General features: G+C 36.6%; 52 protein-coding genes and 1 pseudogene (1 of these 53 running past the window's edge). 25 read left to right on the forward strand and 28 right to left on the reverse strand.

Annotation, left to right across the window (positions count from 1 at the left end; translation table 11 throughout):
- The first annotated feature begins 86 nt into the window (after positions 1 to 86).
- From ABVT42_RS05630 to ABVT42_RS05650, 5 genes are all read left to right on the forward strand, one after another.
- Positions 87 to 680 (forward strand): hypothetical protein, encoded by a 594-nt coding sequence (locus tag ABVT42_RS05630; RefSeq protein ID WP_353898138.1) that lies wholly within the window; start codon positions 87 to 89, stop codon positions 678 to 680.
- Between the two features lie 9 nt (positions 681 to 689).
- Positions 690 to 1,583, forward strand: coding sequence for a hypothetical protein (locus ABVT42_RS05635; RefSeq protein WP_353898139.1), 894 nt, complete (start codon positions 690 to 692; stop codon positions 1,581 to 1,583).
- Positions 1,584 to 1,681: 98 nt separating this feature from the next.
- Positions 1,682 to 2,410 carry a transposase gene (locus ABVT42_RS05640; RefSeq protein ID WP_367023506.1) on the forward strand — a complete coding sequence of 243 codons (729 nt, stop codon included), beginning with the start codon at positions 1,682 to 1,684 and terminating at the stop codon, positions 2,408 to 2,410.
- Positions 2,411 to 2,438: 28 nt separating this feature from the next.
- Positions 2,439 to 2,708 (forward strand): IS66 family transposase, encoded by a 270-nt coding sequence (locus ABVT42_RS05645; RefSeq protein WP_367023508.1) that lies wholly within the window; start codon positions 2,439 to 2,441, stop codon positions 2,706 to 2,708.
- Between the two features lie 137 nt (positions 2,709 to 2,845).
- Entirely contained in the window at positions 2,846 to 3,307 is a 462-nt protein-coding gene (locus tag ABVT42_RS05650; protein ID WP_353896012.1) for a hypothetical protein, read from the forward strand.
- Between the two features lie 218 nt (positions 3,308 to 3,525).
- On the opposite strand, the pseudogene ABVT42_RS05655 reads toward ABVT42_RS05650, so the two are convergent.
- The 4 genes and pseudogenes from ABVT42_RS05655 to ABVT42_RS05670 all read right to left on the reverse strand — a co-directional run.
- Positions 3,526 to 4,016, reverse strand: a pseudogene (locus tag ABVT42_RS05655) (IS3 family transposase); the annotation flags it as partial.
- A gap of 99 nt (positions 4,017 to 4,115) precedes the next feature.
- Complete coding sequence (locus tag ABVT42_RS05660; RefSeq protein ID WP_353896013.1) at positions 4,116 to 4,274, reverse strand: hypothetical protein; 159 nt, start codon at positions 4,272 to 4,274, stop codon at positions 4,116 to 4,118.
- Entirely contained in the window at positions 4,274 to 4,477 is a 204-nt protein-coding gene (locus ABVT42_RS05665) for a hypothetical protein (RefSeq protein ID WP_353896014.1), read from the reverse strand. The genes ABVT42_RS05660 and ABVT42_RS05665 overlap by 1 nt, the downstream gene beginning before the upstream one ends.
- A gap of 71 nt (positions 4,478 to 4,548) precedes the next feature.
- Positions 4,549 to 5,001 (reverse strand): hypothetical protein, encoded by a 453-nt coding sequence (locus tag ABVT42_RS05670; RefSeq protein ID WP_353896015.1) that lies wholly within the window; start codon positions 4,999 to 5,001, stop codon positions 4,549 to 4,551.
- A gap of 774 nt (positions 5,002 to 5,775) precedes the next feature.
- Here ABVT42_RS05670 and ABVT42_RS05675 point away from each other — a divergent pair.
- On the forward strand, positions 5,776 to 6,363 hold the full coding sequence (locus ABVT42_RS05675; RefSeq protein WP_353896016.1) for a class I SAM-dependent methyltransferase: 588 nt from the start codon (positions 5,776 to 5,778) through the stop codon (positions 6,361 to 6,363).
- Positions 6,364 to 6,669: 306 nt separating this feature from the next.
- Here ABVT42_RS05675 and ABVT42_RS05680 read toward each other — a convergent pair whose 3' ends face one another.
- From ABVT42_RS05680 to ABVT42_RS05715, 8 genes are all read right to left on the reverse strand, one after another.
- Complete coding sequence (locus ABVT42_RS05680) at positions 6,670 to 8,685, reverse strand: hypothetical protein (protein WP_353896017.1); 2,016 nt, start codon at positions 8,683 to 8,685, stop codon at positions 6,670 to 6,672.
- Positions 8,686 to 9,412: 727 nt separating this feature from the next.
- Positions 9,413 to 9,886, reverse strand: a complete 474-nt coding sequence (locus tag ABVT42_RS05685) for a hypothetical protein (RefSeq protein WP_353896018.1) — start codon at positions 9,884 to 9,886, stop codon at positions 9,413 to 9,415.
- A 12-nt stretch (positions 9,887 to 9,898) separates the two neighbouring features.
- Positions 9,899 to 10,291 (reverse strand): hypothetical protein, encoded by a 393-nt coding sequence (locus tag ABVT42_RS05690; protein ID WP_353896019.1) that lies wholly within the window; start codon positions 10,289 to 10,291, stop codon positions 9,899 to 9,901.
- Complete coding sequence (locus ABVT42_RS05695; protein ID WP_353896020.1) at positions 10,263 to 10,586, reverse strand: fibronectin type III domain-containing protein; 324 nt, start codon at positions 10,584 to 10,586, stop codon at positions 10,263 to 10,265. The genes ABVT42_RS05690 and ABVT42_RS05695 overlap by 29 nt, the downstream gene beginning before the upstream one ends.
- Before the next feature lie 72 nt (positions 10,587 to 10,658).
- On the reverse strand, positions 10,659 to 11,282 hold the full coding sequence (locus ABVT42_RS05700; RefSeq protein WP_353896021.1) for an energy-coupling factor ABC transporter permease: 624 nt from the start codon (positions 11,280 to 11,282) through the stop codon (positions 10,659 to 10,661).
- Positions 11,283 to 11,516: 234 nt separating this feature from the next.
- Positions 11,517 to 13,259: a hypothetical protein gene (locus tag ABVT42_RS05705; RefSeq protein WP_353896022.1), complete on the reverse strand. Its 1,743-nt coding sequence runs from the start codon at positions 13,257 to 13,259 to the stop codon at positions 11,517 to 11,519.
- 36 nt (positions 13,260 to 13,295) lie between these two features.
- Positions 13,296 to 15,608 (reverse strand): TonB-dependent receptor, encoded by a 2,313-nt coding sequence (locus ABVT42_RS05710; RefSeq protein ID WP_353896023.1) that lies wholly within the window; start codon positions 15,606 to 15,608, stop codon positions 13,296 to 13,298.
- A 269-nt stretch (positions 15,609 to 15,877) separates the two neighbouring features.
- A complete protein-coding gene (locus ABVT42_RS05715) occupies positions 15,878 to 17,638 on the reverse strand; it encodes an alpha/beta hydrolase (protein ID WP_353896024.1) in 1,761 nt (586 codons plus the stop codon).
- 702 nt (positions 17,639 to 18,340) lie between these two features.
- Here ABVT42_RS05715 and ABVT42_RS05720 point away from each other — a divergent pair.
- Positions 18,341 to 18,808 carry a hypothetical protein gene (locus ABVT42_RS05720; RefSeq protein WP_353896025.1) on the forward strand — a complete coding sequence of 156 codons (468 nt, stop codon included), beginning with the start codon at positions 18,341 to 18,343 and terminating at the stop codon, positions 18,806 to 18,808.
- Positions 18,809 to 19,334: 526 nt separating this feature from the next.
- Here the strand turns inward: ABVT42_RS05720 and ung are convergent.
- Positions 19,335 to 20,114 carry a uracil-DNA glycosylase gene (ung, locus tag ABVT42_RS05725; RefSeq protein WP_353896026.1) on the reverse strand — a complete coding sequence of 260 codons (780 nt, stop codon included), beginning with the start codon at positions 20,112 to 20,114 and terminating at the stop codon, positions 19,335 to 19,337.
- Between the two features lie 53 nt (positions 20,115 to 20,167).
- Positions 20,168 to 21,640 carry a M48 family metalloprotease gene (locus ABVT42_RS05730; RefSeq protein WP_353896027.1) on the reverse strand — a complete coding sequence of 491 codons (1,473 nt, stop codon included), beginning with the start codon at positions 21,638 to 21,640 and terminating at the stop codon, positions 20,168 to 20,170.
- A gap of 128 nt (positions 21,641 to 21,768) precedes the next feature.
- Between ABVT42_RS05730 and ABVT42_RS05735 the strand changes: the two genes are divergently transcribed.
- Complete coding sequence (locus ABVT42_RS05735; protein ID WP_353896028.1) at positions 21,769 to 22,035, forward strand: sulfurtransferase TusA family protein; 267 nt, start codon at positions 21,769 to 21,771, stop codon at positions 22,033 to 22,035.
- A 20-nt stretch (positions 22,036 to 22,055) separates the two neighbouring features.
- Positions 22,056 to 23,132, forward strand: coding sequence for an AI-2E family transporter (locus ABVT42_RS05740; protein WP_353896029.1), 1,077 nt, complete (start codon positions 22,056 to 22,058; stop codon positions 23,130 to 23,132).
- A 178-nt stretch (positions 23,133 to 23,310) separates the two neighbouring features.
- Here the strand turns inward: ABVT42_RS05740 and ABVT42_RS05745 are convergent, their stop codons facing one another.
- The 4 genes from ABVT42_RS05745 to pyk all read right to left on the reverse strand — a co-directional run bounded on the left by ABVT42_RS05745 (position 23,311) and on the right by pyk (position 27,563).
- Positions 23,311 to 24,726, reverse strand: coding sequence for a PhoH family protein (locus ABVT42_RS05745; RefSeq protein ID WP_353896030.1), 1,416 nt, complete (start codon positions 24,724 to 24,726; stop codon positions 23,311 to 23,313).
- Positions 24,727 to 24,913: 187 nt separating this feature from the next.
- The gene (locus tag ABVT42_RS05750; RefSeq protein ID WP_353896031.1) at positions 24,914 to 25,372 is read right to left on the reverse strand and encodes a peroxiredoxin; all 459 of its coding nucleotides are present in this window, start codon (positions 25,370 to 25,372) and stop codon (positions 24,914 to 24,916) included.
- Between the two features lie 108 nt (positions 25,373 to 25,480).
- Positions 25,481 to 26,008 carry a glycine cleavage system transcriptional repressor gene (locus ABVT42_RS05755; protein WP_353896032.1) on the reverse strand — a complete coding sequence of 176 codons (528 nt, stop codon included), beginning with the start codon at positions 26,006 to 26,008 and terminating at the stop codon, positions 25,481 to 25,483.
- A 109-nt stretch (positions 26,009 to 26,117) separates the two neighbouring features.
- Positions 26,118 to 27,563, reverse strand: coding sequence for a pyruvate kinase (gene pyk / locus ABVT42_RS05760; protein ID WP_353896033.1), 1,446 nt, complete (start codon positions 27,561 to 27,563; stop codon positions 26,118 to 26,120).
- A gap of 206 nt (positions 27,564 to 27,769) precedes the next feature.
- Between pyk and htpG the strand changes: the two genes are divergently transcribed.
- Both htpG and ABVT42_RS05770 read left to right on the forward strand, forming a co-directional pair.
- Positions 27,770 to 29,683 carry a molecular chaperone HtpG gene (gene htpG / locus ABVT42_RS05765; RefSeq protein ID WP_353896034.1) on the forward strand — a complete coding sequence of 638 codons (1,914 nt, stop codon included), beginning with the start codon at positions 27,770 to 27,772 and terminating at the stop codon, positions 29,681 to 29,683.
- 74 nt (positions 29,684 to 29,757) lie between these two features.
- Complete coding sequence (locus ABVT42_RS05770; RefSeq protein ID WP_353896035.1) at positions 29,758 to 30,423, forward strand: alpha/beta hydrolase; 666 nt, start codon at positions 29,758 to 29,760, stop codon at positions 30,421 to 30,423.
- Between the two features lie 9 nt (positions 30,424 to 30,432).
- Here the strand turns inward: ABVT42_RS05770 and ABVT42_RS05775 are convergent, their stop codons facing one another.
- From ABVT42_RS05775 to fabV, 4 genes are all read right to left on the reverse strand, one after another.
- Positions 30,433 to 32,454, reverse strand: coding sequence for an ATP-binding protein (locus ABVT42_RS05775; RefSeq protein ID WP_353896036.1), 2,022 nt, complete (start codon positions 32,452 to 32,454; stop codon positions 30,433 to 30,435).
- A gap of 4 nt (positions 32,455 to 32,458) precedes the next feature.
- Positions 32,459 to 32,743, reverse strand: coding sequence for a hypothetical protein (locus ABVT42_RS05780; RefSeq protein WP_353896037.1), 285 nt, complete (start codon positions 32,741 to 32,743; stop codon positions 32,459 to 32,461).
- A 39-nt stretch (positions 32,744 to 32,782) separates the two neighbouring features.
- Complete coding sequence (locus tag ABVT42_RS05785) at positions 32,783 to 33,622, reverse strand: SAM-dependent methyltransferase (RefSeq protein WP_353896038.1); 840 nt, start codon at positions 33,620 to 33,622, stop codon at positions 32,783 to 32,785.
- A 382-nt stretch (positions 33,623 to 34,004) separates the two neighbouring features.
- Complete coding sequence (gene fabV, locus ABVT42_RS05790; RefSeq protein WP_353896039.1) at positions 34,005 to 35,186, reverse strand: enoyl-ACP reductase FabV; 1,182 nt, start codon at positions 35,184 to 35,186, stop codon at positions 34,005 to 34,007.
- A gap of 521 nt (positions 35,187 to 35,707) precedes the next feature.
- Here fabV and ABVT42_RS05795 point away from each other — a divergent pair.
- Positions 35,708 to 38,971 (forward strand): sensor histidine kinase, encoded by a 3,264-nt coding sequence (locus ABVT42_RS05795; RefSeq protein WP_353896040.1) that lies wholly within the window; start codon positions 35,708 to 35,710, stop codon positions 38,969 to 38,971.
- Positions 38,972 to 39,213: 242 nt separating this feature from the next.
- Here ABVT42_RS05795 and ABVT42_RS05800 read toward each other — a convergent pair whose 3' ends face one another.
- Positions 39,214 to 39,612, reverse strand: a complete 399-nt coding sequence (locus ABVT42_RS05800; RefSeq protein WP_353896041.1) for a rhodanese-like domain-containing protein — start codon at positions 39,610 to 39,612, stop codon at positions 39,214 to 39,216.
- 153 nt (positions 39,613 to 39,765) lie between these two features.
- On the opposite strand from ABVT42_RS05800, the gene ABVT42_RS05805 reads away from it, so the two are divergent.
- From ABVT42_RS05805 to ABVT42_RS05815, 3 genes are all read left to right on the forward strand, one after another.
- Positions 39,766 to 42,321: an efflux RND transporter permease subunit gene (locus ABVT42_RS05805; RefSeq protein WP_353896042.1), complete on the forward strand. Its 2,556-nt coding sequence runs from the start codon at positions 39,766 to 39,768 to the stop codon at positions 42,319 to 42,321.
- Between the two features lie 81 nt (positions 42,322 to 42,402).
- A complete protein-coding gene (locus ABVT42_RS05810; RefSeq protein ID WP_353896043.1) occupies positions 42,403 to 43,194 on the forward strand; it encodes an outer membrane lipoprotein-sorting protein in 792 nt (263 codons plus the stop codon).
- A gap of 75 nt (positions 43,195 to 43,269) precedes the next feature.
- Positions 43,270 to 44,625, forward strand: coding sequence for a hypothetical protein (locus ABVT42_RS05815; RefSeq protein WP_353896044.1), 1,356 nt, complete (start codon positions 43,270 to 43,272; stop codon positions 44,623 to 44,625).
- A gap of 17 nt (positions 44,626 to 44,642) precedes the next feature.
- On the opposite strand, the gene ABVT42_RS05820 is transcribed toward ABVT42_RS05815, so the two are convergent.
- Both ABVT42_RS05820 and ABVT42_RS05825 read right to left on the reverse strand, forming a co-directional pair.
- Complete coding sequence (locus tag ABVT42_RS05820; protein WP_353896045.1) at positions 44,643 to 45,026, reverse strand: ArsR/SmtB family transcription factor; 384 nt, start codon at positions 45,024 to 45,026, stop codon at positions 44,643 to 44,645.
- 265 nt (positions 45,027 to 45,291) lie between these two features.
- Positions 45,292 to 45,552 carry a (2Fe-2S)-binding protein gene (locus ABVT42_RS05825; protein WP_353896046.1) on the reverse strand — a complete coding sequence of 87 codons (261 nt, stop codon included), beginning with the start codon at positions 45,550 to 45,552 and terminating at the stop codon, positions 45,292 to 45,294.
- A gap of 169 nt (positions 45,553 to 45,721) precedes the next feature.
- Between ABVT42_RS05825 and bfr (ABVT42_RS05830) the strand changes: the two genes are divergently transcribed.
- On the forward strand, positions 45,722 to 46,186 hold the full coding sequence (gene bfr / locus ABVT42_RS05830; protein WP_353896047.1) for a bacterioferritin: 465 nt from the start codon (positions 45,722 to 45,724) through the stop codon (positions 46,184 to 46,186).
- Positions 46,187 to 46,263: 77 nt separating this feature from the next.
- A complete protein-coding gene (bfr, locus tag ABVT42_RS05835; protein WP_353896048.1) occupies positions 46,264 to 46,734 on the forward strand; it encodes a bacterioferritin in 471 nt (156 codons plus the stop codon).
- 38 nt (positions 46,735 to 46,772) lie between these two features.
- Here the strand turns inward: bfr (ABVT42_RS05835) and ABVT42_RS05840 are convergent, their stop codons facing one another.
- The gene (locus ABVT42_RS05840) at positions 46,773 to 47,303 is read right to left on the reverse strand and encodes a DUF2062 domain-containing protein (RefSeq protein ID WP_353896049.1); all 531 of its coding nucleotides are present in this window, start codon (positions 47,301 to 47,303) and stop codon (positions 46,773 to 46,775) included.
- A gap of 279 nt (positions 47,304 to 47,582) precedes the next feature.
- Here ABVT42_RS05840 and ABVT42_RS05845 point away from each other — a divergent pair, with 279 nt between their 5' ends.
- The 7 genes from ABVT42_RS05845 (at position 47,583) to kdsB (ending at position 54,859) form a co-directional block, all read left to right on the forward strand.
- Positions 47,583 to 49,871 carry a DNA internalization-related competence protein ComEC/Rec2 gene (locus ABVT42_RS05845; protein ID WP_353896050.1) on the forward strand — a complete coding sequence of 763 codons (2,289 nt, stop codon included), beginning with the start codon at positions 47,583 to 47,585 and terminating at the stop codon, positions 49,869 to 49,871.
- 179 nt (positions 49,872 to 50,050) lie between these two features.
- Positions 50,051 to 50,671 (forward strand): MotA/TolQ/ExbB proton channel family protein, encoded by a 621-nt coding sequence (locus ABVT42_RS05850; protein WP_353896051.1) that lies wholly within the window; start codon positions 50,051 to 50,053, stop codon positions 50,669 to 50,671.
- A 5-nt stretch (positions 50,672 to 50,676) separates the two neighbouring features.
- Positions 50,677 to 51,090 (forward strand): ExbD/TolR family protein, encoded by a 414-nt coding sequence (locus tag ABVT42_RS05855; RefSeq protein ID WP_353896052.1) that lies wholly within the window; start codon positions 50,677 to 50,679, stop codon positions 51,088 to 51,090.
- A complete protein-coding gene (gene msbA, locus ABVT42_RS05860; RefSeq protein WP_353896053.1) occupies positions 51,087 to 52,838 on the forward strand; it encodes a lipid A export permease/ATP-binding protein MsbA in 1,752 nt (583 codons plus the stop codon). Before ABVT42_RS05855 ends, msbA begins: the two co-directional genes overlap by 4 nt.
- Positions 52,839 to 52,844: 6 nt before the next feature.
- Positions 52,845 to 53,903: a tetraacyldisaccharide 4'-kinase gene (lpxK, locus tag ABVT42_RS05865; RefSeq protein ID WP_353896054.1), complete on the forward strand. Its 1,059-nt coding sequence runs from the start codon at positions 52,845 to 52,847 to the stop codon at positions 53,901 to 53,903.
- Between the two features lie 6 nt (positions 53,904 to 53,909).
- Complete coding sequence (locus ABVT42_RS05870) at positions 53,910 to 54,098, forward strand: Trm112 family protein (protein ID WP_353896055.1); 189 nt, start codon at positions 53,910 to 53,912, stop codon at positions 54,096 to 54,098.
- On the forward strand, positions 54,098 to 54,859 hold the full coding sequence (kdsB, locus tag ABVT42_RS05875) for a 3-deoxy-manno-octulosonate cytidylyltransferase (RefSeq protein WP_353896056.1): 762 nt from the start codon (positions 54,098 to 54,100) through the stop codon (positions 54,857 to 54,859). Before ABVT42_RS05870 ends, kdsB begins: the two co-directional genes overlap by 1 nt.
- Before the next feature lie 190 nt (positions 54,860 to 55,049).
- Here kdsB and ABVT42_RS05880 read toward each other — a convergent pair whose 3' ends face one another.
- Complete coding sequence (locus ABVT42_RS05880; RefSeq protein WP_353896057.1) at positions 55,050 to 55,310, reverse strand: hypothetical protein; 261 nt, start codon at positions 55,308 to 55,310, stop codon at positions 55,050 to 55,052.
- Positions 55,311 to 55,769: 459 nt separating this feature from the next.
- On the opposite strand from ABVT42_RS05880, the gene ABVT42_RS05885 reads away from it, so the two are divergent.
- Entirely contained in the window at positions 55,770 to 56,291 is a 522-nt protein-coding gene (locus tag ABVT42_RS05885; protein ID WP_353896058.1) for a low molecular weight protein-tyrosine-phosphatase, read from the forward strand.
- A 74-nt stretch (positions 56,292 to 56,365) separates the two neighbouring features.
- Here the strand turns inward: ABVT42_RS05885 and rne are convergent, their stop codons facing one another.
- On the reverse strand, positions 56,366 to 57,671 hold the end of the coding sequence (rne, locus tag ABVT42_RS05890; RefSeq protein WP_353896059.1) for a ribonuclease E. The gene runs 1,994 nt beyond the window's last position; only the last 1,306 of its 3,300 coding nucleotides appear in the window; its start codon lies beyond the right edge, outside the window; its stop codon occupies positions 56,366 to 56,368.

A 57,671-nucleotide genomic window follows, 5' to 3' on the forward strand; every position in this document is an offset into this window, starting at 1 on the left:
TTGGCATTACTTAGAAGATCGTATAAAAAAGTTAGGAAAAATACCTCAACTATGTGAATTCATAGTAAACTCACCGTAAAGTCTAAATGCCCCCACTTTTTGAGCAATTACGAATTATTGAGCCATCTATTACAACAGGAGCACAGAATGCTAGTGCTGCAATAGCAGGAAAGCTAGAGGTTAAAGCAAGGATTCTGCCACCACCACCAGCACCTGAAATTGATATTCAAGTCTGGTTTGAATCTTGGGCTGGTGATTTTTATGCGGATGTTAAAGTCTCTGGTGGAATTTATATATCTGGTGAATTTTCTACTACAGGAACAATTAAATCTTCTGTTAATAATTGTGAAGGGGAAGATTTTTGTTTAGATGCTACGTTGGAGCCTAAATTGGCGTTAGGTTTGTCTGGTGGAGTTAGTGGAGAATCTTGTTTTCTTATAGATTCTTTTTTTGAATTAGATGGATGTGGTGTGGTGTCGATCGGGTTAGCATTGAACAGCAGTGTCAGTGGTAAAGCAAGTTATAATTGCAAAACTGGGTTGGGTGGAACTGTTTGTTTTGATGGAGTCGATGTAGTAGGAAAATTAGAATTTACTGGTAAAGATGTCGATGGAGAAGATGTATATGGGTATAAATTTGAATATAAATTTTTAGATGGCGCATTTAAACAGTGTAGATAGGTATTTCTTATGAAAAAAGCAATAATAATATTTTTGGTAATTATTACTATAATATTGATTTTTTTGGTTGATTTTCTTGATGGAGTGAAGCAGGTGGAGCTGCCAATTGTTAAGGATGGAAAGCACATAGGGTCTGGAGTGTTTCTTGAATTTATTAATAACAAAAAAAGTGAAAGTGATGCCTGGAAAACTGTTGAGTCCTTTTTTGAATTGACAAAAAAAGGGAGTTTTAAAAAAGCATTTGAGAAACTAAATGTAGAACAAGAAAATATGACGTATGAGCAAATAAAAAATTCATTTTTAGATAGGTTTTATAATGCAGTTTCAATTGAAAAAATTGAAGGTGTAACATATGGAGAATTTGCTAATTTTATAGTGAAAATTGAGTTACTTAATGGAAAGTTAGTTAACTTTCATATTAAATTAGAAAAAATCAATAATGAATATTTAATAAACCAAGTCAACTCTAGAAACCCAATAAATAGCTTTGTAGGGATGTTTTTCAGGTCGGCTCAAAAAAATCAAAATTTTGAAGTGATTAATAAATTGAGTGTTTTTTCTGCTGATGATAAAGAAGAATTGGCAGAGGGAGTAAGTGTTTTTACTCGTAAGGGTGGGTTGTTCGATTTTAATATAGACAAAAAGCTTGGAGAAGCTGTTTTGAAAGTCGAAAAGGAAATTGAAGGTGAAGCTCGTTACTATATAAGCTCAAATGACTTAATGATTGTATATTTTGATATTTCAAAAAATGAAAATCGCGTTTATCTTAATAAGGGAAGAGATATGGAAGTTATATATTTCTTTTTTGAAAATGGAAAATATAGTTATGATTTAGATAAGAAAAAAATATTAGATGATTTGATTTTGTCAGAAAAGGTAGTTTCTTTATTAAGAGAACTATAGAAGTAAGAGTTTAAGGTGCAGTGATTAAATTGGCTGTTATTCAATATAAAGGTAGAAAATGAACATTAAAAGTATAGCTTTAATAATTATTGCTGGCTGTGAACAAAAAGCAACTCAAGAGCAATGGCAAGCAGATGGGCCGAGGCCGTCAAACGATTTTTCACCATGAAAAAGACTATCAGGCGTTTTTATCGGTCCTTCAAGAATCGCATGAGCAATTTGATGCGATGATTCATTGTTATTGTTTAATGGGTAATCATTACCATTTGCTGATAGAAACGCCCAAAGCTAATTTAAGCCGAATCATGCGCCATATTAATGGGGTATACACCCAGCGGTATAATCGACTGCACCGAACGGATGGGCCTTTATTCAGGGGACGATATAAGTCAATTCTGGTTGATGAAGATATCTCTCGTTTTTATAATCGAGGCAATTATTTGACCGTGCTTGGAGATAAAGCGTTTAAAGAATCTGTCAGGGAAGAGACAAAAGAGCAAAATATTGAACAACTAAGAAAAGTCTTGGAAGATAGACCAGGTGGACAAAGAATTCTTGAGCTGGTAGCAGTCATATTTAAAGTAAAGAGCCGCGATATTAAAAGCTGTCCAGGAGGTAAACGAGTGAGCAATCCCGCACGAGCGTTTGCGATGTATGCCTGTCAGCGATATGGGGCACTGAGTCTCAAGCAAATTGCAGTGTTATTTAACTTAAGTCATAGTGGAAGTGTATCATTTTCTGTGAATAAGGTTAAGCGTGAGTTAGTTGAAGGCCAATGGTTGAGTGAGGTAAAGCAATTGGAAAGGGAGTTATATATTGTAAAATAGGCTTGACCCCTTGCTTTTTTTATACCTAATGAAAACCACTTTACTTAAATGTTTGGTGAATCCTTCAATTCCACTTCATAATAACTTGAGCGAGTCGGATATTCGTGAGTTTGTTAAGCGTCGAAAAATTAGTGGATGCACAAAAAGCGATAATGGTCGAGATTCTCTTGATACATTTTTATCGCTTAAGAAAACCTGTCAGCGTCATGGTATTTCATTTTGGCATTACTTAGAAGATCGTATAAAAAAGTTAGGAAAAATACCTCAACTATGTGAATTCATAGTAAACTCACCGTAAAGTCTAAATGCCCCCACTTTTTGAGCAATTACAGACAAGTAGGTATAATGCCTAGTAGAACTACAGCTGTAACTGTAGGTAAAAAAAATCCGAAATTATTATATTTCGTTACGGTGCCGAATTAAAAGGAAAGTACTATGAAGAAGAAAATTATACCTGTAAAAGTGTCTTGGCAAATAAGCCCTTCGTCACCAGAAATGTCTGTTGTTGAGGCTGATGATGATGGGAATGTCTTAATAGATTTTCTTGCAACAAATTTAGAGGGTGAGTTTGTGGAAAGAACTGTTGAGATTTCTTTTTCTGGGTGTGCTTATTTTATGTATTCTCCTTGTTACAGTGATCTTAAACTTTTCGATGAGAGTTTTTTTGATATGTCTTTGATTGATATGTGGTTACCACCAAAAGGAAGTTCACAAGCGTTTTTTGATAAATGGAAGCGCACTACTTTTTGTCCAAATTCAAATTTCTTAGAGATTGAAGGTTCTGATGAGGCTAAAAAAGTTCATTGGTTTGACGATATCAAGCATTACATATTGTTCGGTAACCATATGATGATTTCTCTGTTAGCAAGAGATTATACATGGAATATAAAACACTGACACAATCAATGGGGGCACACAATCAAAGATAAAGGGTGCAACTCTCGCACTGATCAATTAAGCACCATTTTTACCACGTTTGTCGGAGGAGAACACTGAGTGGGGACACTCCTGACTTTTAAGCCTTGTTCCGAAAGAGAGTACTGAACGGGGACAGCCCTAACTTTTAAGCCTTGCTCGTTTGAACAAGGCTTTTAAGTATTTAAAGTGTGTAGTGGTCAAGTAACTTTGGCCACAGATTTAGAGTTTTTCCAATAAATATCTACCGCTATGTTTGGTGTTAAGCCGTTATTAAAAGTATGTGGTCTAACAGAGTTATAATAACGTAAAATGTAATTAACAATCGAATGCTCGGCTTCAACAATCGATTGATAACCAATAGTTGGCATCCAGCGGTTTTATAGCTTCGAAAAAATCTTTCCATTGGACTATTATCCCAACAATTTCCTCGTCGACTCATGCTTTGCTTCATTTGATAACGCCAAATTAATTGACGAAACTGAAGACTGGTATAGTGACTTCCTTGATCGGAGTGAAACATCAAATCTTTAGGGCGACCTCTCATCTCAAAAGCCATTGTTAAAGCCTTACTGGTTAGCTGACTATTGGGGGAATAAGATAGCGCCCATCCAATTAATTTTCGAGCAAATAAATCTAAAACTACGGCTAGATAAGCCCAGCGTTTTCCCGTCCAGATATAGGTGACATTAAAGCCAGCACCAACAATTAAGATAAAATAATGCTTGGTAAAGTATTCTTTAAGTGTTTACTTAAACGTAGCTCTACCCAAATATAACAGGTTTATAGATCAGCTAGATTTTTTAGTGTTATCCAGACGGTTTTTAACTCTTGCCACAATGGTTGCCATATTTCTTTGAGCTTCTTCTAGTGTCATTTCTTTCGGAGATGGATAAACCTGTTTTTCCTCTTCACTCATACGGTTAAAGTCTTTCTTTGATTTTTCCATTATTCTTCCTCTCTTAATTCACTTTCATCTTTTTCAAGCTCTTCAAAACCACCAGAGTTAATACAATCAGGCTCTTTAATATTTTTAGCCTTTCTTTCTCGGTAATTTTGCATTGCCAAATCAACAGCTTCTTTTTCTGTAAGCTGTTTTTTGTTTTTGCGAATGCTGGTTATTTTATCATCTTTAACTTCTTTATCACTCATTAGCCTATCCGCTTAATTAAATAATCGCCATCCCTGACATAAGTATACCCAAATGAACTATAATACCTTTTTTAATCTTCATTTACTGGGTTCATTATTCGTATATGGGAAGCCCCTAATAATAACGCATAAACCTCATATGCCAATAAAATCTCATCCATTACTGATGGTCTATCACCTAAATCATGTGGACGACCTTCAACAATATCAAGTCTCATGCCACTTCCCCCAAACGTAGGTCTCCCTAATGAAATAGCAACAAGTTTATTTCTATGCCATAAAGCAACTTCAAACCTTTTGGGATAACGAGACTGATAACGATTACGACCTTCTCTCCAGTCCCAAGGGTATGGTCTTGATTTCGATTTTTTCCATATTTTCACCGCACTTAAAGCTTGTTCGGTAATGGTAGTAAAAGAAAAACCCTTGCTTTTTAATCGCAGCTCTACTGCTCGTAAAGCTTGCTCTCTTAATTTCTTATAGCGTCTTTCTGCATCTTGTCTTTCGTCAAATCTAGGAAGCATCGCGTATCCTTACCTGTATTTAAGCTTATTTATTTAGAAGACAAATTCTATCTCTCTTTGCTAAAAAGGAACTCATTTCCCAAGTGTAAATGAGAAGCAGCTCACAACTTAAGTTTAGTTTTTATATCTTGAATTCACAAAACTCCCACATAAAGCTTTTCAACTTCTTCTAGCCAATACATACATATAAGGGGGCAGGCTCTGGGGAAATAAGGAGTCAATCCTATTTTTCAATATATAAAACCTAAGCTATATTATTGTTATGCCAAGACCCACTCGAATGGAATATGAAGGCGCATTTCATCATGTAATGAATCGCGGCAGAACATGAACGGGGACAACTATAACTCGTTATTCTAATTGTTTGGGTTTGATTAAATTAATATAAAATTAGGTTAAAAAAATGGCGGGGTTTTAAATTATTGGGCCAGTTTTATTTTAAATTTTGAGTTGGCTTTTAATGAAAATTCAAATTTGAAGTGTAGCTAGTCCTCAGCAAAAGCTGATGCAAACAATGACTTAATGTATTTTATTGTTTGTATTAATTATTAACTAAAAGCCAGATTGCTCAAACTAGCTTTGAAAAAATCTAGAGAAATATTGTGTTTGTCTCTAGTGTTTTATGTTTTAATTAATTTTATGTTACTGAAAATAATCTAAACGAATTTATTTGTAATATTGAAAATTGAGATTTCGATCGGCTCATAATATCATTTACGAACAAAATATACTGGCGTAAGATGCTAGTTACTCTGTCTTTTGGAAGGTGAAAAAATGAACACTTCTTCTCGAAAGTTAAATGTTGGTTGTGGTCGCAATATTCTGCAAGGTTGGCTTAATCTCGATCATAAGGCGCTGAATGGTGTTGATATCGTAAGTGATATTGATAATTGCGAACATGCCCCAATACCTTTACCAGATAATTGCATTGATGAATTTTTGCTGTCGCATGTGATTGAACATCTTCATCACCCTTTGCCATTAATGCAAGAGTTACATCGAATTGCCAGTGACAATGCGATAGCACTAATCAGAACACCTTATGGCTCGAGTGATGATGCCTTTGAAGATCCAACACATGTTAGGCAGTATTTTCATGGTAGCTTTGGTTATTTTTCACAACCCTTTTATTGGCGAGCTGATTATGGATATCGAGGTGATTGGCAAGTAGAGATGATTCAATTAGTCGTTCGTGCGGCGGAAAACCAAGGATTAACGCCTGAACAAATTATGGCTAGAATTAAAACACAACGAAATCAAGTAATAGAAATGATTGCGCAATTAAAAGTCGTTAAACCGATTAGAGAACCGTTAGCTGAATTACAACAGGGGCCAAAAATTGAAATAGTGATGTCCGAATAATGCTCTCGCTTTAACTTATGTGCTTAGTGTGTATTGCCTATTGTAAAAAGATGAAACGATTACTTAAATTTTAAATGATAATTTTTTGATTGTTAGTATAAATATAAATGCAGTAGGAATAAATTTTGCGATTGGTAATTTTTAAAAGGTTGAATAATAGTAAGAAAAGATGTGGGCTTTCAAATTATTTATTACAGTAATAATTAATGAGAGTTTGCTAAAAAAGAATGTATAATAAATACACATTCTTTCTTAGGTTAAATATTTTATTAAGTTAGTTGATAGCTAATTTAATAACTAAATTGATTAAAGCACATATAAAGTAATGGTGCCTTCGTGAACAGTTGTTTCACCTTTAACCTGATAAGCGTAAAGAAAGGTCATATTGTTAGTTTGACTAGCAGTGTTATCCGACATATAGGAGTAGCCAAAGTGACTATAGTAAGCTTTTCCATCTTCTAGAGTTGTGCCTCTTGAAACGCTATAACCACCACCACTAAAGCTTTCAACAATTTCATTTTCTGCTAGGCTAACTAATCGTGTACTGCTTACTTTGATGTTGCCATCTAAAACAATATTCCCATAATCATTGTTAAGACTAGAATAGATTCCATTCGTTACTTTAGATATAGCTGTTAATCTTAAGAATTCTAGTGTTTCTATGGTATCAGGAAAGTAAACGTAAGCTGAACGCCTATTGTTCGTTGCAGTATTTGCAATACCAGCGGTAGTCGTGGCTACGATAGCATTGCCATTTGTTGTTCCATTATTATTATCGAGCTTTATATCGTTAATGCGAAATATGCCGGTATTTTCGGGTTTTTCAATTTGAAAATCAACGGTTTGATAATAGTTTGAACCAAACTCTTCACCGGTTGCGCGATTAACAAGGTTATTAATTTTATATCTATAATAACCCCAATCTAAAACTTGTGAAGACTTTACTGATAAAAAGGTATCATTATATCGTAATGAATAATCAACAGGTAATTGCTGAGTCGTGTAGCCTACTCTTGTAACACCATTGGGCACTGCATCAGAGTTAGAATCGTTACCGCGAATAACCGTAAAAATATCATATTTTTCTAAAGTAAAAGAGTCTTCAAGTGTTGCAATTGGTGCTTCGTAAAAACGCTTTAAACTATAGTTATCGGCTTCATCAACTGTTGATGAAAGTGTTGAAATATTAGGATTGCTATTTATTTCTCTGGGTTTAACAACTATTTTGGCTACGCCATCAATGACCTCGACACGATTATAATAATTAAAATTATCATCAAACCCAGATGAAGTAATACTTAAGAATTCAAGTGTAGACCATCTTAAGTTGATCTCACCGCTCGAATAGTTTTTATCATTTACAACAAACGCTGGCATAAATAATTCAACTTCGCCAGAAGATTGGTAGTCAAAAACATATTCCTTGGTATTCGCGTCATAAGAAATATCCATACGTCCGGTATAACGATCTTTTGCGTAGAAATCTAATTCTGTAAAATCATTACCTAGGTTGTCGGCGATACTGATTCTGAGTTGTACCGGTTGGTAAGATTCGGCTTCTTCTACATAAAGTGTCGTAAGTTTTTGTGCTTCGAGAGAGTTGATTTTAATTTTATCGGAATAATCAAAGTCGCCATCTAAAGTAACAAAGTCAACTTTGCCATCGCCATCGATATCTTTTGATGCAAATAAAGAAACGGATAAAAATTCGGGTATGGTAATTGAATAAGTCTGTGTTTCAGCGTTATAAGTTGACTTGACATCATAATTTCTTAACATCGAATTACTGATATAATTACCATAAGCTACCGAAGGATTATAGGTAAACTCCAATCCTTCTACCGAAGAACTGTCCTCAGCATTTAAAACTGAAAAAGACGCTTGTACGCCTTTGGAAACGTTCAAGTCACCTAATGCTTGCATAACTACTTGTCCTGCATCAGCATTAGTTGTCTTTGTAAAGAACGCTCTGGGTAAAAAAGCATTTGTAGGACTTTCAATTTGCACAATAATATTGGTATTAACAGGTAGGTCATCAATAGTAAACTCACCACTTACCGAAATAAAGTCCTGCCAATTTGGACCAATTTTTAATTTGACTTTTGCGTCGACGGCTTCACCTGTTTCTGCATCAACGACCATGCCGTATATAGAAACCGGTAAATCTTTTTTCTGTAATTCTTTATTTTGCTCTTCCAGTAAGGTGTTTTGTTCTTCAAGAGCAGCAACGACATCATTGTTGCTGTTATCCTCAACCTCTAAGCACGCTGTTAATGCTAAACAGGTTGTACTCATTATGAGCATTTTTGAAAGATTATTCATCTAGTTATTTCCTTTTTTATTGATAAAAAGTTGAATTTACTCAAACATGAAGCCTAATGTTTGGCTATTTGTAATACGACAAAAATTTCAAAATAAATTAATTGATTAATGTTTTTATTAAATATTTCTAATTTTGTGGGGTGAAACTAATTTTTGACACAACTTCTCTACTCCATGGTTAGAGGTCTTAATTAAGTTTTTAAACATTTTAACCAGTACTTTGTTTGATAACGCGATAAGCACTAATTTAATAGGCTTTAGTAAAATGGAAGGTTATATTTCATGAGAAGTTCCTATTTTATTTTAACTTATTTCACTTTTTAGCTTATCTAAATATTTGAGTTAAATAAAAAACAGCTTAGTAACTCACTTAATAACTCAAGCAAATAAATTAAATGTTCCTGTTTAATGCTGGCGAAATGTTAGACGAGTATAGAATAATTTGCAATTTATTTATTTAAATATTTTATATTTTTTTTGAATGTTCAAGAAAGTAGATTGAATTTGGCTGAAATTCAAACGAATATAAATAAGTAAAACGCCGCATTAGCGACACTAGCCCAATAATAAAACCATAACTTTGAAATGTGTTTTTGCTAAATAACTGGACTAGTGGAGTTGCTATTTAATTCAATAAAATATTAATTTATTCATTATTTTTACAAACTACTTTTCGCATTGTTTGATTGTTTCAATCACTTCGCTGAGATCATCAAAATAGCTGTCGTTATCTTTTCCTGATTTTCTCTGTCCTTGTAAAAATAAAATTTGCATATGCGGTATTCACCGCTATGTCTAAGGTTTGTAAAACTTCAGTCCAGGTCGATGTTTGATGTTGTAACACAGATGACTGGCTAATTTTATCACCTTGTAAAATAAAAAAATCAACCCAAATTGAAGGAATATCTTTACCGTTATAGTTTCTTAACCAACCCTTCAATTCTGATTTGGCTGAGCCAGAATTAATTGATGCTTGATAAGCACTTAAATCAATTGATTGGTAAACTTGACCAAGTGATGTTTCATTGCTACAAATTCCTCCAACAGCGAGTAAGTGAGAGCCGTTATGAGCTGACTGACATTCACCGCTGCTTAATGCTTCGATAGGGCCTGTACCAGACCAGGCATTTGCGCCAGATTCACCATCACCATTTAATAACAGATTTCCTGATTTTACCTCGGTAATTTTGCATTGACCCACTTAAGATGGGTATCAGCCTTCAATGGTTGGACACTCTGAAGCTTGCTCAAGTTTTAATGTTAAATCATCAAAATAACTGTCATTATAGGTCCCGTTTTTGCGAGTGCCATAAAGATTAAAACGAATTTCACGTGAACCAGATGGGACTGCGGCTAAACGAGAAATCTTGGTCCAGGTTGCACTTTGGTTAGTTAATCTTTCTGAAGTTGCGATTACTGAACCTTGGGCATTAATAAATTCAATAGCTATTTCAGCAATATCACTACCATTCCAATCTCGCATTTTGCCACCAAAATATGCAGCAACATTGCCGCTATCTATTTGTGTAGCATACTGACGGATATCAACTAATTGCCAAGCATGACCATTATCACTCTCATTGGCGCAACAGGTAAATAAGTACATAGGGCGTAAGCTGTTTTAATGGCGTAAAAAAGTCGTTTTTCCATTGTGCATAATTATTTCCATCTTCAACGACTTGTTGAAATTGGTCAGGATTTGAACTGTCGATTTGCATATCGCTCATTGTAACCAAGTGTATATTACTTTCATGATGAGAGTCTGCTGGTGTTGTGAATTGATAAATAGCGCTGGTAGTATTGCCTGTTTTAACTCGATAGAAATAAGTGGTATTCGCTTGTAATCCACTAACTTCTGTTTCATGAATTCTGAAATTCCCCTGACTTTTTAACCAAACCAAAAAATCAGCTATCTATTCTCATGTTACACCTTAAAAAATTAGTTATAGTGCAGATAATTAATAGCGCATGAATTATTTAGACAAAAAATAATCTTCATCAAATGTGCGCATCCAGTGTGGGTAAAATACGGTGATAGAAGAGACAAATGCACCGTTGATGAATGCTTCTGGAAACATGCCTAATAGAATCCAAGATACTTCAAAAGTATTTCTAGAGGCTTGCATTAAATCGATATCAAATAGCCAAATTAAACTTGTTGAAATTAATGCTGCAATAGGAATTGTTAATGCGCCACAAATAAAGCCAATGCCAAGTGTATAGAAAAACAGGTTGGTGGGATTTTTTTTACGTAACCAGTGATTAATAAAAATAATAAATGCCGCAGGAATGACACCATTAATGATTAGGTGAAATCCCCAATTGAAAATTGATAAATCTAACAATAATAAGTAAGCGATACTGGCGATGCCGACTACAATTATACTCAACCTAAAGCCAACCATTAGCGCAATGCTGGTGATAATTAACGGATGTACAATGACATTTTTAATGATTTCAATATGCATTAACCAAAATGTTGTAAGGAACAATATGCTCCCTAACAAAAGATGCTGTCTTTCGGCAACGGCAAAAACTTGATGCCAGGGTGCACGTATGCTGGCCCATAAAAATATCAAAAGGGCAATTAAATTCATACTGAAAGTGAAAATTCCCGGAAAGAAATCTGCGTTAATTAACATGTTGGGTAAAGGCCGTTAAACGGATAATAAATTAATTAGATTCATTATAACCGTTTTCAGCGTATTTCATAAAAGATTAATTCGCTTGTTAGTCCAATCGTCAATAGAGAATATTGGCTGGTTAATCTTTAATTGAGATTATTGATTAACATTTATGATGTAAATAAATTCTTTTAGTTAACAGCTTATTTATCCTGATTTCGTTATATTGGTAGGCTCTGTTGTATTAGTCGCGTGTTGCTCAGCAATTGGGGAAGTTGTTTCAGAAGAGAGCATTGAGCGGATTTTTTTTGTGGATTTTAGTTTTAAACGTATTCCTATTACAGCTAATCCGAATAAGCTTAGTATACAAATAGTGATTGTAATATCTCGTATGACTCGACCTGTAAATGGATCGAGCCAGTTCCACTTATGTAACATTGAAAAAATTCCATTTTCAATTCGATCAATTGAACGATTTTTATCAATTAGCATATCTGTTACAGCATCGATATAAATTGAAGTATGATAGGCATCTTTTAAACTAAGTTTCCAAACGGGTAGTCGCTTATGACGAAAACTATAGCCGTTACCGAAGCGGGTTATTAAGCTTATTTGGTATATTTGTTTGGGGTTAACATTAAAATACTGTGTCGCCAGCCAAAGAACACGATCTTTGTCATTAATGGCAACTGTTTGACCAGTAAGGGCATTGATATAAATCGCACTATTTTCACTGGGAATACCATCAAAGCGAGCACTATTACTTGGCATCTTATTATTTGATGATATCACTTCTTTTTGGTGCGTTGTTGACTGGTGAACTGAATGAGTACTTCGGTTAGTATTGGTCTGGTTACTTAATTGAGCCATTATATTTTGTTTGGTGGTTGAACGTATACCTAATCGAAATAATATTTGACCCGTTGGGTCGCGGGTTAAACTAAGACTGGTTATTTTTTGTTGTTTAAAATCATTAAGCCAGCTAAATTCAGGGCTGATTTGCTCTGGTGATAGTGTTATTGCTTCAGCCATTTGAGTTAACTGGGATGGGGCGCGCCATTCATTATAAAGTAGGTGATAAAAACCACTGAATGACCAGGCGAGTACTGGCAGCCAAAGTCCATATGCCAAAGCACGATGTCGTCGACGATCACTATTGGCTATTTTTCTTGATTTTAGTGAAGATATCATTAATACACCTGATACCGCCATCGTCAATAAAGTTAACATTAAAAAAGCGATAACTGTAATTCTGGCGACGGTTTGATTATCTAACCAGTTCCAAGTATGCAAGATTTTAAATATTGCTTGTAATTGAGCGCGATATTGGTTACTGAGTAAGGCAAGTGAGCTAGTTTCAGTATGAATGTATGCGACTCTTTGATCGCTTGTGTTGTAGGTAATTCGATATACAGGTAATAAGCGATTAACATCAGGATAGTCATTGGTATGTTCAGTAACTTTTTCGACAGATAAAATTTGTTTGTCTTTAAGCCCGGTATAATAATTGGCTAACCAGCGCGCTTGAGCTTTATCATGTTGTGTGATTTTACTGCCTTCTTGTAGATGATAATATTCACGAGATTGGTGAGATGCTAATTTTTCCGGTTGTTGGTTTTTAAATAAGTTCGAATTGATCGTATCTGTTATTACTGGATTTTTTTCTAAGTGTTGTGTTGTAGTAATATTAATTTGCAGAAGCGGACCATACTGTGATGGTACTATTTTAGCCGAGTTAATCGGCGTATTTTTTAATTTTTTTATTATCTTTGGTAAAGCTTGAATTTCTTGTGGTGAAATGTGTAATGGTGGAGCGAAAAAATGCTTGGCTTTAGGACCTGTCCAAGACATTACTGGGTGTAATATGCCTGAAATACCCCAAATGGCCAATGTTAATGCAGCAAACCAAACCAGCTTTTTGTGTATGCGAATGTAAAATCTCTTTTTCATTTTTAGTATTTATTCTATATTTAAAACGTTAACAACTTACTCGTGATGATACTTTAATCCTAAATAAAACGATCTGGGATTTCCTGGACGATAGGCAATGTCAGAATCTCCGACCTGATTTGATGTATAAGTTGAATAACTTTTATCGGTAAAGTTCATTATGCGAAACAAGACTTTCAAATTTTCATTCACTTCGAAGCTGGAACGAAAGTGATAAATTTCGTGGCCCGGATATTTTTGGGTGTTGGTTTCGTCAGTGAAATATTTTCCAACTTGTTCCATTTCAAGAGAAAACCTGAAACCTTGCCAAAAGCTAGGATAGTACTGCAAGTTGATATTGGCTAATGTTTCTGGTGCTTTGCCAATATAATAACCTGAAAAATTACGATTCTCTTTAATAGGCGGGCCAGGTATTTGTCGTCCGCATTGAGGAGAGTAGCATTGATAAATATAATTATATTCTTCGTACTTTTGCCAAGTACGTGTCCATCCAATACTGAAAAGAAAACTATCACTTAAGCTACCTTGTAAACCTAGCTCGATACCTTTATGTGAGGTTTCTCCTGCATTAGTCACCTTACGGTCGGTGCCATCGATAAAATTAATAATGTCATCTTTTTTATTCAGTTGATAAATTGCCAGTTCCAGTTGCCATTCTTCCGCTAAATGTGAACGATATCCTAATTCGATATTTTTAGCGATTACTGGTTGTAATTCGGTAGATGCAAGGCTAGAGCCTGGGCGGAATAGACTTCCAACTGAAGGCGCAACAAATGCGTATCGATGATTAAAATAGAGTTGCTGATCTTCATCGATCCAATAGACCAATCCAAATTTAGGACTCAGTTGATTAAAGTCTAGTTTTTGTGATTCGGGGCGTATATGTGCTGAATTAATGGCTTGATGGTCAAGTCTATCGTTGTAATCTACACTAAAATAATCATATCTGGCGCCAATATTAATTAACCAGTCGGGTGATATTTTCCATTCTGTGTGTAAATAAGCGGATATTAAATCTTGTGTAGCTTTAAAATGGTAAAATTGCTCTTCTGTAAATTGATAATCTGTCAACATTTCCGTTTGGTGGAGTAATGTAATCGCACTTTCTTGATAGGTTGATGGGGTTGTTTCAGCATCAATCCCGGCTATCAATGTAAAGTCAGATGAAAAAAAATGTCTTGCCTTGAGCATACCGCCATATGACTGAAAATCATATTGGCGGATGTTGGGATCATAACTGATCATCCAACTGGGCATCATTGTCATTTGGTTATCGCGAAAGTAGGGGGTAACTGTCCATAAAGTTTTATCATTTTGGTGATAGTTTATTTCACTAGACAAACGAATGGCTTCTACGTCTCGGAAACCAATATCACCATGATATAAGTTTTTCTCGGGGTGATTTTTATAATCAGTTTGCTCTAAAGTGGATACGCCGCTTTGTTCAATTTTCGAATAGGCGAAAATCGTTTTAAACTGCCATTTATTGATGAGGTTGGTATCAAAGCGGAGTGTTGTTGACTGTCGCTGATAAGCTGACTCATCACGAAAACCTTCATTATCTGTTAGATTAATATCTGCGCGGAATTGTAAATTGTCTGCAATAGCATTACCGATACTTAATAAACCGCGTTGCCATTCATTTGAGCCATTTTCAAGATGCACACTGGCTTGTAAATTGTCTGGTGCTGGGGTTGTGATGGCATTAATTATTCCACCTATGGAATCACTGCCATAGAGAGCTGAACCGGTTCCCTTGATGACTTCAATTCGACTACTTTGTGGTAAGTTGATTTCATAAAGTCCGTTATGATTAAAAAATCCAGTTGGTCGAGTGGGAATTCCATCTTCGAGAAATAAATAGACGCCCGCGGTAGTTAAAGGTTGACGGATAGACGACATATGTCCTTCACCACCCAAATTATTGATATGAACGCCGGGGATTCGGTTTAATATTTCAGCTGGATGTGTTGGGGAAACCTCCTCGATCTCCAATTTATCTATTACATGTATCGCTTCAGGTAATTCCGATTTGAGCTTTTCTTCTTTTGTTGAAGTAATGACTAATACAGGATCATCATGATTAAATTTTTCGTTATCATTTATCAGAGAAGATGACTCAACTAAAAGTTTTGAACTAGTAGCTGCGTCAAGCGTTGATGTTTGTCTAATTGATTGATTTGCTGAGATTGCTTGATTAATAATGGCAGATTGATTTATTGCTGTAGTTTGAAGATTTACAATTGCGGGAGATATTGTGGTTGATTGTGAAAGTGCGTTAGTTGTCAGTAAGGTAAAATATAAACAGACTAAAAGAGATAAATAGTTATATTTTGACACTGCAGGCATAGCGAACAACATTTAATTAATCAATAAAAACTGGAGTTTAATTGGCTAATTAAAAAATTGGAATGTGGCGAATTGTCGCGCTTGTTTGATTGCTGCACACTTGCCAACTACTATATGCTATTAATAGCAGTACTGAAACAGTAGCACTGAGCGTTAATTGATTATCGCTTATTTTTAGATCATTTAATGAAATGCCCAGTAAGATGGTCATTCGTTAAAAACAGGCTTTTAGTAATTGGAATAGATAAAAGCCTGTTTTGGATTGCAAATTAACGATTACTTTTTAGTAACGCTTTAACTAGTTTTTCGCGATTACTTTGTTGGTCCTTTTGTAATTGTTGGCGCTGATCTGTCAACGTTTCAAACGGTGTAAAGTTTGTTGGGCAAATTGTATTTTTAGCCGCAGGCAGCTCGCCCGTTAATAAATAATTAGCGGTAACTTCATCACCACAAGAAGATAAAAATGGCGTTGTATGCCCCCAGCTTTCGACGGTTAACAATTTTGCTTTGGGCATTAGTCCTGCCACTATTTGCGCGCCATGATAAGGCGTTGCAGGATCAAATAGCGTACTGGCAACTAAAATGGGTTGGTCGGTAATTTTGTTAAATGGTCCGACATAACGGTTTTTTGCTGGTTTCCAAAAACGACACGGACTCGATGCCCAAGTCCAGCCTGAGCCAAAGTATCCGTTTTGCATATTTGAATATTCCGCAGCAAAAGGCCATGCAAAATAATCTCTGGGGTTACTTGAATCACTACATAAAACACCAACAAAACCCTCAGCCGATTGTGGGAGTTTGTCACTAAAAATGCGATCTTCGATGCCGAGCTTTCGTACTAAGTTTTCTAGCTGGGTAGCAATTTGCTTTGGCGCTTGTCGAGACTCAATATCTGCCAGTAAAGCCGAATAAAAGGGCCATGAAATTGTTGAATACAGTGTCGAAGTGGTAATACCGAGAAAGTCAATATGAGTTAATACAAATAATTCGCCACTACTGAGCTCGATTTCTAGTGGTTCGACTTTGAGCTTTTGAATAATGGCATCAAATCTGGCCGCTGAGTTACCTGAGAAAAAGCAAGTTTGTGGATTTTCATCGCATAATCTGAAAAATTCATTTAAAGTATCCATTGAACCAACATCACTTTTAAGACGTGTGGTTACCGGTAGATAAAAGCGCTCATTATAACGTCCCGTTGACCAGGCAATCGGATCTAGTACGCCATCAACGACGATGGTGCGGAAGTTATCAGGAAACATGTTGGCATAGGTTGTGCCTAAGTATGAACCATAAGAATAGCCTACAAAGTTGAGTTTTTCTTCACCCAGTGCCTGACGCAATAAGTCCATATCTCTTGCGACATCGGCAGTCGACATATGCTTAAATATATCGCCACCATTTTTACGACAAAGCTTGGCAAAAAACTTGTCGGCTTTTCGTTTTTCTAAAATCGCTTCAAACTCAGTTGGCTCTGCGGGGCTTGCTAGTGCTTTTTCTTGTTCTTCTGCTGAGGTAAAACATTGTAAAGGATTGCTAGCACCAATACCGCGCGGATCGAATCCGATTAAATCAAATTTTTCTCTTACTTGTGGAGAAAAAAGGAAAGGACCTGCATTTAATACAAAATTTACTCCCGAACCGCCAGGCCCCCCCGGATTTAACAAGATGCTACCGATCTTTTGTTCTGGGTCACTTGCTGGATAGCGAGCCAGTGCAATACTGGTGGTTTTATCTGAGCGGTCATAAGGACTGTAACTCAGCGGTACATCTACTTGGGCGCATTCAAATGGAGCGGGGCGAGTTTCACATGGTTGCCAGTTGATTTCTGGAATGTCTAAGTCTATTGATGGAATATCGTAATGCTTAATTGTCTTTTGCTCAGCCGATGAAGTCAGTTTAGTTGATGCTGGTGAGGCGAAAACGTTTGTGGTTGATAAAGATAAAACGAACACAGTTGTTATCGAAAATATTTGTGTTCGGTTTTTCTTATTCGAGTGAGCGTGTTTATTTGGGGTGTTTGTTTGGTTCACACTATGTCCTCTTTTTTAATGTTAGCTTTAAAGAATGATTGAGAAGTTATCTTAATCAAATATCATAAATTGGTATTTTTTCTAAAGTAACCGTTTTGTCGAATGCTAATAATTAACGTCAAAAATATAATTAATATTGCTCAGGCTTTACTAGAAATTGAATCTGTTAGATTTCACTTTGAGTAAATAAACTTTCAGCGTATTTACCTGCCAACTTTGATTTTGTCGGATGCTATATGTTGTTAATTCAGCTATGCAAAAACTTGCCTTACTGCAAACATGATAGTGTTTTTCTTGATAGTCGATTAAAGATTTAATTCATTTATTTACCTCATTGAAATAAAGATGCTTTCGTATTGTTGATGAGTGACCAATTGACGCAGAGCAAAGTCATGACTGTTTCAAACGCTAATTGCTATTTAAACAATTTAAAACATTTGAGGATATATAATAAATGTAGTTTTTTGTAATTTGGGATTTGTTTGGCAAAAAAAGCCAGATCATTATTGTTTGTTATTTGTTGTCAGAAATATTAATTTATTTGTACAATGTTTAATAATGTATGCGTTAATTGTGACGCTTTTAGGCGATTACAGATTAATTTACGTTAATTTTATAAAGGTGTTCGCAATGGGAGAAAACTTCATGTCGATACGTATTTGGGGCATAGGTCTATGCGTTTAGGGTTATTCATTTTTTGTATTGGCAGATAATGCTGAGTTCTTACCGATCACTGCTGATAAAACTTTGAAAGTTGTCGTTATTTCACAACAAGAACAAAAAGAAAAAGATTATCTATTACCATCGCAAGCGGTAAACGACTTAAGTCAAATTACTGGAACCAGCATTAAGGCTGACGCGAATTTTTATACTTATACTTTTGATAAAGAAACGACACCTTATTTTTGGGGCGTCATTGAAAGCGACTTAATCAGTAAAGCCAATGGAAAATACTTGTATCGTTGTAAGATGAAAAATTGTGGTAAGGCGATGTTAAGTTATATTAATAACCTATTTAAAGAACCCTCTTCATTTTTACCTTTGGCAGCATTTGAAACAGTCAAAATATTTTCAGTCAATCAAAGCGATAAACATGTTGTTTATGCTTTACATGTAACTTATCTAAAAGCGGGTATCACTCATTTGAATGCAGTTTATTTTAAAATTTGATAGTCAGTAAATATAAAAATTATATTAACAAAATATTGAATTTGTCTGAATATTGCAAAAAATTGTCTAAAATTTATTAACACTATTCTGAGGTTATACCAGATAATAGTCGGCGGTCGGACAGAAAGGATAAGGATATTCTGATGACTGGCCCTTTTTCCAGTCTGGAGGTTTTATTTATAAACAGCAGTTGAATGATTTTTGAGATTCATTGTTCAACGGCTTGTTTTACTCCTCTCAATGGCCAGATAGTTTTATCTGGCCATTGCTAAATTGAGTCTGGTTCATTCCCAGGCTAATACCAAATTTAATTCCATATCTAATTCTAATTCTAATTCTAATACAACTTAATACTAAACTTGCTAACAATTCCTATATTCAAATAATATCATCCACTAATCAACAAAAGATTGGCTACCAGCTTGAAATTTAAAGCTGATTGAAATTTAAATAGTTCTTATCCTATAGCGATTTTTATACTAGACAATTTCATTTTCATTAGTTTTAACAGTCAGTTTTTGGTTGCTCATTCTGGTAAGGCCCAATCTATGGTTTGCTGGTTTGCTTGTTGTAGGAGTTCATTAACCTTTTTAAAATGCCCACAACCGAAAAAGCCACGATGCGCAGATAACGGGGAAGGGTGCGGCGCTTCTAAAACATGATGTTTATGTGTATCTATTAATCTGACTTTCTTTCTTGCTGGACTTCCCCAAAGTAAAAAGATGATTGATTGCGGTGCATGGTTTAGGTATTGAATAATTTCATCTGTCAATATTTCCCACCCTTGTTTTTGATGAGATTGCGGTTTGCTTTGTTCGACAGTTAAGACAGTATTGAGTAATAATACCCCCTGGTCAGCCCAAGTTGATAGATCGCCATGAGAGGGCATTGGTATACCAATACTTTGATTAAGTTCTTTAAAAATATTTTGCAGGCTAGGAGGGAGTTTTATACCTTTGTTTACTGAAAAACTTAATCCATTGGCCTGATTTGGCCCATGATAAGGATCTTGACCCAAAATCACGACCTTAATTTTTGAATAGGGCGTTCTTTTCAGTGCCGCCATTACTTTATCGGCTGGTGGAAATATGGTTTTGCCTGATTGACGTTGTGAGCTGACCCAGTCCGAAAGCTTTTGGTAATAAGCTTTTTGCTTTTCCTGTTCGATTAATTTTGCCCAGCTCAAATTATTATCATCAATATCTTTGCTCTGCTTTTCATGGTCCAATCCATTTTGTTCACTATCAAATTCAGTTTTATGCGTTTTTGCTGAATTGTGTTGAATATCTTTAACTTGCTCGACCACTGATTACTCCCGCATAAGTGATGATTGAATTGATAAATTGATTAGTAAACATGTTAATGTCGAAGATTTCGTTGACGAATATATTCTCTAATACGGTTTATTTGCGCATTGATTCTGGCTCTGGCGTATGGGTCATCGGTATGAATATTTAGCGCTTGTTCAAACTGAATTCTGGCTCCACCTAAATCGCCCATAGCAAGCAGGTAGTTTCCTTCGGTTTCATAAACTTCTGACTTATGACCCGAACCTTCTTGTGCTTCGGCTAATAATTTTAACAGGTAAGGAGCATAGTTGGTCATGTGAATATTTTGTAATAACAATTCACGCGCTTTGGCAAAATCTTCATTGACTAAATATAATTCTGCTAATGTTTCAACCAGTGCCAGGTTGCCGGGCGTTTTGGTCAGTAAGCTGTTGATTACCTTGATTGATCTATCGGGTGTCTTTCGCTCAATATCCAGTTGGGCAATTGCAATGGCATAAGCAGGTTCTTTAACATCAGAAAAACGTAAGCCATTGAGTATTTTTTCAGCATCATCATAGCGCTTGGCTCTAATTAGGAATATGGCATAGCCGTATTGCTGAGCTTTGGTTGAAAATTCACCGTTTTTATAGTTTTCATTTGCTCGTTGAATACTCACAGGATTAACGGTTGCCGTTAATGCTCGTACTTTTTCCTTGATTAAGTGGTATTTTTGCGGATCGGTAATGTTGCGATTAGGATATTCCCTGGCTCTAAGGCGCGCATCAGTTATTCTTGAACGGGAGAGTGGGTGAGTGCGTAAAAATTCATATGCGTTTGCATAGTATCCGGTATTTTCTTGCATTTTCTCAAAAAAACTAATGGCACCTTTAGGATCGAATCCGGCGTCGAACAATGTGCTGATACCAATGCGGTCGGCTTCGGCTTCGTTTGAACGTGTATGGTTGATTAAAGCTTGTTGAGCCAGACCTTGAGCTCCCATCAGTGCACCCATTCCGGTTTCGCTATTTTTACTGCTAGCTGCAATCAAAATGGCTGCCGCAAATGCCGCTAGTGAAGGGATCGATAGCTCTTTTTGACGTTCCAGACGGCGTGCCAGATGGCGTTGGGTAACGTGCGCCACTTCGTGGCTAAGTACTGAGGCTAATTCACTCTCAGTTTCGGTTCGGGTTATCAACCCAGTATGTATGCCAATATAGCCGCCTGGCATGGCAAATGCGTTAATGGCGTTGTCTTGAATAACAAAAAATGAGAATTGCCGATCTTGTGCTGCGCGGTTATTTTCGATGATCTTAAAACCTAAATGCTGAATATAATCATTGATTTCTGCATCATTTATCATGGGCGCAATTGCACGAAACTGGCGCATATAGTCATCACCAACTGCCTGCTCTTCAACAATACTGAACACCTGCGCCGAACTACTGCCAATATCGGGCAATTCTGCGGCATAGACAGGCGAGATACTTGTCGGTGAGAGAAGTGTCGCTATAAGGCTTGCTTTGAGTAAGCCACCCGTTATGATACAAATGAGTTTATTCAATGGCAATCTCATCAAGTTGGTCTATTAAAATAGGTTGCTTATAAGAAGCTAATCGGTATGATTAGTTCCCTGAACCTTGAAATCTTAGTCAATGTTGCTTTAAACAAGTATCAAACAGTCTATCATTTATGCCAAATACAGAAAACAGACTCACTCAAGAAAATTTGCCTGAGCCACAAACCTGGTTACTAGATGCTTGTGGCTTGTGTTGTCCATTACCTTTACTAAAAATGAAACAAAAACTTAATCAAATTGCGGTAGGAGACAAATTGGTTGTAAAAACGACAGATCCGGGTTCGCAGCGGGACTTTCAGTCTTATATTGACCTGACGAACCACCAATTGACGTTTTGCGAAGAGCAGGGCATATTTATTTATACCATTATTAAAAATTAACCAGCTAAAAAAGGTATCTGATGACTAAATTATTTGTGCGCTGGTTTCGACGAAACTTTTCAAATCCCCAAGCTATTATTTTAACGCTATTGCTAGTTTTTATTTTTTTAGCAATTTGGCTGGTGGGTCCAATTATTATGCCTGTGCTGGTTGCACTGGTTATTGCCTATTTATTAGACTGGGCTGTGTCGGCCCTACATCGTAAGGGCTTGCCGCGAATTCCCGCCGTTATTTTCGTTTTTCTTTGTTTTTGTACAGTAAGTTTGACCATTCTAATTGGCATTATTCCACTCGCTGGACAGCAATTAGAAACATTGTTTCAAGACTTGCCGACGATGATTGCTCAAATTAAAAAGTTGCTATTGACCTTACCGGACAAATACCCTGAATTTATTACGCGTGAAAGTTTAGAAGCACTGGTGCAACAGTTGGGTGGTAATGTAAATAATATCGGCGATGTATTGGTTTCTTTTTCACTGGCTTCATTTAAAAATATTGTTTCACTACTTATTTATATGATTCTGGTGCCACTACTGGTGTTTTTCTTTTTAAAAGATAAAGAGAAAATTTTAAGCTGGTTTTTACGTTGGTTGCCTAGTGAAAGAGAACTTTCTACGCGAGTTTGGGTTGAGGTCGATGGACAAATTGGTGCTTATGCTCGAGGTAAGGTGGTTGAAATTTTTATCGTAGGGATTGTCAGCTACATCAGCTTTATTGTTTTTGATTTAAACTATGCGCTTTTGTTGGGCGTTTTAGTTGGTTTTTCTGTATTAATACCCTACGTTGGTGCAACGCTGGTGACCATTCCGGTTGCGTTGGTGGGGTTAATTCAGTGGGGGCCTAATGATACATTTTTGTATTTAATGATTACTTATCTGATTATTCAAGCACTGGATGGTAATGTCTTGGTGCCTTTGTTGTTTTCGGAAGCAAATAATCTGCACCCGGTAGCAATTATTGCTGCGGTATTATTCTTCGGTGGCATTTGGGGATTTTGGGGAGTATTTTTTGCTATTCCTTTAGCAACATTAGTTGTCGCCGTATTAGAAGCATTAGATTCAGCGAAAGTTTCACCAACTGGTTTAGAAGCTGATTAAAAAAAAAGAGCGAATTAACGATAAATAGAAAGGTAGCTGTTATAAAACAGGTTGTGATTAAACAACCTGTAATGCCAAAATTTAATGATCAGTGGAAAAATAGTTTAAATGTAAAACAAATTAAATGTAAAACAAATTAATACACATTGGCGTTTGTGAGCGATTGAGTCAAAGATGATCAAAGATTATCAGAGGCAAAATCAGCTAATCTTGAACGTTCTCCTCGATGGAGTTTCATATGGCCACTATATTTCCAATCTTTAAAATGATCAACAACGTAGGTTAATCCAGAACTCGACTCTGTAAGATAAGGGGTATCTATCTGTCCCACATTGCCTAGACAAATCACTTTAGTGCCTGGTCCTGCCCGAGTTATTAGTGTTTTCATCTGCTTAGGTGTCAGATTTTGAGCTTCATCTATAATAACAAATTTATTGATGAAGGTTCTGCCACGCATAAAGTTTAATGATCGTATTTTTAACCATTTTTGTAAGATATCCTGTGTCGCTTGTCTGCCCCAATCATCATTAGATTGAGAAGGGGAAAGCACTTCAAGGTTATCAGTAAATGCGCCCATCCAGGGATTCATTTTTTCTTCTTCTGTACCCGGCAAAAAACCAATATCTTCGCCAACAGGAACAGTTACCCGAGTAACGATAATTTCGTTATACCGTTTCAGCTCGACGGTTTGCTCAAGTGCTGCAGCAAGAGCTAATAATGTTTTTCCGGTACCGGCTGGTCCCTGTAAAGAAACAAAGTCGATTTCTGGATCCATGAGTAAATTTAGTGCGAAACTCTGTTCAATATTTCGTGCGGTAATTCCCCAGATATCATTGGTTGGTGAAGTATAGTCAGTACATAATTCAATCGTTGCTGTTTGATCGTTAATATCACGCACAATTGCAGCAAACCCTGAACCATCTTCGATTTGAATAAACTGATTTACTGTCCAGGTTTTAATTAATGGTCCACAAATTTGGTAAAAAGTTCGTCCTTCTTCCTGCCATGATTTCATTTCTTTATCATGTGAAGTCCAAAAGTCTTCAGGTAAAATACTTTGTCCCGTATAAAGTGTTTCAATATCATCTAGTACTTGATCATTAAAATAATCTTCTGCATGGACGCCAAGAATTTTCGCTTTGATGCGTAAATTAATATCTTTTGAAATGAGCGTAACGAGTTTTTCTTTATTATCTTCTTGCAGTGCCAGCGCAATATTGACAATAGTATTATCAACTTTGCTGGTTGTTAATCCATTTGGTAATTTATCGGAGACAATTTCTGATGTCTGAAAAAATAATAAACCATTGGTCCTTTCTTCGACAGGCAAATAAGGCGAGTTGCCAAGGGGGAGTCCTTTTTGAATTTGTTCTTCATTGGCTGACTGCATGAGTTCGTCGAAATATCGACTCACTTGTCTGACATTGCGGGCAACTTCTGAAAGTCCCTTTTTGCCATTATCCAACTCTTCAAGGACAACCATTGGAATATAAACGTTGTGCTCTGCAAAGCGAAAAATTGAAGTTGGATCATGCATTAAGACATTTGTGTCTAATACAAATAAGCGAGAACCAGAAAACTTTAGTCTTGGCATTTATTTTTTCCTTATCCCGTCGATACGGAAATTCGGGGTCTTATACAAGGCAGTATATAATTTATACAAAAGCCGCTTGTTTACCACAAATGATGTTGGTAATACGACGAACTGATTTACTAAATATGATGCTTTACTGCCATAATTTCAAGTTTCAGTTTGCAATCAAGCCAATCTATGGGCTGAATTAAATTGCTTCAACTGCTGCCAAGACCTCATCTACATGGCCTTTGACTCTGACTTTACGCCATTCGTTAACCAGTTTTCCTTTTTCATCAAATAGAAAAGTGCTGCGTTCAATACCAAGATATTCTTTTCCATAAAGCTTTTTAAGTTTAATCACATCAAATGCTTTGCATAAAGCTTCGTCTGGATCGGATAGAAGATCAAATGGAAATTCCTGCTTTTCTTTAAACTTTTCGTGAGATTTTATTGAGTCACGGGAAACACCAAAAATTTCACAATTATTTTTTTGAAACTGTGAATATAAATCGCGAAAGTTTTGTCCTTCGGTTGTGCAGCCGGGCGTACTGTCTTTAGGGTAAAAATAGACAACGACTTTAGTTTTTTTGAATTGACTGAGTTTTACGGTTTTATCGCCGGTTGCAGCGAGCGCAATGGCTGGTAATTTGTCGCCAAGTTTCATAGAGATTTCCTCATCGGAATGAGTGTGGGTGGTAAATTAATTTGATGAATAAAATTAAAATAAATAATTTGCACAAGCTTTAATTTGGCTGTCTAATTAATTAAGAAGCTATAATTCCAGTGGCCTGATTTCGCCATCCAAATTGGTTTCATCACAAAATGTATGAAATTTTTCACGAATTTTTGAAACGGACATGCCTGTGGGAATACTGACTGTAATGCGTAATCTGACTATCATTGCACCAGTATGCTGTGCAGGATAAGTATTGCAGCTCATTTCTTGGATATTAATACCTTGCTCATCGAAAAAGCTGGTAATTTCTTTGGAAATACCCAGGTTATCCAATGCGACTATTTTTACCCGATAGGGGATTGCAGAAAGTGGTTCTGGCAATTCAGTTCGCTGCATCATGGTTGTCATTTGCATGCTGGATGCCTTTCTAGGTAATACATGCTCAAGCTTGGCTATAGCATTCCATTCACCAGCAGCCATTAAAATAACACTGAAAGTGTTGCCCATTGATCGCATTTTACTTTCGATAATATTACAACCGCAATAAGTAACAAGCGAAGTTATCTCATTAGCGATTCCTTGTCGATTAGGCGCAATTGCTGAAATGACTAAATAATTTTGCATGTTTCTCCAGTTATTATTTTGAGCCGCTTTTAGCAACTAGGCGGCCTACTTTAACCTGAGTATAATTCCTTTACTCAGGTTTGTGAATAATATTGCTTGTTTTGTTTTGCTAGACAATCTCGCCAATTTTTAACACTTTAAGCGCGTTAGTACCGCCCAAAATACCCATATGGTCACCTTTAGTTAAAATAATCAAGTCGCCTTCCTCAACCAGATTGTGTTTGAGTAATTCTTCAGCAGCCAGGCGGTTAACGCTACTTCGAGCTAATACCGTCGGGTCAAAGGTTATTGCTTCGACGCCGCGATAAAGTGCCATTTTTCGTTTAGTTGATTCCAGTCGCGTAAGGGCATAAATTGGTATGCCACTGCGAATTCGCGACATTAACAGCGGAGTAGAACCCGATTCGGTTAAACAGGCGATTGCTTTAATATGGGGTAAATGATTGGCTAAATACATTGTTGCCATGGCGATCGACTCATCAATGTTTTGCCATTGTAATTCAACGCGATGGCCGGAAATTTTGGTCGATTTTTGTTTTTCTGCACCAATACAAACGCGCGACATTGCCTCTACAACTCGAATGGGATGTTCGCCCATTGCTGTTTCTGCTGATAACATGACAGCATCCGTACCATCTAACACCGCATTTGCAACGTCAAAGACCTCAGCTCGAGTAGGAATGGCATTTGTAATCATCGACTCCATCATTTGAGTTGCGGTAATAACTGCTCTATCAAGCGATCTTGCACGTTGAATAATTTTTTTCTGAACACCGATTAGCTCTGCATCACCAATTTCCACGCCTAAATCACCACGTGCAACCATGACTGCTGCCGAGGCACGGATAATATCATCGAGGATATCATCATCAGCGACGGTTTCAGCGCGCTCGATTTTAGCCACTATACCTGCTTGTGAACCGGCTGCGCGGGCGAGTTTTTCAGCAAATCGGATATCTTCGGCAGTACGAGGGAAGGAAACGGCTAAATAATCAACATCCATTTGCGCTGCAGTTTTGATATCTTCCATATCTTTATTGGTTAGTGCGGCGGCTGATAGGCCACCCCCTTTAAGATTGATACCTTTATTATTGGAGATATCGCCACCAATAATAACTTTGGTAATAACTTTGCTGCCTGCAATTTCGGTTATAAGCAACTCGATTCTACCATCATCAATGAGTAAGACATCGTTGACTTTGCAATCATTGGGTAATTCTTTGTAATCAATGCCTACCTGTGTTTCGTCGCCAGCTAGCTTATCCAAGGTGGCATCGAGTATAAAACGTTCACCTGGCTTAATGACAACCTTAGTATCTTTAAATTTGGCGATACGAATTTTCGGGCCTTGTAAATCGCCTAAAATAGCAATGTTTAGATTAAGTTCTTCGGCTATTTGGCGGACCATTTTCGCTCGGTTGATATGATCTTCAGCACTTCCATGAGAAAAGTTCATCCGGACAACATTTGCGCCAGCTTTAAATAGCGCTCTAAGTGCTTCTTCGTTATCTGTAGCAGGACCGAGAGTGGTCACAATTTTTGTTCGACGTATCAAATCAGACTCCGTTATTTGCAGAAAATTGTCTTAATAATCAAAAGAATTATCAAGTTTAGCAATTGAATTTAAGAATATTATGAAATCTTAAAGCGCTTGGTAAAGTTTTTGTCGATTCTACCCTTGAAATCGCAGATATGTAACCCAATAGTTAGGCCAACTATCAAAATATTATATCAATGAATTGTCAATTAAGGATTAGTCGTATGTCTGAAACCATAAAGAAAGAGACACATAGTTTTCAAACTGAAGTAAAGCAATTGCTCAATTTAATGATTCATTCGTTATATAGCAATAAAGAGATTTTTTTAAGGGAATTAATTTCTAATGCGGCTGATGCGGCCGACAAACTGCGATTTGAAGCACTAAACCATGACAACTACTTTGGTAATGACAGTGAGCTGAAAATTCGTATCACTACCGATAAAGAAGCGGGTACATTGACCATTGCTGATAATGGTATCGGTATGACACATGATGATGTGATGAATAATCTTGGTACAATTGCCAAGTCAGGTACAGCAGAGTTTCTACAAAAGTTAACTAAAGAACAAAAATCAGACAGTAATTTGATTGGACAGTTTGGTGTTGGCTTTTACTCGGCTTTTATTGTCGCTGATGAAGTGGAAGTTCGTACACGTCATGCAGGCGCTGCCGAAGAAGACGCAGTAAGCTGGGTATCAAAAGGTGAGGGGGAGTTTACCACTGAGCAAATCAATAAATCCGATCGCGGTACTGAAATTATTCTGCACTTAAAAGAAGAAGAGACGGAGTTTTTGGAACCTTGGCGTTTACGTTCAATTATCGGTAAGTATTCCGACCACATTTCACTGCCTGTGGAAATGGAAAAAATGGATATGGGGGCAGAAAGTGAAGATGAAAAAGAAGCCGATGAAGTCGTTGTGCCAGAATTTGAAGTGGTGAACAAGGCAACTGCTTTATGGACACGTGCAAAATCTGATGTTAAAGATGAAGAGTATCAAGAGTTTTACAAACATATCTCTCACGATTTCAATGAGCCGCTAACTTGGTCGCATAACAAAGTCGAAGGCAAACAGGAATATACCAGCCTTTTATATCTGCCTAAAAAAGCGCCTTTTGACTTAGGCAATCGTGACAAGCCTAGAGGCGTAAAACTTTATGTTCAACGCGTTTTTATTATGGATGATGCTGAGCAGTTTTTACCGATTTACCTGCGCATGGTTCGCGGCGTGTTGGACTCAAACGATTTACCATTAAACGTTTCGCGCGAAATTTTGCAAGATAGTGCCACCACTCAATCATTAAAAAGTGCCTGTGTTAAACGTGCACTAGGTATGATTGAAAAAGTTGCTAAAAATCAAAAAGAAGATTACCAGGTTTTTTGGGATGAGTTTGGTTCAGTTTTAAAAGAAGGTTTAGCTGAAGATTATGCAAACCGCGAGAAAGTTGCTGGCTTACTCCGCTTTAGCTCAACGCATACCGATAGTGAAAAACAAACGGTTTCTTTAGCCGACTATATTGAGCGAATGAAGCCTGAGCAAGATAAAATATATTATCTTGTCGCTGATAATTATGCGACAGCTAAAAGTAGCCCACATTTAGAAATTTATCGTAAAAAAGGCATTGAAGTTATATTAATGACTGATCGAATTGATGAGTGGGCCATGGGTTACTTAAATGAGTTCGACGGTAAAAAATTACAAGCGATTACCCAAGGCGATTTAGATTTGGGTGGACTGGAAAGTGAAGAAGATAAAAAAGCTGTTGAAAAAGCAACGGAAGAAAAATCTGATTTAATTAAGAAGGTAAAAGATTATCTGGGTGAAAAAGTGTCTGATGTAAAAATTTCGGCGCGACTCAGTGAATCACCTGCTTGTGTTGTTTCTAATGATGGCGGCATGAGTTTGCAGATGGCTCGTATGATGAAAGCCGCTGGCCAATTTGTACCTGACGCAAAACCAATCTTTGAAATTAATCCTGATCATCAATTAATCCAACAACTTGATGGTGAGCTATCACAAGAACAATTTGAAGATTGGGTTGCCGTATTGTTTGATCAAGCCGTGTTGGCTGACAGTGGACAACTTGAAGATCCTGCTGCATTTACGCAACGACTGAATCGATTGTTGACTCGTTAATTTTGTATATTTAACTAATAAGGAGCCGTATGGCTCCTTTCTTATTTATTGAACCTATTTATTGAATTTAACTGATGAATTTATTACCTCATATTGAAGTAAACCCTCAAGTCGCTGCGACTGCCAGTGTTATTTGGTTACATGGCTTAGGTGCTGATGGCAATGATTTTAAGTCAATTGTGCCAGAATTAAATTTACCTGAAGATTTAGCGGTTCGCTTTATCTTTCCGCATGCACCATCGATTCCTGTTACGATTAATGCAGGATATGTAATGCCTGCCTGGTATGATATTTTACAAATGGACGTTGAGCGACAGGTAGATGAAATACAATTGCGAAATTCGGCAAAGCAGATAGAAAAATTTATTGAGCATGAAATTAGTCGTGGAATCTCGGCAAATAAAATCATTATCGCCGGTTTTTCACAAGGCGGGGCGGTAGCTTATGAGACGGTACTGGCTTTTCCACAAAAGCTTGCCGGTTTACTGGCAATGTCCACTTATTTTGCAACCAAAGATAGTGTTGTATTTAATTCGGCTAATCAAATGACGCCAATAGCTATTCAGCATGGAACTCAAGATCCTGTTGTGCCAGCGATGCTAGGTGAACAAGCCTATCTTTTGTTAAAAGAAAAAGAGTACCCTGTTAATTTTCAAAGCTATCCAATGGAACATTCGGTTTGTATGCAACAAATTGGTGATATTAGTTTGTGGATTCAACAGGTGCTAAACGACAACTAATAAGGGCAATTATGCTCGTGTTTCTTCTGCAATGGGTAATGAGAAGGTAAAGGTTGTTCCTTTACCCAATGTGGTAATGACGGTTATATCGCTTTTGTGGAGCAATAATAATTCTCTTGTGATTGGTAAGCCCAATCCAGAACCTTCATTTTGCCGGGTTGCGCTACCATCTACTTGCTCAAAGGGCTCAAAAATTTGTGCCAACTTGTCCTCAGGAATACCAATTCCCTGATCACTAACTGAAATTCTGACATGGTTTTTTTCGGTATGGGCGGTAATATCGATTTGCCCATTGCTACTGAATTTAATTGAATTGCCAATTAAGTTTAGTAGTACTTGGTGCAGGCGCTTTTTATCGGCATAGATTAATGGCAGTTTCTCTTCAAAGGATAGCACCAGTTCGAGTGATTTATTTTGTGCTAATTGCTGTAAGAGCGAAGTGACTTCTAACGCAATTTTATAAAGATCCACTGGCGTTTGTGTAATTTTGAGTTTACCAGATTGTAGTTGAGAAAAGTCTGTAATATCTTGCACAAGACTTAATAAACGTGTGCCACATTGCTCGATAATTTCAATTTTTTCTGCATCTTCTTCATGGAGTGTTTCGGATGTTTCCAGCAGTAATTGAGTCATACCAATAATGCCATTTAGAGGCGTTCGTAATTCATGTGAGGTATTTGCCATTACCTGATTTTTTAAATTATCAAGCTCTTTTAAACGATCTGAAATTAACTGTTCTTCTTCTAATAGTTTCTTTTGCGTTCGTCGGTAATAAAAGAAAAAGGTACTGATTGAGAGTAATAAAATAGAAACGACAATTGCCAACGATAATGCACGTTGTTGTTTCAAGTTTAGTTCTTGAATGGTATTTTGTGAACTGAGTAGATCGATTTGATGATTTTTCTTTTCTAAATCAAAAAGTATTTGCATAACCGCCATTTGAGTTTCTACTTTTTGAGTTCTGACCTCGGCATCAAGGGTTATAATTTGTTTGTACATTTCAACGGCTTCTGCCAGACGGTTAACATGTTCCAATGAAACCGCTTTCGCCTGATAAGCTGTTATCTGATCAGCTTTAGTACCCAGCTTGGTTGCTAGATCCAAAGCTTCGCTGGCAATAACAAATGCTTCATCAGCGCGATTAAGTTGGATGAGCGCTTCTGATTTCCAACATAACATGATAACTTCGCGAAACAGCCGACCGCTGGCTCTGGCAGAGTTGAGTGCGGTATCAAATAATAGTAGTGCTTTATCTGGTCGATTTTGTTTGAGATATAAGGAGCCGAGACCACTTTGCGATAGCTCTTTTCCAATCTGGTCATTATCTTTAGCGTAGGCTTCGGTGGCCTTTAAATAATATAAAATCGATTTATCAATATCATCTTGTTTTGCATATGTATTGGCATAACCTAAATAGTACTTAGCGCGATTATCCTGGGCTACATCGGCTTCTTCGGCTTGTTGATAGAAGTCCATTGCAATGCTGTATTGGCCAGCTTCAAAATAAGTATTAGCAAGGTTTACCAAAACTTTGCCGAGTTGTTTTATATTTTGTGTTTCGCGATAATAGGTTGCAGCGTCTTTATATAAAACCAGTGAGTCTTTAAAAACACCAATCGATTGCATGACATTACCCTGCAAAACTTTTGAGCGGGCAATTGCAGAACCAAGATTATGTTTTTTGGCTAACACCTCGCTTTTTTTTGCTAATTCCATTGCTTTTTGGTTATTACCTAAAAAATAATAGGCATAGGATGATTCGTTTAGGACTCTGGCTTCGGATAGGGGATCTGGTTTTTTAGCAAAATAATCGACAGATTGTTCAGCAAACTTAAGTGCAATGTTGGGGGCATTACGTGCATATTTTTTCACTTGCACAGCATACCACTGACCATTTATTTCATTTTGCGAAGGGGGAGTAACTTTTTGACTGCTATCAGACGATGCATTAACGAATGTGAAAGTTGAAAACAAGATAAAAAAACAACTCGCTAGTTTGAAGCTAGCGAGTAGCTTGAACAAATTTTTCATATATTTAGTGGCTTCTTTTTCCTAACTTGCCAACATTATTATCGGTATTACCTGCATAGTTTTTCAGGTCGCGCCACTGCTCGTTCGAATTACCTAAATGCTGCGCTAAAATTTCATGGAGCTGGGACTGACTCAATGAGATTATTTCGTCAGAAGCTTCGATACCTTCAGATTCTAGCATACTCCGTCTGTTCTTGAATACCTCTTGCTCATTTGCTCCACGATTATAACGAGCCATTTTAGTGGCGTTAGTCGATAATTCAAGATAAAAGTTTGATAGTTTATCCATTTTGTCTTTCCTATATTGATGGTTAATAAAAGTTAATGATTAATTTAACACCTCTTTGTCTATTGGCTCGTCCCAGGAAGATAAGTCTTCTTCAGCCAGATTAAGCCAAGTGAGTCTTTCAATGGCAAAGATAAGATCGGTGCAGGCTGGAATAAATAAAGTTGAAATTGACTTTACCTCGGCTTGAGGTAATTGGGTTAACTCAAGCCAATCCATTCTTGGTGCAAAGCCGGGTAGTGTCGGTGCTTCATAAAGACAAACCTGATGGTTTGCTGGGTAATGCTTGGTTAATAGTTTGGTCATAGCGCTAAGTCCGTACTCTCCTGGTGATTGTACTTTTAGCGTATGCTCTCCAACCAATCCAATTTGCCACAATATTAAAGCTGCACTGGTATCAAATGATCGCTGAGTTAACAAAAATTGAGTGGCTTCGTATGATTGGCAACCGGTTGTTGAAGGGTCAATATTTAAATCAGAGAATAAGCAAGCGTCGGCAGAAATCCCAGGAAGCATTTTGACTTCATAGCCTTGATTACGCAAAATCTCGAATGCTTGATGAGTGGATAAAACAAAGATGCCGGGGTGACCATAAAATACGGTGCAAATTGAATAGCCTTGTTTTACAAGTTCAACCATTCTCGCGGTCATCAAGCGATAAGTTTCAAGACGTGTTACATCGCCTTCGTAGAATCGCCCAAGATTCTCAACGTTTTTATTCAATTGTTGAATATGGTGAATAGATAGAGCATTAGGCGCGACGACCAAAACCTTCTGTGAGTTTTCAATAATACTTTGTGTTTCCAGAGTCATTTGGCCTGGATGTAGACCACATCCAACGATTGTCAGCGCTCCTTTTCTTTGCAAATTTGCATTTCCCATTTTCCTATTCCTGCTTTTTGTTTAAATATTGTTCATTCAATAATTAGTGTAGTTGAAAATATTTGAAAGTCTTATTTTTTTATAGCCTTAAATTAACTTTTTGTTTTTATTGAATGTTTTTTTGTGAGAACGGTATATCATTTTCGAAATAAGCATAAGAAATAAAATATTTAGTATGCTAGCTATTTAATGAGGATAAATTAAATCGGAGTAAAAACAATTAGAAAAAGCGGTATGAAATTAAGAATAGGGGACGTTTAGAAAAAGAAAAGGGAGTATAAAACCCCCTGAATAAAATTATTCAATGCCCATACAACCCTTGCTCATTCAATCCTTTTTAGCAAGACTCTTAAGTCATTTGTATGAGCGATTGAAATATTAGTTAAGCCCAAGTCACCTGTGGATCAATGTCTTGTTCGTAATCAACTTGTGCATGACCGAAGCCAAAGAGTTTAAGAAAGTCTTCATGATATCCGGCATAGTCACCTAGCTGTGCCATATTGTCTGTATTTACCTTTAACCATGCAGCTTTTATTTTTGCTTGTATATCATCATTTGTTTCAACACCATCCATACGAATTCGACTAACTTCATCTAGTGATGGATTTGAATTGAGCAAATTATTTGTGAACAGCCCGTAAATTTGCTCAATCACACCTTCATGACAGGCTTCTTGCTTCATTACTTTATACATCAAAGAAATATAAAGTGGCATGACTGGAATTGCTGAACTCGCTTGGGTAACAACGGCTTTTAAAGAAGTGACATATGCTTTTAATTTTAAGTCTGCGTAGTCTTGGTTTAATTGTGCGGCTGCACGATCGAGGTCTTCTTTGGCTTTACCAATTGTTGCATGACCATAAATCGGCCATGTTAATTCTTTTCCAATATAGGTATAGGCTGTTGTTATGCAATTTTCTGCCAAAACATCGGCTTCTTTTAGTGCTTTGAGCCATAATTCCCAATCTTCACCACCCATTACTTTGATCGTCTGATTGATTTCATCGTCCAAAGCTGGATCTAAGGTAACTTCGTGGACTATATTTTTACTCGTATCGTAGGTTTTGGTCTGATAAGTTTGGCCAACGGGTTTTAGAGTAGAAATATAAGTGTCTCCGGTATCAGGGTCGGTTCTTCTGGGTGAAGCCAGACTGTAAATAATTAAGTCGATTTTACCAAGGTCTTGTTGAATGGTTTCAATAGTTTGTTGCTTGATTGCATGAGAAAATGCATCACCATTAATGGTTTTACAATAGAGTCCAGCCTGGCTTGCCTGTTGATGAAAAGCGGCAGTGTTATACCAGCCGGCGGTCGCCGTTTTCTTTTCAGTTGGTTCTTTTTCAAAACAAATACCTAAAGTTTTTGCGCCCGCCCCAAATGCTGCGGTTATTCTGGAAGCTAGACCGTATCCGGTTGAGCAACCAATAACTAAGACGTTTTTAGGTTTGATTTTAAGCTCTCCGTGAGTTTGTACATAGTCTATTTGCTCTTTAACCCCGTGAGCACACCCAGCTGGGTGGGCGTTTGTACAAATAAAACCCCTGATTTTAGGCTTAATAATCATTCTGTAAGTATTCCTGTGTTGAATTTTATGACAATTTATAACCAGCGAATGTTAACGCGCATTGCGCAATAATTAAAGTTAATTTATTAGTGAATCAAATGAGTTTTCAATTCGTGATTAGTCGGTTGAATTGAACATCCTGCTTTTAATCTCAATATTTATCTGAAATACCTTTGTTTTATCACCTTTTACGGTAAATGGAGTTTGTTGTGGTTCAATTTGTACAGATAAAGGTCCGAGCACACATAAAATATTGCAATTTAGCGAATAATCATTAATTGACAATAATTCTTGATAGAGTCAACCCGATGCTTCGGTTATGATTAACCAATTGTGATATTAGTAAAGCTTTAGGTGCGTTGAGTTGAACCTACTAACGACTCGCACCGACGGATTATTTTTATTAATCGCGACATCAATTATAAAATAAAGCGTGACTCTATTACGAATTTACTGCACAAACAATACGCTATTTTATTCGATAAAATAATAAATTTGATGGAATTATTGGTTAGAATTTTATGAAAGAAAGACTGTATCAATATGGAGTAGTGATTTTTCTTTTGTTACTGAGCCAAGCTGTTCATGCCTTTAAATGGCCGTTTCAATATCAATTTCAACATTTGACAAAAAATGATGGGCTTTCTCAAAGTACGGTTTATACCATCAATCAAGATGCCGCAGGATTTATGTGGTTTGGTACGCTTGAAGGACTAAACCGATTTGATGGCCGGATGGTGTATGTTTTTAATAAATCAACAACCAATAATCAATTAACTGATAGTTTTATATACACCGCAAAAAATGATCCTCAACAAAAAGAAATTATGTGGTTAGGAACACATAATGGTTTGTATAAGTTTAATTATGCAAAAGGCGACTTTCAATTAATTTATAATCATGTTGATGAGAATATCTTAGGACTAAAAATATTTGCCATTGATTTTGGTGATCAAAATACCGGCTGGCTTTCAACTGACTCAGGGTTAATTAATGTTAACTTTCAAACTAATCAATGCCGTAAGATAAAACTTCAATTCTCGGGTGTTAAAACTGATAAATTAAATTTTGTTTATTCCGTCGCTCAATTGAATAAGGATCATCTAGTTTTAGCAACGCACGCAGGATTATTTAAGTATGATATCGCCAAGGAAAAAATTATTAAGCAACTGGTGATTCAACATAATCCGATTGTATGGCGAGTGTTTAAAGATTCGACAAATGTAATTTGGGTTGGTACTTCACGAGGGCTTTTTAAAATTGTCGAAGAAGAACAAGTAAAATCGATTGAACTTAACCGTCATTCGACATCATTTGTTTTTGATCAAAATATTTACACTTTTTATGAAGCCCAAAACAAAACGCTTTGGATAGGTTCGGGCAATGGTGTTTACTTTAAAGCCGAAAATTCAAAAGCTTTTACTAATTTAAAAAATAATCCTGAAAATCAACACTCATTAATAAACAATACCGTGTGGTCGATTTATGAAGATAATAATCATATTGTCTGGTTTGGTACCGATAGTGGTGTGAGTCGATATAATCCCAAAACTGCTGATTTTAATACTTTAACTAAACAGTCTGATGGCATGGGATTAAGTGATAGTTGGGTTAATAGTGTTTATAAGCCTGCTCAAGGACCTCTATGGGTTTCTACCAATAACGGGCTGGATGGATTTGATGAAAATGGTAAAAAGATATCGCACTTTGACTTGCTCGATGGATTAAGCAGTCAGTGGGTTTACAGTATGTGGCAGCAAGATGAAAATACGCTTTGGTTGGGAACTTTTGATGGACTTAATCGCCTGAATTTAGTTGACAAAACGGTTGATAAATTTTTTCATCAACCAGGTAAGCCATCAATCAGCGACAATACTGTTTGGCGTATTTTACCCGATGGTAACTCTCATCTTTGGCTAGGGACTGGGGGAGGACTTGATCGGTTTAACTTTAAAACTCATCAAATTGAACACTTTAGTAAAGGTGATGCTGCAAATTTGGGTTTAACTGATGATCGTATTCATTCATTACACAAAGACAAAAATGGCATTTTATGGGTTGGGACATCTCGAGGTTTAAATCGATTTGATTACTACAAAAAGAATATGTTGCATTTTTCAGTTAAACCTAATCAATCAGGGCATTTGCAGCGTGGTTGGGTAACGGGATTAAGCTCAGATAGTCAAAATAGACTTTGGATTTCAACTGACGGAGGTATCAGTTACCTGGAAAAAGGGACGTTTCAAATTGTTTCGCTTAGTAATTTTGAAAAAACCAAAGAGTATGTTTATTCATTGGAAATTGATAATAAAGATAATATCTGGTTTAGTACTAATTCTGGGTTAGGACGGTTGACTTATACTGGTAATATTACTCAACCAATCGACCCAAATTCACTACAGCTTGAGTTTTATTCTTATTTTGATGGTTTACAGGCAGATGAATATAATGATCATGCCAGTATGATTGATTCGACAGGTAAAGTTTATTTTGGCGGTATCAAAGGATTAGATATTATCGAACCCGAAAAATTCGAACAACGTGTTGAGCAGCCTCCAATTCCAGTCATCACGCGATTAGAAGTCAGTGGACAAAATAATCAAACAGCAGACTGGACTCAGCGAAATTTTCCGCTTAGTTTTCATCGAGAAGAGGCACAGGAAATTCAACTTAATTATGATCAACAATATTTAACTTTTTATTTAGCCGCATTAAATTTTGCAAATCCTAAGACTAATCGAATCGAATATCGCTTATTAGGGTTTAACGACCATTGGACAGCGACCGTCGCTAATCAGCCATTCATTAACTTTCAAGGGTTGCCTTCAGGACATTATACACTTGAAGTCAGAGCTGCTACTGCGCGCAGTAATTGGAGTGAACAAACGGCAAAACTTAATATTTATGTTAAACCGATATTTTGGTTAAGTAGACCTGCGTATGTGGTTTACGTTATTAGCTTTTTGTTGTTGGGTTTTTTGTATATTTATCGCTATAAAAAACGATTGACGCGATTAAAAGCATTAGTTGCAAGAGAGCAACAGGTTAGTCAACAACTGAAATTAATTGATGCCACTAAAGATCAGTTTTTGGCGAATACTTCTCATGAATTAAAAACGCCACTTAATGCGATTATTGGCTTAAGTGATTATCTGTTAACGGAAGATATTCAAAAGCTAAATCAAAAAGAAACCAAAGAAGCATTAAGCCTGATTAAGAGCAGTGGCAGTCGTATGAATAAACTGATTGAAGATATTCTTCAGTGTTCAACTTTAAATAGCGGCAAGCTCGTGCTTGATTATAGCCACTTTTCTTTAAGTGAGCTGGCGAATGAATGTTTAACTGAAATTAATCATTCTACCCATAACAAAAATATTGCGTTGCTGAATAAGGTCAGTGAAGAGTTGCCTTTTGTTTGTGCAGATCGGAATCGAGTAAAACAAATACTGCTAAACTTGATTGGTAATGCACTGAAATTTACTCAACACGGTGAAGTTAGCGTGATTGCGCGAGAACAACGAGATAGGCTGCTTATTATTGTAAAAGATACGGGTATTGGTATTGATAAGCAATTTCATCATAAAATATTTGAAGCATTTGAACAGGTAGATGGTTCTTCAAGGCGCAGATATGAAGGATCTGGCCTGGGCTTATCAATAGTTAAACAGTTGGTTGAGTTACATGGCACTCGAGTTTATGTTAACTCGACACCAAATGTGGGCACCGAAATATCATTTGCTTTATATAAGCGTAAAAATGAAGCGGGGAGCATTAAATCATCTTAACTTTTTATACTGCTTTATTCATACTAAACTATATTCTAACTAGATTAAACTCTAACTAGATTAAATTTTAACTAGACTAAATTCATATTAAACTGAACACATAAACTAATCTATAAATACAGCATTTTCAAAAAGTGTATTCAGGCAAAAAAGCAGCTTTATTCAAATAGGAGGATACCCGTTCAAAAGTTAAGCTGGTTAATTGCCCAGTAGAACATTGCCTTAGCAGGAAAAAAGTGGAATTAATAATGGAAGGTATCTTCTTTGTTAATTTTAAAACCGGCGGCTTCCCAATTTTGAATACCCCCCTGAAGAGAATAGACATGTTCGAATCCCAGACTTTGTAATGACTGGGCTGCTAGGGCAGAGCGTCCACCGCTTTTACAGTAAATAAATATATTTGTTTTAGAGATGTTTGATTCATCCAATAAAGGTTTCACCTTTGGATGAGATAAAATGGCAAACTCGATCAAACCGCGTGGAATATTGATGGCGTTGGCAATATAACCGTTAGCGTATTCATCCGGTTCTCGAACATCGATGATGAGTTTCTTTTGATCAATTGCTTGGCAAAGTGCTTGGTTATCACATTCATTAATTGATTCTCGAGCCTGATTAACTAATTGAATTGGTGTTAGCATAATTGATTCTCTGATAGTGAAAATTAATGACTTATGTTTAAGATATATATACTACAAAATAGATTAATATTAGATATTGCTAATATTGAGTGTATCGAATAAAATAACTAAATACAACATTAACATTAACAATAAAGTAAAGGCTATAAATATATGTCTAACCAGTTAATACTTTTGTCGCTGAATCGCCCTAAGCTTATTTATGTGGCGCTATTAGTAATTACGCTTGTTAGCGGTTTGTTAATGCTAAACATTCAGGTTGATACTGATCCTGAAAATATGTTGCCCCAATCTGAACCTGCCAGAATCTTTCATAATGACGTGAAGAAGGAGTTTTTATTAAGTGATATGCTGGTGGTTGGTATCAAAGTTAATCAGAGCGAATCAATTTTTAATCAACAATCTTTAGCCGATGTTAAGCTGTTGACCGATTTCATTTTGACGTTACAAGGCGTTAAACAAATCGATGTAAACTCGCTTTCAGTGATTGATAATATCAGTCAAAAAGAACCCGGTAGTATTCGCTTTGAGTGGATGATGCCTGAAAAGCCGCAAAGTACTGAGGATGTAACCCGCATCGAATCCGCAGTGGAGCGTTTACCTTTTGTTATTGATAGCCTGGTATCGGGTGATAAAAAAGCCGCAACTATTTATGTTCCAGTACTTGATAAAAATCAAAGTTATCAAATTGCCAATCAGATTAGAGACTATATAGCACAACTTTCAAAAAGTAATACCTATTACATTACTGGTTTGCCGGTAGCAGAAGATACTTTTGGCGTGGAGATGTTTGTGCAAATGGGTATCTCTGCACCGTTGGCGGCTTTAGTCATATATTTGTTAATGCTGTATTTTTTTCGTAGTCCGACGCTCGTTGCTGCACCTATGATTATTGCTATGTCAACAGTTATTATCATTATGGGATTGATGATTGGTGCTGGTTTTACCGTACATATAATGAGCTCTATGATTCCTATATTTTTAATGCCTATTGCGGTTGTAGACTCAGTACATATTATGTCTGAGTTTGCTGATAATTTTCGCCCAGGGACTGAAAGAAGGGGGGTAATCAAACAAGTTGTGGCGCACTTGTTTAAACCTATGCTATTTACTTCTGTGACTTCTGCGGTCGGGTTTTATTCTTTAATATTAACGCCCATTCCACCGGTGCAGATTTTTGGTTTTTTCGTAGGCTCGGGCATATTGTTGGCTTTTCTTTTAACGATACTATTTATACCTGCTTACGTTATCAGTATAAACGAGAATCGTTTATACAAAATGCAGCAAAAGCTACATGAAATTCAATCGTTAAGTCAAAGAACGGGCCAAGATGATTCTGAAAATACTTTGTTGCAAAAGGTTGGGCGGTTCAGTCAACTTCATAAAAAATTAATTATTTTCGGTGCGAGTTTAATGGTGTTGTTTTCTGTTGTTGGTATTCAACAAATCATCATTAACGATAACCCGGTACGTTGGTTTAAAGCGGATCATGAAATACGAGTTGCAGATAGCGTATTAAACCAACACTTCGCAGGAACTTACGATGCACATTTGGTTTTTCAGTTAAAAAACCAGTCGGAGTTAATTTCTGCCTGGCAAAAGGAGTCGACGATTTTAGTCAACAATATAGGGTTGTCTGCATCACAAACATCACGACTAAATCAAAAAATCACAGAGTCAACGTCAACTCAGGATATTGTGGCCGCCAGTATTTTGTTAGACGACTTGCTGTTTGATGCTGAAAGTTTTTCTCAAGAAGCTGCTGATGCCATGACCGCATTGTCTGAACAAACGATTGCATCATTAAATGTTTTTTTACAACCAGAAGTATTGCACTATATTGAACGCTTGCAGCAGCATATTGTTGAAATGGATAAAATAGGAAAATCAAATTCAGTAGTTGACTTAGTCAAAACGGTGAATCGTGACTTGGTTAGTGGGCAACAGAAAGATTATCGAATTCCTGACTCCGCTAACGGGGTTTCGCAAACGCTTTTACAGTTTCAGTCATCGCATAGGCCGCAAGATTTATGGCATTTTGTCACACCTGATTACACTAAAGCACTAGTGTGGATTCAAATGACTAGTGGTGATAATCAAGATATGTCATTAGTCATCCAACAGATAGAACAATATATCCAGCAACATCCGTTACCGCAGAATATTTCTTTTCAATGGGCCGGTAAAGCTTACTTAAACCTGGTCTGGCAAGAAAAAATGGTGGCAGGAATGATGGAAAGTTTATTGAGTGCGTTTGTTATCGTATTCATTATGATGGCTGTTTTATTTCGCTCTGTGCTTTGGGGACTATTAGCGATGTTGCCATTAACGATTACTATTTTGTTGATGTACGGCATTATCGGTTGGAGTGGAAAATACTACGATATGCCTATTGCGGTGCTTTCGGCATTAACTCTCGGACTATCAGTTGATTTTGCTATTCACTTTATTGAAAGGTTTAGAGCAACCTTGAAGCAGCAGCAAGACTGGCAAAAAACAATTGTAAAAATGTATCAAGAACCCGCGAATGCAATTTCTCGGAATGCTCTTGTGATTGCACTGGGCTTTACGCCGTTATTGCTGGCACCCCTAGTGCCTTATATTACTGTTGGAGCATTCTTAGCTGCAATTATGCTTATATCTGCGCTGGTTACCATTGTGGTTTTACCAGCCTGTATGTTGATGTTGAAAAGGTTTTTGCAAAATTAATTAATGAAATTCAGCAGTGACTTATCGAAATTGGATTCCTTCAGACTTTAAGTTGTTATTTTAACGATGGTGGAGATTTAAATGAGAATTAAAAATTTATTGAGTGGTTGTATTTTATTGATGCTAAATACAACCAATATACTGGCAAGTGAGCTCACTGCTGAGCAAATTGTCGAAAAAGCCACGTTGAGTGCTTATTACAATGGTAATGATGGTCGCAGCGTTGCCAGAATGAAAATTGTTGATGCTAACCAGCGAGTTCAACTTAGACAGTTTACCATTTTACGTAAAGATATTGCGGATGGTGCAGAACAGAAATTTTTAGTTGTTTTCTCAAAACCCAAATCCGTTGATAAAACGGTGTTTATGGTTAACAAAAAGATTCAAACCGCTGATGAACGCTGGCTTTATTTACCTGCGCTTGACCTGGTTAAGCGAATTTCGGCAGGTGACAAACGAACTAGCTTTGTTGGTTCTCACTATTATTATGAAGATGTTTCTGGGCGTATACCCAGCGAAGATACTCATAAAATTATTGAAAATGGTGAGGATTTTTACGTGCTATCTCATTACCCAAAGGATAAACAGAGTGTTGAATATGATTGGTATAAAACGCAAATTGATAAAAAGACATTTTTACCCATGTTAATTGAATACTATGATAAAGATGGAAAAGCAATGAGACGAATTGAAGCGCTTAATGTTGAGGAAATTAGTGGTTATCCTACGGTCACTCAGGCAAAAGTGACTAACTTACAGGATAATAGTTATACCTTGATGGAATTTCGTAATGTTGTTTTCGATATTGATATTCCAGATGAGGTCTTCACTGAGCGCTCTTTACGAAACCCGCCAGGGAAATGGTTGGATTAATGCTTGGCATTAATATTTTGTGTTTTTTAATAATCGATTAAATTTCAATAAATCTGTTTTGGGTATGATCATTCGATGAATCAGTTAAGCCAAATTTGTACATTTTGGGCGCTTATATTTTTGCCAATATCACCGGTTTTGGCCGAAAAAATCGGTTCAAATCAAAGTGACTTACTTACCGGTAATATGATTGATCAGCAAACTAGTGAACAAGAGTGGGGAGATAACTGGGATGATTCATGGGAAGAAGACAAAGATTGGCAGATTATTCAAAAACTGAGTTATAGCTATGCATATTTAACCCATTCAAATAGTGCTAATTTGGCTGATAATATCCTCAATGAAGCGCGATATTCTTTTAAGTTTGACTACGACAGCAATTCATTTAAATTTTATTCTCATGCCGATATTGTCGTTGATGAACTACGCAAGAGTAATGAGTTTTCGTGGTATGAGTTAAATTTTCAGTATACTTTAACTGAGCAAGTCGATTTTAAAATTGGACGGCAAATTATTACCTGGGGCACAGGCGACCTGCTATTTTTAAATGATTTGTTCCCAAAAGACTGGCAATCTTTTTTTAATGGCCGTGAAAATCAATATCTTAAATTACCGGTTGATGCGATACGGTTGAGTTATTTTGGCCAATCAGTAAATATAGAACTGGCTTATTTACCTGAATTTACCGCCGATAACTCGCTCACTGGGGAAACATTTTCATTTTATTTACCTTCACAGACTAGCGGAGCCCCGCAAATTAGACAACCTGAGGTGCCGTTAATATTCCAATCTAAAAAGAGTGATGAATTGATTGGAAGAGTTTACAAAACCATTGATGGTATTGAATGGAGTGGGTATTTTTATGATGGCTATTTTAAATCGCCCTCAAAAATTACACCGAATAACATACCCGGTTACAGCAAAATGCAATCTTTAGGGGCAAGCGCCAGGTTACCCTTACTGAATGGATTGTTTAATATCGAAACCAGTTATTATCATAGTAAAGAAGATTCTTCTGGTAGGAATCCTTTGGTTGATAATAGTCAGCTTAAATTGTTGGTTGGCTATGAAAAGGAAATTTATAAAAATATTACGCTATCTACACAGGTAATGATGGAACAAATTTTACAGTTTGAACGCTTTATTGCGCATCAGCCTGAGAGTAATACAAACCTACAAGAGCGAAAAATAACCCTCACGGCTCGTTTAACACAAATGGCGTTACAACAAAAACTTACCAATACTTTAATGTTATTCTACTCACCCGATGAGGAAGATTACTATATAAGATTTGGTCATCATTATCGTTATAGTGACCAACTAACCCTAAGTGGTGGAGGGAATATTTTAGGTGGTAAAAGCGAGCAGTCGTTTTTTGGCCAGCTACGAGATAATTCAAATCTGTACCTCAGATTTGAATATCATTTTTAATATGAGACGCAGCTTAATTATTCGTTAGGAATGCAGTAATAATCATGCAGTGCATTAATGATATCTTTCGCTACACCATTTTTTAACGAGTAATAAATTGTTTGTGATTCACGTCGAGTTGAGACCAGTTCATCCGAACGAAGCTTAGCTAGATGCTGAGATAATGCAGATTGAGATAAATCAATCAACTCATTTAATTCACTAACAGAAAGCTCTCCCTCTGATAAAATGCATAAAATCATCAAGCGATTAACATTTGCCAGTGCTTTTAACTGTCTGGTGGCAGCATTAGCATGCAATCTTAAATCCTGAGGATCTCTTTGGCAGCATCTTTTAGGTTCAAGTGACAAGGGCTTATCTGAATTTATCATATCTGGAGTAGTTTCGATTAATTGTTCCATTATTTTATTTTCATCCGATATTTTAAATTTTCTGGGTTAAGAATAAATGTAATTGAAACTGACTAGAGTGTCTAGTGAGAATCAAAGTCTATGTTAAACAATGAGTAATAGTTTTTAAAAATAGAAAAAATATTTTTTAAGACAACTCTATATTCATACTCTATTTTATTATAAAGTATAAACGGCGCGTTAGGTTTTTACCTAAGGAATTGTGTGATTGGTTTGTGATATTTGTATTAATTATTGATGTTAGTTTGATTAATTCTCACGCCATGACCGGATCACAGCTGTCTGTTGTAAATTGAGGTATGAATTTTTGTACGCCACTATTTATAACTTGGTTCTGAGTAGTAAGCTGATTTTGAGCAGAAAATTCATTTACAATGGCTTTTGCTGAATCAACGCATCGTCCGCAACAGTTCCCAACGCCTAAATGATGTTGAATTTCTGCAAATGTAGTCAGACCATTATGCATAGCTTCTTTAATTTGTGAATCTGTTACTGCATTGCAGATACAAACGTACATAAAATTCTCCTTCAGAAAACTGTGAAATATTATAGGAATCATTCGCATTTGAGTCAAACACTTATTAAGTGATTATTGATCTAAATCAGATACCTTATAGTTACCCCGTATTTACTGTTAAAATACGACAATTAATTCAATCATAAAAAGGTTAATATAAGAGGCAAATATGAAAGGAAATAGGGCAATTATCGGCCAGCTGAATGGTGTATTAAAGGCGTTACTCACCGGTATTAATCAGTATTTTCTGCATTCCCGCATATGTGAAAACTGGGGGTATGATTCATTAAAAAAGAAAGATTATCACTATTCTATTGAATTAATGAAACTGTCAGATAAATTGATTAAGCGCATCTTATTTCTTGAAGGGTTAGCAAATCTTCAAGATTTGGGCAAACTGTATATAGGTGAAAATGTTGAACAGGTTTTCGCTGGAAACCTCAAGTTTGATACTGAATTACGGCAAAGCGTGGTTGATACTATCGAACAGTGTGAAAAAGAAGCTGATTATATCAGCCGTGAATGCCTGGAAGAAATTCTCCATGAATGTGAAGAACAAATTGACTGGTTAGAAGCTCAACAACATTTAATTGCTAAAACTGGTCTACAAAACTATCTACAGTCTGCGATGTAAAGAGGTACTTCTTATCTGTTTTCATCTTGATAATATTTTAAATACGAGCAATAACCGCCCCGAGCTAAGGAAACTTTATGAAAGGTAATCAAAGAGTTATAGAGCAACTACAAATTTTATTGGAATCTGAACTCAGTGCATTTGACCAATATTTCATACATGCCCGAATGTATGCTGACTGGGGATACAGTCGACTAGAAGAGCGCATTATGCATGAAGCTGATGAAGAAAAAGAGCATGCTCAATTACTGATTGATCGTATGTTGTTTTTAGAAGCAACTCCTGATTTGACTAAACGTACACCATTAAATGTGGGAAAAGATGTCCCTGAAATGTTAAAAAATGATTTGGACTATGAGTACAAAGTCGCTGATGATTTAAAAGTTGCGATTAAAATCTGTGAAGAGGAAAAAGACTTTCAGTCTCGTGAAATTTTAATAAAACTGCTAGAGGATACGGAAGAAGATCATATGTTCTGGCTTGAACAACAATTACGATTAATTAAGCAAATTGGTGAGCAAAACTATTTGCAAAGTCAGGCATCATAGTTAATAAGTTACCGCAAGTTAATCACGTAACATCATGATTAACTTGCTTTTTTTTGTTTTCTATTTTTTAATCTTTGTTGCCATGCACTCAATATATGTAGACGCCAGAATAAACGAATACCGACATATCCCAACAAAGCACAAACTACACCACAGACAATGCTGCCTAAAAATAAAGGTTGCCAGAACTCATTCAAGTTTTGTGATAACCATTCCCAACTTAATTCAAACTCAAAAGTTGAAGATTCCTGGCCAAGTAACCAAACGCCAACTAGGTAAGTAAAACCAAATACGACAGGCATAGTTACGGGATTAGTAAGCCACACGAGCGCAATAGAGATCGCAATATTGGCTCTGAAAATGATAGCCCCACCAGCAGCCAGCAGCATTTGAAAGGGAACCGGTATAAAAGCACAGAATAAGCCGACTAAAAATGCATTACTGACCGAATAACGAGTTAAATGCCAGAGTTGTGGATCATGAATAAACCGACCAAACAGCGATAAAAACTTATTGTTTTTAATTTTTTCCGGATTCGGGAGATAACGCTTTATGAGTTTTCTTGGCATTAGGCAGTGACAACTTAAACGCTGATTTGATTTTTATTGTGCAATATTGTAGCTTTAAGCGGTTTCGATTGTAAGTGAAAATGTTAATCTTTCACCAATCAGTCATTGAAATAATAGTGTTAACTATTTGATATAAATTGAAATTTTTTATTTTTTGTTGAATGGCTTTGACAACTTGTAATTAGCTTTTACACAATTTATCGGGTTTAAATGACAGACTTAAGTTAAATCCAACTTAAAAATACCATAAGCCCGACCCGATTATAACAAGGACGAATCATGCTGACTCAAGGAATGGGATTACTCATTGGATTATTATCTCTTTGGTTTATTCCTCACGCTCAATTTGCACTAATTTTGTTACTGGTTTCCCTCGGTATTTTATTATGCCGTAAGTGGTTTAAGTTTTCTTGCTTATTTAATTGGGTTAACTGGGGCATTATTTGGGCTTGTCTTAACATTCTTGTTTGGGCGAATACAACAAAAAGTCTCATTACTGATGCGGCTACGGTAGAAGTTGAAGGTATGATTTGCAGTATTCCTTATCGTCAAGCAGAGAGAATTTTGTTTGATTTTTGTGTTTCGTATATTAATGGACAAGAGGTTGGCTGGTTGAGTCAACGTAAATTTCAGGCCTCCTGGTGGCATGTTGAAGATGCTCTAGTGTCAGAGAAATCAGCCATTCATGCTGGAGAAACCTGGGTATTATATGGCCGAATTAAACCCGCTAGAGGTCGCGTTAATCCGGCAGGATTTGATCGTGAAAGATGGTTGTTAGCCAATCATTATTTAGGACAGCTTTCCGTTAAACGCTGGACAGGTTTTCGTGATTTATCATCAATTTCAAGTTTATATCATCAAATGCGACAGTCTGTTTATGAGAAAGTACGATTTGTTTTAAAAGACTCTGAATTTCAAGGTGTCATCTTGGCTATTTTAATGGGAGAACGGCAGCATTTTAGCAATCAACAACAAGATGTTTTTCAGCGTAGCGGGACCGCTCATTTGCTTGCAATTTCGGGATTACATATTGGCATTGCTGCACTTTGGGTTTACTGGGGATTTTTGTTTATTTGTAAGCGCACCGCTAAATTTTGTCTTCTTATTCCTGCGTGTCGAGCGGCAGAAATAGGTGCGCTTTGCGGTGCGCTTTTTCTATTGCTGTTAAGTGGTATGGCGATTCCAGCCTGTCGGGCAACATTAATGCTTAGCGTTGTATTTGTTAGTAGATGGTTTGGTAGTTATTTGCCAATTGCTAATGTTTTGAGTCTGGTAATGCTCATAACACTTATTATTTTTCCTTTCTCCATTTTATTAGCCAGTTTCTGGTTGTCATTTGGTACTGTCAGTATGATTGCATTAGTACTCAATAAACCTAGTTATTTTCGTGAAAAACTGGTGCTTTGGTTCAGGATTAACTGGTTTTTGTTTTTAATGTTAATTCCAGTGTCTTGGGTAATCTTTGGTTATGTCAGTTGGGTAGCATTTGCGGTTAATTTGTTACTCATTCCGGTTTATTCTTTTGTCATTACGCCTTTGATCTATTTAGCTGGAATTTTAGCGTTTATTGAGATTAACATGGCAAAATGGCTGTTTGATTGGATTTCTGAGTTGATTGGAATTGGTTTTATCATTCAATCTAAATCTGTCGAATATAATCAATTAATACCGGAAGTTAGTTTTAACCCATTGAGCTTATTATATGTTGGTAGTTTGCTTACAATCAGTCTACTTCCATATAAATTATTGAATTTAAAATTAAAAATATTATTTTTAATTGGATTTCTATTAAGTATGCCTTTTCAACAAAAAAGACCTTACGATTTTCAAATGTGGGTGTTTGATATAGGGCAGGGGTTAGCGGTCTATATTGAAACCCCCGATGGAAATTTAATCTTTGACACGGGTTGGGGAAATAAACAATTTAATCTAGCTAAAACAACGATTATACCTTTTCTGCAAAATAACAAGATTCGACAAGTCGACAAGCTGATTGTCAGTCATGATGACAGTGACCACTCGGGGGGAGTAAGTGAGTTATTGAGTCAGGTTAATATTACTCAGGTTTTAAGTGGTGAATCTATTCTGTTTTCTCACGCAGATAATTGTCACCGAGCAACAAGTTGGCAGTGGGGACGAGTTGAATTTGAATTTTTGTCGACTGACAATGTGCTTTGGAAAAGTGGCAACAATGCATCATGCGTACTTTCAGTCAAGGTTGGACAACAGCATATATTGCTGACAGGCGATATTGAGAAACAATCTGAAGCATATTTAATTCAACAGGGCTTAAAACCTCATGATTTTCTACTCGCACCACATCACGGCAGTTTAACAAGTTCCAGTCGGCAATTTGTTAACCATGTCAGACCAAAATATGTTATTTTCTCGACCGGATATGACAATCGCTGGAAATTTCCCAAAACGGAAGTTGTTGAACGTTATCGCCTAATTGGCAGTGAAATATATAATACTGCCGATGATGGTGCGGTTTGGCTTTATGCCAAACCTGATGAACAAATAAATATTGCATCTTTTAGGCGATTATATCCTCAGTTTTGGCGGTGAATTGTTGTCTATATTGTTGTTTAAATTGATTAAATGCTCAAATCAACTTGAGATTTCCTGATATAATCAACGCCACTGAAACAGATTTAATATAATCGATTTTATCGAATTAAAATAATAAATTGGTTTTCTGATTAATCCGATGCGGTATACATTATTCAATCTAAGGATTTATTTGCATGATCGAACTATTTAAAGCCGGTGGGTACATCATGTACCCGATTATTCTTTGCTCAATTGCAGCATTAGCGATTTGTGTTGAAAGAGGCTGGAGTCTACGGCGCTCAAGAATAACGCCCAAGCACTTAGTTGCACAAGTATGGAGTTGGATTAAAAATAATCAACTCGATAAAAACAAGCTTAAAACCTTAAAAGCTAGTTCTCCACTTGGTGAAATATTAGCCGCAGGATTAGTTAACCATGTTCACGGCAGAGAAACTATGAAGGAGAGTATTCAGGAAGCAGGCAGGCATACTGTATTATCTTTAGAAAAATATCTAAATACACTTGGAACTATTGCTCAAATTACGCCATTGTTAGGACTGTTAGGCACTGTAATTGGGATGATTCGAGTTTTTACCGTAATCACTATTCAAGGAACTGGCGATGCGAATGCGCTGGCTGCGGGTATTTCAGAAGCTTTGGTCACTACCGCTACAGGATTGACCATTGCCATTCCCGCGCTTATTTTTCATCGCCATTTTGAACGCCGAGTCGATGAACTTGTTACTGAAATGGAGCAGGAAGCATTAAAAATGGTAGAAGTTTTACATGGTGAAAGAGAAACTTTAAAAGGCTAGTCATTGTGTTACGTCGAACAAAAAAGAAAGAAGTCGCTATAAATCTTACACCGTTAATTGATGTTGTTTTTCTTTTATTAATCTTTTTTATGGTGTCGACCAGTTTTACCCGTGAAACTCAAATCAAAATTGAGTTGCCGAAGGCGAATGTCGATAAATTAAAAGCCGAACCTGAAATTATTGAAATCAGTATCGATAAAGAAGGGCGAATATTTGTGAATGGTAAAGGATTGGCCAATGCGCAAGTTGACACTTTAAAGCGCGCGCTAACCCCGTTGCTAGAAAAAGATAAAAATTTACCGGTGATTATCAGTGCCGATGCCAATGTGGCTTATCAAGCTGTTGTTACTGCAATGGATGCAACTTCACAGTTAGGCATTACAAATTTAAAAATGGCCACTCAGAGAAGCGAAGAATGAGTGAGTTACCGAGTCCTGCAACAACCGGTACGTTTAAGCGCCTATTATCCTATTTGGGTGATTACAAATTAATGTTTGCAATCGCTTTTGTAGGCAATGTAATTTATGCGCTTATGGAAGTGTTATTTATTAAAGCGCTAGAACCATTGACAGATCGGGGACTTGTGGGTGGTGATATCGCTTTTATGAAAATGGTGCCTCTCTACATCATTGGCATTGTTTTTATTCGCGGATTGGCGGGATTCATTTCTAGTTACTGTATGTCCTGGATTGGCCAGCATATTGTACAAAAAATGCGACAGCAGCTAATTAGTAATTACACTGCGTTGCCACCACAATTTTTTGATGACAATAACTCAGGACAACTAGTATCAAAAGTTACTTTTAACACTCAGCAGGTCGCAGCTGCTAGCACTGATGCCTTAACAAAACTATTTCGTGAAGGGATAGTCATAATCGGATCTATTGGTTTGCTGTTTTATACAAACTGGCAATTAGCTTCAATTTTTTTCATTTCAATCCCAATTATTGGCGTCATCGTTAATTTTGCCAGCAAAAGATTCAAGAAAATCAGCAAGAATATTCAAACTGCGATGGGTGGAGTGACTCAGACCACGCAAGAGATTGTTGATGGTTATAAAGAGATAAAAACTTTTGGTGGTGAAAAATTTGAGGAGAAAAGATTTTACGAAGCCGCTAATAAGAACCGTCGCCAAATGATGAAAATGAATGTAACAAAGGCAATAAGTACACCGTTAATTCAGTTTATTGCTTCATTTGCTATTGCGATTGTAATTTTTTATGCGGCAGTTTTAATGGAGTTACAACAGCTCACCGCAGGACAGTTTATTTATATGCTTTCTGCTATGATGGCATTGTTAAAGCCGTTAAAAGTAATTTCAAATTTAAATAATGTCATCCAACAAGGAATTGCAGCGGCTGAAAGTGTATTTGAAATTATTGATACCGATAAAGAAAAGGATCAAGGACAAAAAGAACTCAAATATGTGCCGCAAACGATTCAATTTCAGAATGTTAATTTTCAATATCCCAACGCCAATATGGCAACGATTAAAAATATCTCTTTACAAATTAATCAAGGAGAAACCATTGCATTGGTTGGTCGTTCTGGAAGCGGTAAAACAACGTTAGCGCACTTACTGCTGCGTTTTTATGAACTACAAAGTGGAAAAATTTTATTTGATGGAACAAATATTGATGAGTTTACTCTCAAGTCATTGCGTCATAATATCGCGATAGTTTCACAGCAAGTTACGCTGTTTAATGATACTGTTGAGGCAAATATCGCTTATGCCGCATCAACAATTGATCAACCTCATTTAATTGATTCTGCTAAAAAAGCGCATGCTGATCACTTTATTCAGCAATTTCCCGAAGGTTATCAAACACTAATTGGAGAAAATGGTTCGCGCTTATCTGGTGGGCAAAAGCAACGGCTTGCGATTGCTCGGGCAATTTATAAAAATTCCCCGATTATTATTTTAGATGAAGCAACCTCGGCTCTGGATACCGAAGCCGAACGCCATATTCAAGCGGCTATGGATGCTTTAACCGAAAACCGTACGACCTTGGTTATTGCTCATCGACTATCAACCATAGAGCAAGCCGATAAAATCGTGGTAATGGATAACGGTGAAATTGTAGAGCAAGGAACTCATCAAGCCTTATTGCAGGCAAATGGTGAGTATGCCAGATTACATGCAATGCAGTTTACTGAGTCAGAATAGACTACTATGCGATTTATCGAGGTTATTGAAAAATTTTGGTATAGTCGACGTTGGTATCATATTTTGATATTCCCTCTAAGCATACCTTTTTATTTGCTTGTTTGGTTTAAGTATTTTTTTTACCGGCGCGGTATTTTTTCCTCAGCATCGTCACGAGTGCCTGTTTTAGTGGTCGGTAATTTATCCGTCGGCGGAACTGGCAAAACCCCTTTTATTTCTTTTTTGACACAAGTACTTGTACAAAATGGCTATCGAGTAGGTATTGTCAGTCGTGGTTATGGTGCGAAAATTACTCAATTTCCACACGTAATTTCGACGCACGATAGTGTTGCCCAAATTGGGGATGAAGCCTACATGCAATTTCAAAAACTGGGTGTCCCGATGGCAATTGCCCCACAACGAGCGCAGGCGGTTAATAGCCTCTCACGAGAATTTGATTTAGATGTGATTATTAGTGATGACGGCTTACAACATTATGCGATGGCAAGAGAATTTGAAGTGTTGCTAGTCGATGGCCAAAGAGGGCTTGGAAACCAGATGGTTTTACCCTTTGGTCCATTGCGTGAACCGTCTACGCGAATAAAAACGGTAAATTGGGTTGTGGTTAATCAAAATCCGACAATTATGTCGCATAGTCAACACCAGTTAAAACAACAGCTTTTAAATTATGGTAAGCCGCTTAGTTATATGACTATTAAACCCGTTGCTCTGGTACACCTGGCGTCAAATGAAGCGGTTACAATGAATAACTTAAAAGATCAATCAGTTACCGCTGTATGTGGAATAGGGAATCCCACACGTTTTTTTGAAACATTAGCACCACTTTGTCAAAAAATAGATCAGGTTGTATTTTCCGATCATCATGAGTTTTGCGCTAGTGACTTTGTTGAATTTGACGCGCAAACTGTCGTTATGACGGAGAAAGATGCTGTAAAATGTCATGCGTTTGCCCAACAGAATTGGTACTATTTGAAAATAAGTGCCACATTAAACCAATCAGATACAATCGAATTATTTAATTTGTTAGAACAGCAAATTTTACAACATAAACCAAAGCCGAGGTAATCGCCGATGGACAATAAATTACTGGATATACTCGTTTGTCCTTTATGCAATAGTAAACTCTATCAACCTAAAGATAAGCAGCAATTAATTTGTAAGTTTGATCGACTGAGTTTTCCAGTCGACGATGGTATTCCTGTCTTGTTACCAGAAAAAGGAACGAGTTTGACCAGAGAACAAATAGAGCAGCTGAATTAATGGGCTTTCACGTTATTATACCGGCGCGTTATCATTCAACCAGGCTTGCTGCAAAGGCATTGGCTTTAATTGGTGAGCAACCAATGATAGTACATGTTTGTCAGCAGGCATTAAAAAGTGGCGCTCAGTCTATTACTGTTGCAACAGATCATGATGAAATTATCGAGCAAGTAGAGCGGGCGGGATTTAATGCTGTTCTAACACGTGATGATCACCAATCTGGTAGTGATCGGGTTTATGAAGCCGCCCAATTAGCTGGACTTGCAGAACAGGATATTATTGTCAATGTTCAAGGAGATGAACCTTTTATTCCTGCCGAAAATATACAACAAGTTGCATCACTACTAACTAAAACCAGTCACTCTATGGCCACTTTATGTTGTCCTATTAGTAGTGCCGCAGATGTATTGGATGCAAACATAGTGAAAGTTGTATTTGATCAAAATCTTAAAGCGCTATATTTCTCGCGTGCGCCCATTCCTTTTTGTCGAGATAATCCCTTAAAGGTTTCGGCTGCTTTGCCTACATCTTATTATCGTCATATTGGTATTTATGCTTATCGCAAAAGCTTTTTACAAAAGTTTATTGGTTGGTCGCCAAGTTCATTAGAGCTAACGGAATCACTCGAGCAATTAAGAGCGATGGAAAATGGGGCAAGTATCGCCATTCATGTATTATCCGATATGCCACCCGCGGGAGTTGATACGCTAGAAGATTTGCAAAAAGCTCAGGCGTTTTATTTAAAACAACAGAATATTTAAAGCCATAGATTATTTGAAATAAAAATTTATTTGAAACAAGAATATTATTTAACTTGCTTCTTTATACACTGTTATTTTTTAGCATTTAATTATTCTTTCGAAATCGCATCCTAGGACTTATCTGAAATTTCAGGTATTTCCTAGGTCTAGCAAAATCTTTATTTTTATATTTTACCTGTTTAGTGGATGATTATATTTTTATACCAGATTTTTTAACTTTTCGAGATAAATTATCTGAAGAATATTTAAATCTCAAATAGGCAGCTGGCAACCAAAGTCTTAAATAAAGACGATTAGTTTTTAGAAAGTTTTTAGAAATTTTAAAGTTTTTATCTTTAGCCAATTTTATTTTTAAAAGTTGGCTTAAGTTTTTGTCAGCATAAAAAACAAAGAGCTGACAAACCATAAAGTAAATTGTCATTAATGTGATAATAATAATTAAGTTAATCATTTTAATTCATCCTTAATATTTAGAAATTAATTACTTTCAAACAACAACTAACGTTACCTACGAATTTATATCGAGCGAAGTATAGTAAAGATTTTTTAAGATTGTTGATTACTTTTTAACGCATTGACTTTTATTGAATAAAGCGTTTATCGATGGACTGAAGAAAGCGATAAAAACAAAATATTCACGTCTTTTGAAAACAAAGTGAATGCTTTAAAAATCAAAAGCTTAAATGTTATATGACACAAATTTGAAGGCATTAACTTAGTTTATATATGAAGGGGCTCATTTCGTGAGACAGTGAATATTACCATTATTTTTGTGAGCGGTACTACCAGATGGTAACGCGTTTATTGCACTTTTGCAGAGAGATTGTCATCAATTTCGTGAAGCATTTATTTGATTTAGCTTGCCTGCATCAAGTAGGATTGCTTAATAAAATTTTCAAGGATTTAAAAAATGGTTTTAAAAAATTGTCAGCTATCAGTGTTATTTGTCTGTATGGGAAATATTTGTCGATCGCCCACTGCAGAAGGTATCTTTCGCCACTTTGCCATTCAGCATTTATCAGTGCTCGATCTTGAAATTGATTCGGCTGGAACAACGGGTTATCACCAGGGTGAAAAAGCTGATCCACGGGCAATTAGTGCGGCTAAAAAGCGTGGTTATAACCTGGATAGCATTGTCTCTCGCCAAGTGGTTGATGAAGATTTTGAAAAGTTTGACCTGATTCTGGCAATGGACAAAGATAATTTTTCTCACTTAATGAAACATGCAGAACAAAGTAATAACCAACATAATCGTCATAAGATAAAATTGTTTTTACAGGATTTTGCGCCTTTATCTGAATATATTGAAGTACCTGATCCTTATTATGGGGCAGATAGAGGGTTTGATTTAGTGATCGACTTGATCGAACAGGCATCACAGGGATTGATTAAACATATTCAAGCAGAATATCTATCTAAGCAGAATACCTAAAACCTTAACCAGTAGAAAAGAGCTATTGTAACAATAGCTCTTTTCTGTTAGTGGTATAAATGAATTAATAAAGATTATTCAACTGGGGCTGGTTTTGCCATAGGTGAATAGCTTTTATTAATGCTTGTTTGTTCTTCAACATTTCTGGTTACTAAGATACCTGGTTCAAAACTTGGCTTTTCAAAATTAAAGTCAGTAGTTGGTAACATTTCAGAAAATTGCGGTTTGGTTGCTGGCGCATAAGAGCGACATGCAGCTGGTTGAACTGTCGATGGTGCCTGACCATTGGCTCTTTCTGATGATACCGATTCAGATATGTTTGATACTGATACTGATACTGATACTGATCCTAGTCCTGATGATGTTGATGCGATAGAGTCCTTAAGCTCAGATTCTGTTTGTTGTGTTAAAGCTGATGTATTATCTGCATTATTTTCTGAAGAACTAACTGAATCATGATTAACTGACTCGGTTTGAGTTACAACTTGTTCCGCTGGTTGATCATGCTCATTGGTAACAGACTTTTCTGCGGCTTTATTGAACATCACATTGTCATCTGAGCTTTTGGCTGCAAAGTTAGCTGGTGTCTCTGTTTTTTGCACCGTCTCTTTCGTTGTTACTGCTTCAGCTTGTGATGTGGCAGCATGTACTGTCAATTTATCGGTAACAATTTCAGCTGTTTGATCAACCGCTTTTTCAATATCGGTTTGAGAGGCTGTTGCAGCTTTGGCCTCAGTTGCTTCGGGCTCAGCTGGCTCAGGTTTGGCTGGGGCAGCATAAGCAACTTGCTCTTTTGCTTTTTCAGTTGCTTGCTCCGGGCTGGATTCCTTCACCGAGTGCGTCGCGGCTGTAGTCTCTTGTTGAGATTTTTGCTGCGGTTTATTTGTATTCTCATCATGAGTTGAAGGCGTTTTGTCTTCTTTAATAGAGGAGTGGCTCTGTTGAGAATTGCTTTGCTGAGAGCCATGTTGCTGTGAGTGTACTTTATTCTCAGCTTTGTTCGCTCCATTATTTAAATCTGAGTCTGTATCTACCCTTTGAATAGATTTTTCATTAGCTTGACCCGAGCTGCTTTGGCGCGTATTCACTTGGGCAGAATCAGTTTGCTGTGTGATAACAGCTTGTTGTGTTGCCTCCTTAGATGAATTTGATGATTGATTATTTGATTGCTGATTAGCTTCAGCATTTTTAGTACCTACATAATCAGCAACCGTTTTAGGCTGTATCGTTTTTGACTGATTGTTTGCTTGCTCGGATGAAGTGGATTGGTTCCGAGTGTTATCATTCTGTTGTTTATTTTGGTTAGCCGATTTTGCCGATTGATTCCGGTTATTTTCCGCACTGTTATTATCTGAATCAAGGTACTCTTGACGATTTTTA

Source organism: Aliikangiella maris, assembly GCF_040719265.1.
Classification (GTDB): domain Bacteria; phylum Pseudomonadota; class Gammaproteobacteria; order Enterobacterales; family Kangiellaceae; genus Aliikangiella; species Aliikangiella maris.

Excerpts from the sequence above, each read along its gene's own strand:
- ABVT42_RS05740 (WP_353896029.1), top strand. The coding sequence starts at position 22,056 with ATGACTAAATTATTTGTGCGCTGGTTTCGACGAAACTTTTCAAATCCC.
- ABVT42_RS05660 (WP_353896013.1), bottom strand. The coding sequence starts at position 4,274 with ATGGAAAAATCAAAGAAAGACTTTAACCGTATGAGTGAAGAGGAAAAA.
- ABVT42_RS05840 (WP_353896049.1), bottom strand. The coding sequence starts at position 47,303 with ATGCCAAGAAAACTCATAAAGCGTTATCTCCCGAATCCGGAAAAAATT.
- ABVT42_RS05630 (WP_353898138.1), top strand. The coding sequence starts at position 87 with ATGCCCCCACTTTTTGAGCAATTACGAATTATTGAGCCATCTATTACA.
- ABVT42_RS05665 (WP_353896014.1), bottom strand. The coding sequence starts at position 4,477 with ATGAGTGATAAAGAAGTTAAAGATGATAAAATAACCAGCATTCGCAAA.
- ABVT42_RS05850 (WP_353896051.1), top strand. The coding sequence starts at position 50,051 with ATGATCGAACTATTTAAAGCCGGTGGGTACATCATGTACCCGATTATT.
- ABVT42_RS05785 (WP_353896038.1), bottom strand. The coding sequence starts at position 33,622 with ATGGGAAATGCAAATTTGCAAAGAAAAGGAGCGCTGACAATCGTTGGA.
- ABVT42_RS05775 (WP_353896036.1), bottom strand. The coding sequence starts at position 32,454 with ATGAAAAATTTGTTCAAGCTACTCGCTAGCTTCAAACTAGCGAGTTGT.
- ABVT42_RS05815 (WP_353896044.1), top strand. The coding sequence starts at position 43,270 with ATGAATCAGTTAAGCCAAATTTGTACATTTTGGGCGCTTATATTTTTG.
- ABVT42_RS05750 (WP_353896031.1), bottom strand. The coding sequence starts at position 25,372 with ATGAAACTTGGCGACAAATTACCAGCCATTGCGCTCGCTGCAACCGGC.
- ABVT42_RS05690 (WP_353896019.1), bottom strand. The coding sequence starts at position 10,291 with ATGTACTTATTTACCTGTTGCGCCAATGAGAGTGATAATGGTCATGCT.
- ABVT42_RS05780 (WP_353896037.1), bottom strand. The coding sequence starts at position 32,743 with ATGGATAAACTATCAAACTTTTATCTTGAATTATCGACTAACGCCACT.
- ABVT42_RS05735 (WP_353896028.1), top strand. The coding sequence starts at position 21,769 with ATGCCAAATACAGAAAACAGACTCACTCAAGAAAATTTGCCTGAGCCA.
- fabV (WP_353896039.1), bottom strand. The coding sequence starts at position 35,186 with ATGATTATTAAGCCTAAAATCAGGGGTTTTATTTGTACAAACGCCCAC.
- ABVT42_RS05810 (WP_353896043.1), top strand. The coding sequence starts at position 42,403 with ATGAGAATTAAAAATTTATTGAGTGGTTGTATTTTATTGATGCTAAAT.
- ABVT42_RS05800 (WP_353896041.1), bottom strand. The coding sequence starts at position 39,612 with ATGCTAACACCAATTCAATTAGTTAATCAGGCTCGAGAATCAATTAAT.
- ABVT42_RS05745 (WP_353896030.1), bottom strand. The coding sequence starts at position 24,726 with ATGCCAAGACTAAAGTTTTCTGGTTCTCGCTTATTTGTATTAGACACA.
- msbA (WP_353896053.1), top strand. The coding sequence starts at position 51,087 with ATGAGTGAGTTACCGAGTCCTGCAACAACCGGTACGTTTAAGCGCCTA.
- htpG (WP_353896034.1), top strand. The coding sequence starts at position 27,770 with ATGTCTGAAACCATAAAGAAAGAGACACATAGTTTTCAAACTGAAGTA.
- ABVT42_RS05820 (WP_353896045.1), bottom strand. The coding sequence starts at position 45,026 with ATGGAACAATTAATCGAAACTACTCCAGATATGATAAATTCAGATAAG.
- ABVT42_RS05650 (WP_353896012.1), top strand. The coding sequence starts at position 2,846 with ATGAAGAAGAAAATTATACCTGTAAAAGTGTCTTGGCAAATAAGCCCT.
- ABVT42_RS05845 (WP_353896050.1), top strand. The coding sequence starts at position 47,583 with ATGCTGACTCAAGGAATGGGATTACTCATTGGATTATTATCTCTTTGG.
- ABVT42_RS05880 (WP_353896057.1), bottom strand. The coding sequence starts at position 55,310 with ATGATTAACTTAATTATTATTATCACATTAATGACAATTTACTTTATG.
- ABVT42_RS05645 (WP_367023508.1), top strand. The coding sequence starts at position 2,439 with ATGAAAACCACTTTACTTAAATGTTTGGTGAATCCTTCAATTCCACTT.
- ABVT42_RS05755 (WP_353896032.1), bottom strand. The coding sequence starts at position 26,008 with ATGCAAAATTATTTAGTCATTTCAGCAATTGCGCCTAATCGACAAGGA.
- ABVT42_RS05885 (WP_353896058.1), top strand. The coding sequence starts at position 55,770 with ATGGTTTTAAAAAATTGTCAGCTATCAGTGTTATTTGTCTGTATGGGA.
- ABVT42_RS05825 (WP_353896046.1), bottom strand. The coding sequence starts at position 45,552 with ATGTACGTTTGTATCTGCAATGCAGTAACAGATTCACAAATTAAAGAA.
- ABVT42_RS05700 (WP_353896021.1), bottom strand. The coding sequence starts at position 11,282 with ATGAATTTAATTGCCCTTTTGATATTTTTATGGGCCAGCATACGTGCA.
- ABVT42_RS05670 (WP_353896015.1), bottom strand. The coding sequence starts at position 5,001 with ATGCTTCCTAGATTTGACGAAAGACAAGATGCAGAAAGACGCTATAAG.
- ABVT42_RS05675 (WP_353896016.1), top strand. The coding sequence starts at position 5,776 with ATGAACACTTCTTCTCGAAAGTTAAATGTTGGTTGTGGTCGCAATATT.
- ABVT42_RS05870 (WP_353896055.1), top strand. The coding sequence starts at position 53,910 with ATGGACAATAAATTACTGGATATACTCGTTTGTCCTTTATGCAATAGT.
- ABVT42_RS05635 (WP_353898139.1), top strand. The coding sequence starts at position 690 with ATGAAAAAAGCAATAATAATATTTTTGGTAATTATTACTATAATATTG.
- bfr (WP_353896047.1), top strand. The coding sequence starts at position 45,722 with ATGAAAGGAAATAGGGCAATTATCGGCCAGCTGAATGGTGTATTAAAG.
- ABVT42_RS05705 (WP_353896022.1), bottom strand. The coding sequence starts at position 13,259 with ATGAAAAAGAGATTTTACATTCGCATACACAAAAAGCTGGTTTGGTTT.
- ABVT42_RS05805 (WP_353896042.1), top strand. The coding sequence starts at position 39,766 with ATGTCTAACCAGTTAATACTTTTGTCGCTGAATCGCCCTAAGCTTATT.
- ABVT42_RS05710 (WP_353896023.1), bottom strand. The coding sequence starts at position 15,608 with ATGCCTGCAGTGTCAAAATATAACTATTTATCTCTTTTAGTCTGTTTA.
- ABVT42_RS05770 (WP_353896035.1), top strand. The coding sequence starts at position 29,758 with ATGAATTTATTACCTCATATTGAAGTAAACCCTCAAGTCGCTGCGACT.
- kdsB (WP_353896056.1), top strand. The coding sequence starts at position 54,098 with ATGGGCTTTCACGTTATTATACCGGCGCGTTATCATTCAACCAGGCTT.
- ABVT42_RS05795 (WP_353896040.1), top strand. The coding sequence starts at position 35,708 with ATGAAAGAAAGACTGTATCAATATGGAGTAGTGATTTTTCTTTTGTTA.
- lpxK (WP_353896054.1), top strand. The coding sequence starts at position 52,845 with ATGCGATTTATCGAGGTTATTGAAAAATTTTGGTATAGTCGACGTTGG.
- bfr (WP_353896048.1), top strand. The coding sequence starts at position 46,264 with ATGAAAGGTAATCAAAGAGTTATAGAGCAACTACAAATTTTATTGGAA.
- ABVT42_RS05680 (WP_353896017.1), bottom strand. The coding sequence starts at position 8,685 with ATGAATAATCTTTCAAAAATGCTCATAATGAGTACAACCTGTTTAGCA.